Source organism: Pseudomonas vancouverensis (assembly GCF_004348895.1).
Taxonomy (GTDB): domain Bacteria; phylum Pseudomonadota; class Gammaproteobacteria; order Pseudomonadales; family Pseudomonadaceae; genus Aquipseudomonas; species Aquipseudomonas vancouverensis.
Map to the genome: position 1 here is coordinate 1 of NZ_RRZK01000024.1, position 56,148 is coordinate 56,148.

Here is a 56,148-nt window from a genome sequence, read left to right on the forward strand (position 1 = left end):
ATTTCTTGACGACCATAGAGCGTTGGAACCACCTGATCCCATCCCGAACTCAGAAGTGAAACGATGCATCGCCGATGGTAGTGTGGGGTTTCCCCATGTGAGAGTAGGTCATCGTCAAGATTAAATTTCGAAACCCCAATTGCGAAAGCAGTTGGGGTTTTGTTTTTGGCCGCAGGAAAGTCTCTGCTGCTCAGGCACAATTTTGCACAGTTATTTTCGGCCCATGACACTAGAATGGGGCTTACTTTTTCAGAGTCAGAGCGCTTATGCCGGATCCGGTTGACGCCCCCGGGCTGTCAGAATTACCACTCGAAAATCTGGTCGCCTGTCATGAGTGCGACCTCCTGATGCGTAAACCCGAACTTGCCCATGGCGAAAAAGCCCTGTGCCCGCGTTGCGGTTACGAACTCTATGCCCACCGCCACAACGTGGTGCAGCGCAGCCTCGCCTTGGTTATTGCCGCGCTGCTGTTGTACGTTCCCGCGAACTTTTTACCCATCATGCAACTCAATCTGCTCGGGCAGACTTCTCAAGACACTGTCTGGAGCGGTGTTGTCGCGCTTTTTGACACCGGCATGCAAAGCGTTTCAGTGATCGTGTTCCTGTGCAGCATGGCGATCCCGCTGCTCAAGCTGTTGTGCCAATTGGCCGTATTGCTGAGCATCCGCTTTGATATCGGACGCAGCTATGGCTTGTTGCTCTATCGCATTTATCACCATATACGCGAATGGGGGATGCTCGAGGTTTACTTCATGGGCGTACTCGTTGCGATCGTCAAGCTGGCAGATATGGCAGCCATCACGGTGGGCCTCGGGCTCACGTGTTTCATTGGCTTGTTGTTGATTCAGGTCTGGTTGGAGGTCGTGATGTCGCCTCACCAGATCTGGCAAGCGTTATCAGGAGAGGATGCCCATGCGGGCGATTGATGCAGGCATTCTGATTTGCAAGGAATGTCATGAATTGAACAGGCAGGAAGCTGATAGCGATGAGCAAGTCTGCACACGCTGCGGAGCGTTGGTGCATGCCCGCAGCCCGAACAGCCTGGTACGCACCTGGGCATTGCTGATTACCGCTGCCATTCTGTACATACCGGCGAATTTGTTGCCGATCATGACCGTGAACTCCCTGGGCAAAGGTTCGCCCAGCACGATCATGGCCGGTGTCATCGAGTTGATTCACTACGGAATGTTCCCCATCGCGGCGGTAGTGTTCATCGCCAGCATTCTGGTGCCCACATTCAAACTGGTGGGCATTGGCTTGTTGCTGTTTTCGGTGCAGCGCCGGCAGCCACTGTCGGCGCGGCAACGCATCTGGATGTACCGCTTCATTGAATTCATCGGCCGCTGGTCAATGCTCGATATTTTTGTGATTGCCATCCTTGTGGCAGTGGTGAATTTCGGGCGGCTTGCCAGCATCGAGGCCAATCTTGGCGCCATCGCGTTTGCCTCTGTAGTGATCCTGACGATGCTTGCCGCTGTAACTTTCGATCCCCGACTGATTTGGGATAATACGGAGTCGGACGACGACCATGACTGATCTGCCTGTAGCAAAAACCCGCCCCGCCTCGAACTGGTCCGCCATTTGGGTGTTACCTCTGATCGCCTTGATCATTGGTGGCTGGCTCGGCTGGCGTGCCTACAACGAGAATGGCATCGAGATTCAGGTGCGCTTTGAAAGCGGCGAGGGCATTCAGGCCAACAAGACCGAGGTGGTCTACAAGGGCATGTCCGTTGGCAAGGTCAAGAGCCTCAAGCTCGATGACGAGGGCGATTCCAAAGGCGTGATCGCCACCATCGAAATGAACAAAGACGTGGAACCCTACCTGCGTACCAGCACGCGCTTCTGGCTGGTCAAGCCCAGCGTGACGCTGGCCGGTATCACTGGTCTCGAAACGCTGGTGTCAGGCAACTACGTCGCGGTCAGCCCGGGTGAAGGTGAACCCGTTCGCAAGTTCAAGGCGCTGGCCGAAGAACCGCCGCTGTCCGATGCCAAGCCCGGTCTGCACCTGACCATCAAGGCCGATCGCCTGGGCTCGCTGAACCGTGGCAGTCCGGTGTTCTACAAACAGATCAAGGTCGGCCAGATCAAGAGCTACGTGCTGTCGGAAGATCAGAGCACCGTCGAGCTCAAGGTTTTCATTGAACCGACCTACGCCAAACTGGTGCGTAAACACACACGCTTCTGGAACGCCAGCGGCATCAGCATCGACGCCAACCTGTCGGGGGTGAAAGTGCGCAGCGAATCCCTGGCGAGTATTGTCGCCGGTGGTATCGCGTTCGCCACACCAGAGAATCGCAAGGACAGCCCGCCAACCGACCCAAGCCTGCCGTTCCGCCTGTATGAAGATTTCGACGCAGCTGCGGCTGGCATCAGGGTCAAGGTCAAGCTCACTGACTTCGATGGCTTGCAGGCCGGACGCACACCGGTGATGTACAAGGGCATCCAGGTCGGCAGTCTGAAAGCGCTGAAGGTCGATCCGGATCTGTCCGGGGCTACCGCCGAGCTGACGATGGACCCGCTGGCCGAGGACTATTTGGTCGAAGGCACGCAGTTCTGGGTGGTCAAACCGTCGATTTCTCTTGCCGGTATCACAGGGCTTGAAGCACTGGTTAAAGGGAACTACATCGCGGTTCGCCCTGGCGACAAAGGTTCGGCACCGCAGCGCGAGTTCGTCGCGCGGCCCAAGGCACCACCACTGGACCTGCGGGCACCTGGCCTGCACCTTGTGCTGTTCACCGATAATCTCGGTTCGCTGGAAGTCGGCAGCCCGGTGCTCTACAAGCAGGTCAAGGTCGGCTCGGTACAGAGCTATCAGTTCTCACGCACCAAGAAGCAACTGATCATCGGCGTGCACATCGAGAAGGAATACGAAGGTCTGGTCAATGCCTCTACGCGCTTTTGGAACGCCAGCGGCATCACGCTGACGGGCGGCTTGACCGGCGGCATTCAGGTCAAGAGCGAGTCGCTACAGAGCCTGATGGCGGGCGGGATTGCCTTCGATACGCCGTTGGCCAAGGCGCCGTTGCAAAAGCGGGTGCCGCGATTCCGCTTGTTTGCCAACCACGAAGACGCAACGCAAAAGGGCGAAGTGATCACCCTCAAGCTTGATCGCGCCGATGGTTTGCGCGCCGGGACGCCGATTCGCTTCAAGGGGCTGGATGTCGGCAAGGTTGAAGATGTCGACCTCAGCGACGATCTGCAATCGGTGCTGCTGACCGCACGTATTACCGAGGTGCCAGACCGAATTGCTCGAGTGGGCAGCCAGTTCTGGGTGGTCAAGCCTGAGCTTGGGCTGATCAAGACGTCCAACCTGGAAACGCTGGTCACGGGGCAATACATCGAAGTGCAGCCGGCCACGAAGAACCAGGGGCCGCAGAAGAGCTTCACGGCATTGGCCAGTCCACCGGAACTGAGCAAACGGGAAGAGGGCTTGAGCCTGGTGCTGAGCGCCGCCCGTCGCGGCTCGCTGAAGGCGGGTGTACCGGTCACTTATCGTGAAATCACGGTGGGCAAGGTCACGGGGTATGAGTTGGGTCAGACCGCCGACCGGGTGCTGATCCACATCCTGATCGAACCGAAGTACGCGCCCTTGGTGCGCAGTGGCACGCGCTTCTGGAACACCAGCGGCTTCGACTTCGATGTCGGGCTGTTCAGAGGCGCAACGGTACGCACTGAATCCCTGGAAACCATGATTCAGGGTGGTGTCGCTTTCGCGACGCCGGATGGTGAACGCATGGGCACACCGGCGCGACCGGAGCAGACCTTCGCACTGTTCGACAAGTTTGAGGATGAATGGCTGACCTGGGCGCCGAAGATTCCACTGAACAAGTAAGGACGCCATCGCTGGCTTGCCAGCGAGGAGGCCATAACACTCAGGGAACATCCGAAGCCCACAAAAAAGGCCGCGATCCATTGGATCGCGGCCTTTTTCATGCCTTCAGATCAAGCTTCAGACCGCATCCAGCTCCGGCTCATCCGCTTGTTCATTGACGGTCGCCTTCACCTGATCGTGACGACGGATGTACTTCCAGTCCGCTTCGTCGATGTAGATGCCGGCCGGGCCGCTGCCGCCTTCCAGGTCGATGGCGACACTGGCGCAGACCTGCGGCTTCACACTCGCCAGGATCGGCACGAAGCCCAGTTGCAGGCTGGTCTCCAGCAGTGCGGCCTGGTTCTTCTCGTCGATGTCCGCCGCCTCGTCGAGGTAGTACGGCAGGCGCACGCGACCGGCCTGGTCGCGGTCCATCAAGTGCAGCAACAGGTACATGTTGGTCAGCGCCTTGATGGTCATGGTCGTACCGTTGGACGCCGCGCCATCGATGTCGGTGTGGATGACCGGCTGACCGTTGACCTTGGTGATCTCGAACGCCAGCTCGAACAGGTCCTTGAGGCCCAATTGGTTGTGGTTCGCTGCCACCAGGCGCGCCAGGTACTCCTTGGCCTCTTCGTTCTTGTTGTCCTGCTCGGCACTCTGGCTCAGGTCGAACACGGAGAGGGTTTCGCCTTCTTCGTACTGGCCGGCGCTGTGGATGATCTGGTCGATGTGCTTGAGCGCCTCCTTGTTCGGCGCGAGCACGATGCGGAAGCTTTGCAGGTTGGACACCTGACGTTTGTTGATCTCGCGGTTGAACAGTGCCAGTTGATGCTCGAGGCTGTCGTAGTCGCTGCGGATGTTGCGCAGAGTCCGGGCGATGTCGGTGACCGCCGCCCGGCGGGCCTTGCCCAGGGTCAGCGCCTCATCGGTGCGGTGCGCATAGGCGTTGATCAGCAGGGACAGGCGACGCTCCATATCGTCTTCGCTGTCGAACTTGGCCACGCCCTTGAGACGAACCTGGGCGTACAGCGCTTCAATCTGCCCGTCGGCCCGCAGCAGGCCTTGCCAGCTGTCCTGGTAGTCGTTGAGCAACGGCAGCAGGTTGTCCATGGAATCGTCGATCGGGTCCATGAACGGCGTGCCGAACGGCAGGTCGGCCGGCAACAACTGACGGCGACGCAGGGCGTCGTCGAGGGTGCGTTGCTTGGCTTCCATGTCGCCGATCTGCCGGCCGACCAGTTGCAACTTGGCCGACAGTTGCTGGACGCGTTCGGTGAAGGCATCGCTGGAGCGCTTCAGTTCGTCCTGGGCGGCCTCCATCTGCGCGAGCTGTTCCAGCTTGTCGCCTTCCTCGGCGCTCAGGGTCTGTGCGCGGCGGAAGTCTTCCAGGGCCTTCTGCGCGTCCAGCACTTGCTGGTACAGCGCTTCGGTCTGGGTTTTGCTGGCGGCGCGGTCGGCGGCCACGGCTTGCTGGGTTTTCAGCTGCTTGAGTTCTTTGTCCAGACGCTCTTTCTGGTCGCGCAAGGCTGCGCGATCCGCCAGCGCCTGCAAGGCCGGCGGTTCGATGTGCGAGATGTCGATGGACAGCCCCGGCACTTCGAAACGCTCGCCTTTGAAGCCGTCGAGGATCAGCTCCACGGACTTCACCCAGTCGCCGTTTTCGTCGAGCATGATGCCGTGCTCGCCCAGCGGCAGGCTGAACAGTGCGCTGTTGAACAGGCGCATCAGGCGCTCGACATCCTGCTGCGAGAACTCTTCGCGCAGACGGGCGTAGCTGTTGTTGTCGGCGTGATCGAGTTGCTGCTTGACCGATTTCAGGCGTTTTTCCAGGTCGCGCAGGCGCTCTTCCAGATCCTCGGCACTGAACTGACGCGACTGCGCCAGCGCACCGGCGAGTTCGTCGTGAGCATCCTTGGCGGCCAGCAGTTGCTGTTCCAGAACCTTGACGTCCTCGACCAGGGCGAAGCGATGCTTGAGGACCGACAACTCGCCGAGCCAGCGCTGGATACCGGTGATTTCCCGCTCCAGGCGCATCAGTTCTTGGGTGCCGCCGCGCTGGTCGTTCTGCAGGGCATCCTGTTCGTTGCGGTAATGCTCGGCCTGGATGGTCAGCTCTTCCTTGCGGGCACTGGCGTAGTCCGACCAGGTGCCCAGCAGGGAATCGAGCAACGGCGAGATGCGGTGCAGTTTGCCGCGCAGGATGTCCCGTTGTTTCACCCCGTTGGCCAAGGCCTCGACCAGCGGACCGGCGGCGACCAGCGAGTTGTAGTCCTGCTCCATGCGGCGGACATCGCGGAAGGCTTCTTCGCAGGCGGCGATGTAGTCGACGCTGCCGGAACGCAGGCTGTGTTCGAAGGCGTCGAGAAACAGTTGCTTGAGCTTGGCCGCGGTGATTTCACGCATGTGCAGCAGGTTGATGAACAGCGCGCGGAAGGTCTTCAGGCTCTGCTCGCTGGTCGAACGCAGCGGGATCAGCGTCAGGTCCAGCGGAATCGACGTGTGACCACCGACCAGCAAGCGACGCAGTTCATCCGGCTTGAGCTCGTAGGCTTTCAGGCCCTCGCGCTCAAGGTTGGTGAACAGTTCTTTCTGACGCAGGCAGGTGTCGTTCTTCTGGTAATGGGCCAGGTCCAGCTTGCCGGCGTAGGCAAAGAACTGGTGACCGAAACCACCGCCGGGGCCGCGACCGACCACGCCTATCACATGAGGACCGTGGGGCAGATTGACTTCGACAAGGATGTAACTGGTGTCGGAAGCGAAGTAGAAGCGCCGCGACTGCTCCAGGCTGTACTTGCCGAAACTCATGTCCGACATGCGCGCCAGGATCGGGAACTGCAAGGCGTTGATCGACGCGGATTTACCGAGGTTGTTCGCGCCGTAGACCGACAGTGGTTCTTCCAGCGGGAACAGGCCGAGGCTGTAGCCGGCCGTGTTCAAAAGGGCAAAGCGGCGGATGCCGTAACGTTCCTTGCTCATGCGTCGAGCTCCTGTTCTTCGGCGATGGCGCGGGCCAGGGCGTCTTCTTCGCTTTCCTCTGCAAATTCGGCGAGGTCGAGCGGGTCATCGGTGTGCAGCAATTTTTCGTCGCTGTCTTCGTCGATCAATACTGGCGCTGGCAGAGGCAGCTCGCTGTGCAGGCTGGCGGCCAGATCACGATCCTGCTGGACCGACAGGCAGACATCGAGGAAGCGGTGCATCGGCGGCAGAAACCGGTACACGCCGTTTTCTTCGCCGGCGAAACCGAGCTGGGTCATGCGGCGCATGATCTTTTCTTCCAGCTCATCCTGGGTCTGAACTTCGGCCTGGATGAACAGGTCGCGGTACTTTTCCAGCAACGAGGGCAGTTCGTCGCGACCGAGGCTGCCGCCGTCGAGTACGGCAATCGGGTCGCGGCCCTGGTCAGCCAGGTGCTCAACCAGAATGAAGGTGAACAGCGCCAGACGCTGGGCGGTCTTGTTCACCGCGGCGGCGGCGAGATCCGGCACGAAGTAGTAGAAACCACGGGTGTCGCAGACCAGCTCAAAGCCCAGAGCCTTGAACAGCGTGCGGTACTGGTCCTGGAAGTTCGACAACTGTGCATACAGCTCAGGATCGCGGCGGCTGACGTGATAACCCTTGAACAGCTCGCGAAAGATCGGTGCCAGCTGAGACAGTTCGGAAAGATCAAGATGCATTTGGGATGCTCGCAGAATTCTCGGCGGCGTCATCGCTGACCGAGAGCAGGGCGAAGGAGCGCAGGCTGACCTGGTGCTCGTGGGTGTGGTACTCGCGGCGTTCGAGACGCTCGCGCTTGAAGCGTTTTTCCCGCGACAGACGCGAGAACCAGTAGAGCAATTCGTCGGTGGCGCCGTCCGGTTCCTGCTCCAGTAGCCAGGTCATCAGGTCCGGCATCGGCAGGGCGTCTTCGCAACGTTCGAGCATCTCCCGAACCGTACGCGGCGCACGGGGCGCATCGCCGCCCTTGTGGGTCTTGTGGGCCTTGGGGAAGCGTGCCGGTTTCGGCTCGAAACGGGCCAGGGCATAGACGTAGGCTTCGACCTGGCTGGCACTGCCGAGAAAGGTGCTCTGCGGCCGGGTGAACAGCGGCATGGCGGCTTGCGGCACGGCGTCGATGCCCTTGCGACGGATCATCGACAGGGCCAACGCGGCACCACGGGTGACGGCGTTATGGCGACGGGCTTCTTCGCGCAACGGCAGCAGCAGTTCCCGGGCGTGACGCAAGGTCAGCTGGGCGCTGGTCTGCATTTCGAGGATGCGCGCGTGGGTGCGCAGCAGCATGTCGTCATCGACCAGATGGCCGAGGCGCTGCTGTTCGCTGAGCATCTTCAGCAGCACCGTTTCGACCTTGCGCACGCCTTGCTCGAAGGCGCCATCGGCGTTGACCAGATCGATCATCGGCTCGACGTATTCGTCCCAGGTCGCCAGCACTTCAGCGTAACGCTGGCGCAGGGGGATCTGTCGGTCGCTGGTCTTGGCCCGTTCGGCCACGGCCACCAGGGCCTGTTCGTCGTTATCGAGTTTTTTCAGTACGTCGCGTACGCGCATGTCCAGCAGGCGCAACTGGCGTGCCAGATCATTGCCATCACGGATGTCGAACGCGTCCTGGATGTAACCGGCCAGACGTTCGAGGTGGCGCAGGTAGGCTTCGATCTCCAGGCACAGGCCCAGTCGGTGTTCACGGCGCAGATAAGCGAGGAAGTCGTGAATCTGCGCATTGAGCTCGAACCGGTTCGGGCTTTTCGCCACGGGAACCAGGATGTCGAGGCGAATCCACACGTCCAGCAGGCTGGTGATGTCCTGCGGCGTACTGTCGAGTTGCTGGGCGGCCAGTTGCGTGCGCAGTTCGTTGAGGCTCAGGGTGCCTTGGTCGAAGTGCTCGCACAGTGGCTCCAGAAGTGCCCAGTGTTCAGCGAGGGCGCGCAAGACGCGCTTGGGTTCGATCATCGGAATGGCCGGCTGGTTGGCGATAAAAGCCGCGATTGTACTTCATCGAAGGCGTGTCGATTCACTCTCGGGACGGGCTGTTGTTTTTTCTATCACAACGTCGATTGATCGACAGCGCGGGCGATCTTGCGCGAACGGCGGTAGAATCAGCTCACTTTAGTTATCCACAAGTGGCCGACCTTTGCTTATCGAGTCCCGCCGTCGCGCTTATTTGAACGCCATGCAGGTGGTCAATTGGCTGCCGCGCACCGAATTGCCCTTTGCCGCGCCTTCCCGGCCAGAGCTGCTGGAGATGCCCGAGCCGGCTGTTGTCGCGCCCGTGGTGCCGGCACCTGCGGCTGAAGCGGCCGTGGCGACTGCGGCACCCGTGGTAAAACCGGCGGAGCGGGTCAAGATCGAAGTGCCGCGGCCTTCGCTGGCCAGCACCCGCACCGGGGCCAAACCGGTGGAAGAGGCCGACGAGGCACCGGTGGTGGTCAAGGCGCCGGTCGTGCCGCCACCGCGTTTTGCCTTGCAACTGCTGCGCGCCGGACGTTGCCTGCTGCTGGTCGAGTTACCCACAGGCGAGTCGTTCCAGACCCGTGATCCCGCTTACCTGCTGCTCAAGGACATGTTGCGCGCCGCCGGCCTGCCAGACAGCCCGCAAATCGTCGGCGAACCGGTGCGCTGGCCGCTGCTGGTGCGGGGCAACATGGATCAGGGGCCTGACGCGGCCCGCGACTTCGTGCAAGGCTTCCTCTCTGTGCGCATGGAGGAAGCACCGTGTGTCTGCCTGTGGCTGATCGGCCTGCCCGCCGTGCGTTTTGCCGGGGAAGCCAACGCCGAATCCTTCAACCGCGAACTTCAGATCGAAGGCCTCGGCTCTGCCTGGGCCTTGCCGGGCCTGGAACTATTAATGGAAGAGCCACAGCGTAAGGCTGATGTCTGGCAAGCCATGCGTCGGCTGATGGCGCGCTGGAAAGAATCGAATGAGTGATGCTGTGTCGTTCCGCCCGATGACCGAGGCGGACCTGGAAAACGTGCTGAAGATCGAATACGCGGCCTACAGCCATCCCTGGACCCGCGGGATATTCCTCGATGGCCTGGGCAAGTACCAGATCTGGCTGATGTTCGAAGGCCAGCAGCAAGTGGGCCATGGTGTGGTGCAGATCATCCTCGACGAGGCGCACCTGCTGAACATCACGGTCAAACCGGAAAACCAGGGCCGCGGCCTGGGGCTGACGTTGCTGGAGCACCTGATGTCGATCGCCTACAAAGCGGATGCACGGGAGTGCTTCCTGGAAGTGCGCGACAGCAATACCGCAGCCTTCAAGCTGTATGAGCGCTACGGCTTCAACGAGATCGGCCGGCGTCGGGATTACTACCCGGCAGTAGGCGGGCGTGAAGATGCCGTCGTTATGGCCTGCACCTTGGTTGATTAAGGGTTAAAGCTTTCGCGAGCAAGTCCGCACACACAACGCGGTGTACGACTCAAAATCTGTGGGAGCGAGCTTGCTCGCGATGGCGTCTGAACAGGCACTAAAGATCTAACGCTTACCATCCATCGGATCCCGCCGCGCCAGCTCCGCTTCGTCCAGGCCGTTGCCACCGCCGATATCATCTTCATCGACGATACTCAAATCCCAGTCCGCGCGGTTATCTTCACCGGCTTCCCGGGCGTCCCGCGCACCGTCTTCGCGGATCAGCGTTTGCGGGCTCATGTCGTCGTCGGTCGGTTCATGGTCAGCGGTCGAGGCGCCGGTCATGCCGGCTTCACGCACACGCTGGCGGGGCATCAGTTGCTCGCGCTCCTTGTCGGGCAATTCGTCACCGATCTTGGCACTCGGTTCGTCGGCATCGAAATCCAGCTCATGCACCGAGCCCATGCGATCTTCGTTATCATCGATGGGCTCGGGCTGCACCGCATCGAACGGACGTCGTGAATCAGTCATGGCAATTCCTCATACTGTGGGCCTTACTTAGGTGGACCCACCAGGCTGATGAGAATTCCACCGGCATGGCGCGCCAGACCTGGCATCCGGGTATCTGCACTTTCCGCGTGACCCCGACGGGCGGTCGTCTGTCAAAACAGCGCATCATTCTCGAGGCTTCATTGCATGAACGAATTACAAGATCTGATTGATAACAACGAGCGCTGGGCTGCTGCGATCAAAGAAGAAGATCCTGACTTCTTCGCCAAGCTGGCCCGCCAACAGACCCCGGAGTATCTGTGGATCGGCTGTTCCGACGCCCGCGTGCCGGCGAACGAGATTGTTGGCATGTTGCCCGGCGACCTGTTCGTACACCGCAACGTGGCCAACGTGGTGTTGCACACCGACTTGAACTGCCTGTCGGTCATCCAGTACGCCGTCGATGTGCTCAAGGTCAAACACATCCTCGTCACCGGCCACTATGGCTGCGGCGGCGTGCGGGCTTCGATGCAGGATCGCCAGTTCGGCCTGATCGATGGCTGGCTGCGTTCGATTCGCGATCTTTATTATGAGAAACGCGAAGAGTTGGCCCAATACGCCACTGAAGAAGAGCGCGTGGACCGCCTCTGCGAACTCAACGTGATTCAGCAAGTGGCCAACGTCGGCCATACCAGCATCGTGCAGAACGCCTGGCACCGTGGCCAGAGCCTGTCGATCCACGGCTGCATCTATGGCATCAAGGACGGTCGCTGGAAGAGCCTCAACGCGACGATCAGCGGTTTCGAACAACTGCCGCCGCAGTACCGTCTGCGTCCGATCGACCCACAGTAGGCCAGCGACCAGATCGCTAAAGACAACGGTCTTCGCCTGTCATGGCTGACGGGCGAAGACCGTTGGTCGTTTTCGGACGCTGAGTGAACTCAGGTCGGGAAGTGCAGGGCATTGGTCAGGTCGCCCATGGGCGTTTGCCCGCGGGCGATCATCGCGTCGTCGCGCTGCTTGAGCCCGTCGAGTTTCTCCAGCTGGAACACCCGGGTGATCAGGCGCAGGATCGACGCCGTGTCATACACCGTATGATCGACGGTGCCTCCGCGGGAAAACGGCGATACCACCAGTGCCGGTACCCGTGAGCCCGGTCCCCAGCGATCCCCCTTGGGCGGGGCGACGTGATCCCACCAGCCACCGTTCTCATCGACAGTGACGATCACCACCATGTTTTTCCACTGCGGACTGTCTTGCAGCACTTTCAGTGCGCGCACGATGTGCCGGTCCCCGGATGCTACGTCGGCGTAACCGGCGTGCATGTTGAGGTTGCCCTGGGGTTTGTAGAAGCTCACCGCTGGCAATTTTCCCGCTTCGGCATCGGCGAAAAAACGGTTGGTGCTCGATTCGTCTCCCAGCCCGCCATCGCGCAGGCGCTTGTTGCGCTCTTCCGGATGCTCGGGGCCCTGGCGGGTGAAGTAGTTGAACGGTTGATGGTGATACTGGAAGTTGGGAATCTTCGGAATGCCCCCGGAATCCTTGTACTGATCCAGCGTCGCTTGCCACGCACCGGCGTACCAGGCCCAGTTGATGTTCTTCTTCGAGAGCTTGTCGCCAATGTGCTCGTGGTTCTGAGGAACCATGACATTGGGCAGGTCCGGTTTTGAGTAATCCGGACGCTGCGGGTCGCGAATCCAGGTCGGCCAGTACGGTGGAGCGAGGGTGTTGACCCCGTAACCATCCGGCGTCAGTGCGCTGGGGCCGAATTGCGGCGGGCCGGTCATGGCACTGGCGGGGGACTTCTCCAGCGGTTTGAGGCGCGGATCGGCCGGGTCGTCGCTTTGCAGCGTGGCGATTTGCGTCTTGGCCACCGAATTGGCCGCGTCCGGGTAGAAAGGCGCGGTGGCGCTGATCAGGTATTGATGGTTGAGGAACGATCCGCCGAAGGCGCCCTGAAAGAAATTGTCGCAGAGCACGAAATCCCGGGCGACGTCCCATAGCCGCAGGGAGTAGCGACTCTGTGCGTAGTGACCCATGGTCAAGCCACCGGAGTCGGCCCAGGCAACAAAGCCGTCATTCTTGCCGCCATTGATCTGCATCTGGTTTTGATAGAACACGTGCCACAGGTCGCGAGTGACCAGACCGAGTGGCAGGTCTTCCGCATTCGGCCCCTTCAACGCGAACGGCGCATTGGGCAGGTGTTCCTGGAATTGGGTCTCGTTGGGGTACGTCACGCCGTCGAGGGTTTGCGGACCGATCTGCAACACACCGCCCCAAACCGGAGGCAAGGTCTGCAACAGGCTGCCATCGCGATCGCGCTGCTGATAGTCGGCGGGCGTGAGTGCCGACAGCGGTTTTTCAACGCCCGGGAAATCACCGAACAGGTTATTGAAGCTGCGGTTTTCGGCGTAGATCACCACCACAGTCTTCACGTGGTCCTGAAGGGCTTGGTCCAGTTCAGCGGGTGACAGGGGACGTTCGGCGGTTTTGTCTGAATCGTTACTTTGATCGCCATGGGCACTGAGGGCCACACCGGCGCCGAGTACGGCGACGCCGCCGAGGAAGCGGCGGCGACTGGTGTCTACCGGGTGGTCGGATTCGGGCGAGGGTGCTTCGGTGCCGTCTGTTTCGTTGCTCATGTCGAACCCCGTTTCAATCGAATTGTTTCGATATATTTCGGCCGGACGCTAGCAAGGGATTGTGACAGGCAGGTGACAGCGCAAACCCTGTGGGAGCGAGCTTGCTCGCGATAGCGCTTTGTCTGTCACATCAACTCTGGATGTGCCGCCGTCGTCGTGAGCGGGCTCGCTCCCATAGGGAACAATGCCATCAACCCGAGACGGTCAAGGCATCACTGGCGGTGTATAGGCCAGCGTCGTCCCCAATGCCCACAGCAGAAACAGCACCAGCGGCGTGTGCACCAGCAATTGCACGAACGAGAAGCCGATCAGGTCCCGCGCCTTCAACCCCAGCACACCCAGCAACGGCAGCATGTAGAACGGGTTGATCAGGTTCGGCAGGGCTTCGGCGGCGTTGTAGATCTGCACCGCCCAACCGAGGTGATAGTTCAGATCGGTGGCCACTTGCATCACGTACGGTGCTTCGATGATCCACTTGCCGCCACCGGACGGAATGAAGAAGCCGAGGATCGCCGAGTACACGCCCATCAGCAGCGCATAGGTGTCGTGGGAGGCGATGCTGACGAAAAAGGTCGAGATGTGATGGGCCAGGGTCTGGGCATCGGCGCCCTTGACCGTGGTCATCAGCGCGGCAATGGAGCCGTACAGCGGGAACTGAATCAACACGCCGGTGGTGGTCGGTACCGCGCGGGACACCGCGTCGAGGAAGCTGCGCGGGCGCCAGTGCAGCAGCGCACCGACCATGATGAACAGGAAGTTGTAGGTGTTCAGGCCGGAGATCGCACTGATGGCCGGTTTGGTCGAAAACTCATGGAACAACCAGCCGGCCGCCAGCAGCACCAGCAGGATGATCAACAGCGGGCTGTGTTCCAGCCACTCGCCCGGACGCGTACGCGGTTGCAGCGGTGGCAGATTGAAACTCGGGTCGACGCCGCACGCCTCGGCGTCACGGGCAGTATTCGGGCCGGGGGCGGTGGCGTAGGCGATGATCAGCGAGATGACGATCAGGGCCAGCAGCATTACCCCGGATTGCCAGAGAAAGATGGTTTGGGTGAACGGAATCACCCCGGTGATCGACAGGATCGACGGTGGCAGGCTGGCCGGGTTGGCCTGCAACTGCGCGGCGGACGACGACAGGCCCAGGGCCCACACCGCGCCAAGCCCCAGGTAGGCGGCGGCGCCAGCGGCGCGGTAGTCCATCTTCAGATCGGTGCGACGGGCGAGGGCGCGTACCAGCAAGCCGCCGAACACCAGCGACAGACCCCAATTGAGCAGCGAGGCAACCATCGAGATCAACGCCACCCAGGCCACGGCGGAGCGGCCGTTTTTCGGGATTTTCGCCAAACGATCGATCAGCTTCACGGCCGGTGGCGAACTGGCCACCACATAACCGCCGATCACCACGAAGGCCATCTGCATGGTGAAGGGGATCAGGCTCCAGTAACCGTCACCAAAAGCCATCGCGGCGTCGGTGGGCTTGGCACCCATGGCCAGGGTCGCGAGGGCGACGATAATCACCGCCAGGGCGGCAAACACCCAGGAGTCGGGGAACCAGCGTTCGGCAAAACTTGAGCAACGCAAAGCAAAGCGGGCAGAGCGGCTATCTTCGATATCAGCGGCCACGGGGGTACCTCGGATTTTTTATGTTTGTTGTGGTCTTCGGGGCGACTCGGCCCGTTCGGACAGACGCCAACATTAATTCAACCGGACTTATTTTGTGACCTTGTTTTACGGCTATGGGACTTTGGTCTAACGGGTTGTCCCCCGACGTTTTTGCGTAGACCATGGGCGCCTTGGTTTTTGCCTGTGCCAGAGTGCTTTTCATGACTGCCAACACCGACACGCGCCCGGCGCCGTTCAGCCGCTCGGACTACAAGACCCTGGGGCTTGCCGCCCTCGGCGGGGCGCTGGAAATCTACGACTTCATCATTTTCGTGTTCTTTGCGCTGACGCTGAGCCAACTGTTCTTCCCACCGGAAATGCCGGAGTGGCTGCGCCTGCTGCAAAGCTTCGGGATCTTCGTCACCGGTTACCTGGCGCGGCCATTGGGCGGCATCCTGATGGCGCATTTCGCCGACCGCCTGGGCCGCAAGAAAGTCTTCAGCCTGAGCATCCTGATGATGGCGCTGCCGTGCCTGCTGATCGGGATCATGCCGACCTACGCGCAAATCGGCTATTTCGCTCCCTTGCTGCTGTTGGCCCTGCGGATTCTGCAAGGGGCGGCGGTGGGCGGCGAAGTGCCCAGTGCCTGGGTGTTCGTCGCCGAACATGCGCCCGCCGGCCATCGCGGTTACGCACTGGGCTTTTTACAGGCGGGGCTGACGTTCGGCTATCTGATAGGGGCGCTGGTGGCGACCTTTCTGGCGCAGATTTTCACCCCGGAGCAAATACTCGATTACGCCTGGCGTTATCCGTTCCTGCTCGGCGGTGTTTTCGGCGTGATTGGCGTTTATCTGCGCCGCTGGCTGAGCGAAACCCCGGTGTTCATGGCCATGCAGACCCAGCGCGAAACGGCTGTCGAATTGCCGTTGCGCACGGTGCTGCGTGAACATCGCCTGGCCATACTGCCGGCGATGATCCTCACCTGCGTACTGACTTCGGCGGTGGTGGTGTTCGTGGTCATCACCCCGACCATGATGCAGAAAACCTTCGGCATGACCGCCAGCCACACCTTCGGCCTGAGCGCCTGGGGCATTGTGTTCCTGAACATCGGTTGCGTGCTTGCCGGCCTGCTGGTCGACCGGATTGGCGCCTGGCGCACAGTGATGCTGTACAGCCTGCTGCTGCCGTTGGGCATCGCCGTGTTGTACGGCTGCCTGATCCTCGGCGCTGAGTGGATCGGCCTGGCCTACGCGTTGGCGGGGCTGGCCTGCGGCGTGGTGGGCGCGGTGCCGTCGGTGATGGTCAGCCTGTTTCCGCCGCGAATTCGCGTGTCGGGCATTTCCTTCACCTACAACATTGCCTACGCCGCCTGGGCGAGTGTCACGCCGCTGTTGTTGATTGGCTTGATGCCTTGGAGCCCATGGATCTGCGTGATCTTCTGCGCGGTGATGGGCGCCGTGGGCGTGGTCAGCGCGGCGTATTTCGGCGCGCGGATGCCTCATGTTGGCAACCGTCGTGCGGCGCCCTGTGTGTGAAAGACCTGCTCAACGTGAGCCCCGGACCTGAGGCCTTGTTCAGGTCCGAATGGCCCGACCTGACAGGCCTCGAACTATTTTTTCAGGACAATCTGAAACTCGCTTAAGAAAATGTCTACGAGGCCGATGGTTAGGCTGCATGCCGCTTTCCATTCCTGTCCATCGGTACTTTCCTCATGTTCAATAAACGCTTGAAGCAGGAGCTGTCGGCTCTTCGTGAAGAACTCTCCAGCCTCCAGCAGGTGCGGGACAGCCTGGAAAGCGAAATGCTGGTGCTGACCCTCGACACCGATGGCCGGGTGCAGTCGGTGAACCAGAACTTCCTCGACGAGATGCACTACAAGCGCACGGACCTGGTCGGGCGTCATATCCATGACATCGTCCCGGAGCATGTGAAGAAGGATGAATTTCAGCTGCGCTTCAACAATGCGCTGACCCGTGGCGAACACTTTGCCGGCGCCGTGCGATTGTTGCGCGGTACGGGCGAAGAAGCGTGGTTGCGTTCGATTGTGCAACCGGTGCGCTCGGCACAAGGGCGCATCCAGCACTTCTCGATCTTCTCCAGCGACCTGACCCGTACCATCGAATCGTCCCGGGAACACGAGAACCTGATCGGCGCGCTGGTGCGCTCGACGGCGGTGATCGAGTTTGACCTGAACGGCATCGTGTTGACGGCCAACGACCGCTTCCTCAATGGCATGGGCTACAGCCTGGCGCAAATCAAAGGCAAACATCACCGCATGTTTTGTGAACCGGCGGAAGCCAGCAGCGCCGAATATCAGAACTTCTGGCGTCGGCTCAATGCTGGCGAGTACGTGGCGGCCCGTTTCAAGCGAGTCGACAGCCACGGGCGTTCGGTCTGGCTGGAGGCGTCCTACAACCCGGTACTCGATGCCAATAACGTGCTGTACAAAGTGGTGAAGTTCGCCACCGTGATCACCGATCAGGTCAACCAGGAACAAGCGGTCGCCGAAGCTGCCAACATTGCCTTCAGCACCTCCCAGCAAACCGACCAGACCGCGCAACGCGGCAACACGGTAGTGACCCAGGCTGTAGAGGTGATGCGTGACCTGGCCAAGCACATGCAAACCGCCGGCGATGGCATCGAGGCCTTGAACGAGCAGTCGCTGGTGATCGGCACCATTGTCAAAACCATCAGCGGCATTGCCGAGCAGACCAACCTGCTGGCGCTCAACGCGGCCATCGAAGCAGCTCGTGCCGGTGAGCAGGGGCGCGGGTTTGCCGTGGTCGCCGATGAGGTCCGGCAACTGGCTTCACGTACCAGTCAGGCCACCGACGAAATTGTCGTGGTGGTGCGCCAGAACCAGGAGATGGCACGCAACGCCGTGGCCTTGATGACCGACGGCAAACTTCAGGCCGAGCAGGGGCTGGCGCTGGCGGCGGAAGCGGGAACAGTGATCGTCGAGATCCAGGACGGCGCGCAGAAAGTGGTGAATGCGGTGGGGCAGTTCGCCAATCAGCTCAGCAGCTGATTGTTGTCCGCCTCCAGGGTGGTGAGCCTGCTGGCTGCCACCTTTGTACGATGGCGTTACAATCGCCTCTTTGCCCAGGAGCAGACTTCATGAGCGTCTCCCATCGCCGCCCGGTGCCCTTGTCCAAGGCCTATCGTTTGCTCAACCACGGGCCGACCGTGCTGGTCAGCGCTGCCCACGACGGTCAGCGCAACATCATGGCTGCCGCCTGGGCGATGCCGCTGGATTTCGAGCCGCCGAAAATCGCCGTGGTCCTCGACAAGTCCACCTGGACCCGACAACTGCTGGAGGCGTCGGGGACCTTTGTGCTGAACGTACCTTGCGCAGCCCAGGCCGACATCGTGCAAACCGTCGGCTCGACCTCAGGTCTGGAGCTGACCCAGGAGCAGGGCCGGGACAAGTTCGACACCTACGGCCTGCAGGTGTTTACCGGTGAGCAGGTCGAGGCGCCGATGCTCGAAGGCTGCGTCGCCTGGCTCGAATGCCGGCTGTTGCCGGAGCCCGGCAATCATCAGCAATACGACCTGTTCCTCGCCGAGGTGATTGCCGCCCAGGCTGATGAACGTGTCTTCAGCGACGGTCGCTGGCACTTCGAGGGGCAAGACGCCTTGCGCACCTTGCACCATGTGGCGGGCGGTCATTTCCTTAAGATCGGCGATCCGGTGGACGGCAAAACCTTGCAGCCGTAAGCCGGTCGAGGTTCAAACCCACAGATTATTCTCGGCGGTGCGCTCACCGCCCTCGGCACCGGTGTTGAGCACGCCCTTGGGTTCAATCAGCAGGAGTTTCACTTCCTGTTCGGCGTAGGGTTTGTGCTCGACGCCTTTGGGCACCACGTACATTTCCCCGGCATTGATCAGCACGTGGCCATCGCGAAAGTCGATGCGCAACTGGCCCTCGATCACGATGAAGGTTTCATCGGTTTCGAGGTGGTCGTGCCAGATGAAATCGCCCAGCAGCTTCACCACCTTGAACTGATAGTCGTTCATTTCGGCGATGACCCGCGGCGACCAGTGCGCGTCGATCCGGGCGATTTTTTCAGCGAAGTTCAGGCTTTGATAAGTGCTCATGAGGCGACTCCTGTGGTTAGTCCTGGGGCAACCATAACCAGCCTTGCGAGACGCTTCTTGTACGATCGTGTGTCGCTCAGCGGCGCTGCATTTTCAGCCAGCGAGCGGGTGACAGGCCGTAGGTTTTGCCGAACTGCCGGGTCATGTGGCTCTGATCGGTAAAGCCGGCGATCAGTGCCGCGCTGACCAGCGACTGGCCCTGCACCAGCAGCGAACGGACCAGATCGAGGCGGCGCATCGTCAGGTAGCGGTAGGGGCTGGTGCCGAACAGCAGACGGAAGTCCCGCGACAGGCTCCAGCGATCACGACCGCTGTGTTGCTCCAGCTCATCCAGCGTCACCGTGCGGTCCAGGGCACTGTGAATGTACTCGCGGGCACGCTGCGCCGCCAGGTAATCAAAGCTCGCGTTCGAGGTGGAAACACCTGACACCGTGCTCAACGCCTGTGCCAGGTCGAACAGGGCATCCTGCTCTTCCAGCGGGTCGAGCGGCACATCGAGGCTGCGCAACAACACGGCCGTAGCGGCGAACAGGCGCGGGTCGCCCGACAAGCCGGTCTTGATGAAAGGCAGTGGCTGACCGCCGAGCATCTGCTGGATCAGCGCCGGTTGGATGTACATCATCCGGTACTGGAACCCTGATTCGGTGCCGGCCTCGCCGTCGTGGGCTTCGTCAGGGTGCAACACGATGGTCCCGCCCGGCAGGCTGTTGCGCCTGCCGCCGTGGTACAGAAAACTCTGCACGCCCGCCAGGGTGTGACCGATGGCGTAGGTGTCATGGCGGTGCAGGCTGTAACCGTGGCCGGCAAAAAACGCTTCGAACCGCTGCAGCCCGCCGACATCGGGGGCGCGGTGGAACCAGTCATTTCGGGGCAGGGGCTTGGCCATGGCGAGGGTTGTCTTGAGGCGTGATAGGTCACACGTTAACCCAGTGAGCGAGTGCCTGTCTGCTGTCCGACAGGCGCCTTACGGAAGTAGAAAACCGAGGACAAATGTTGCAATGTGTCGGGCATTCTCTGGCTCCAGGACGGCACCCTGATGGACGGCTCCTCTGTAAATTACTTCGCCCCCCTGTTATCGCTGGCGCTGTTGTGGACCGTGGCCGTGGTGACGCCGGGGCCGAACTTCTTCAATACCGCGCAAGTGGCGGCCAGTTGTTCCAGGCGCCATGGTGTGGTCGCAGCGATGGGGATCGCCACCGGTACGGTGCTCTGGGGGCTGGCGGGAGGCTTGGGGATCAAGTCACTGTTCAATGCAGCGCCAACGTTGTACCTGGCGTTCAAGATCGCCGGTGGGTGCTACCTGATCTATCTGGGCCTCAAGCAATTCAAACGCAAACCGCCACGTTCTGCGGGCAATAGCGGGGAAGTGGCCGGGCGCACCCTGTGGTCGGCTTACGTCCAGGGGCTCGCGGGCAACATGACCAATCCGAAATCGGCGTTGTTCGTGGCCACGATTTTCGCCGCCGTCATGCCGGCATCGCCATCGCCGACGCTGCTGGGGCTGGCCGTGCTGACCATGTCGACGCTGTCGTTGAGCTGGTATTGCTGCGTGGCGTTGCTGTTCGCCAGCCGTCGCGTCGCAGGAGTCTACGAACGCTCGCGGACCTGGCTGGACCGCTTCGCCGGCAGCTGTTATCTGTTGTTCGGGGCGCATCTGGTGGCCAGTCGCTGAGTACTTTTCGCATTCATTAGATCGAGGCTGTTCATGAGCAAGTTGCGCGTGGGGATTATTTTCGGGGGCCGTTCGGCCGAGCATGAGGTGTCGTTGCAGTCGGCGAAAAACATCGTCGATGCCCTGGACCGTTCACGCTTCGAACCGGTGCTGATCGGCATCGATAAACAGGGCCACTGGCACCTCAACGATCCTTCGAACTTCTTGCTCAACCAGGAAAACCCGGCGCTGATCGCGCTCAACCAGTCCAACCGCGAGCTGGCGGTGGTGCCGGGCAAGGTCAGCCAGCAACTGGTGGAAACATCGAGTCAGGAGCTTTTGGGGCACGTCGACGTGATCTTCCCGATTGTCCACGGCACCCTCGGCGAGGACGGTTGCCTGCAAGGCTTGCTGCGCATGGCCGACCTGCCGTTTGTCGGCTCCGATGTGCTCGGCTCGGCGGTGTGCATGGACAAGGACGTCAGCAAGCGCCTGCTGCGCGATGCCGGGCTGCCTGTCACGCCTTTCGTGACATTGAATCGCGTCAACGCCGCGCGCATCACCTTTGCCGACGTGCAACGCCAGCTCGGCTTGCCGCTGTTCGTCAAACCGGCGAATCAGGGATCGTCGGTGGGGGTGAGCAAGGTCACGGACGAAGCCGAATTCACCGCGGCAGTGGAACTGGCCTTCAGTTTCGACAGCAAGGTGTTGATCGAGTCCGCCGTCAGCGGCCGTGAAATCGAATGCGCGGTGCTCGGCAACGAAGACGCCATCGCCAGCGGTTGCGGCGAGATCGTGGTGCGCAGCGGGTTCTATTCCTACGACAGCAAATACATCGACGACACGGCGGCGCAAGTGGTGGTGCCGGCCGACATCAGCCCTGAAGCCAGTGAGCGCATTCGGACCATGGCCGTCGAGGCTTTCCAGGTGCTGGGTTGTTCCGGGTTGGCACGGGTCGATGTGTTTCTCACTGACAGCGGTGAAGTGCTGATCAACGAGATCAACTCGTTGCCGGGCTTCACCCGCATCAGCATGTACCCGAAGCTGTGGCAGGCGGCGGGCATGACCTACAGCGAGCTGGTCACGCGTTTGATCGAGCTGGCGCTGGAGAAACACCAGGCTCGGCAGGGGTTGAAGATCAGTCGAACCTGAACATCGCATCTGCAGAAAAGGGCTTGCCATTCGGCAAGCCCTTTTTCGTTTACGTTAACTCAATCCCCTAACGCCTGGCCCTCACGCCGTGGATCGGCGCCTCCGGTCAGTGAGGCTTTGCCCTGGGCATCCTTGACCCGAACAATGGCCTGGGTGCCGCTGGTCATGTCGATCTCGCTGACGCTATGGCCTTGGTCTTTCAGGGCCTGAATCAGCGTCGGGCTGAACTGCCCTTGCTCCAGTTCGGTCGGGCCGTTGCGGCTGCCGAAGTTGGGCAGGCTGATGGCCGCTTGTGCATCGAGGTTCCAGTCGAGCAGGCCGACGGTGGTCTTGGCCACGTATTCGATGATCTGCGAGCCACCCGGCGAGCCGACGGTGGCGAGGAATTCGCCGCTCTGGCGATCGAAGATCAGGGTGGGCGCCATGGACGAGCGCGGGCGCTTGCCGGGCTCGACGCGGTTGGCGACTTTCTGTCCGTTTTCCTCGGGGATGAACGAGAAGTCGGTCATCTCGTTATTGAGCAGGAAGCCCTGGACCATGATGTGCGAGCCGAACGCCGATTCGATGGTGGTGGTCATCGAGACGGCGCCGCCAGCGTCATCCACAGCCACCACTTGTGACGTGGAAATGCGCAGTGGCGAACGGTCCGGCGCGTAGGCGACCTGAATGCCCGGTGGTGTACCGGGTTTGGCCGTGCCCATGCTGCGTTCGCCGATCAGGGCGGCGCGGCTGGCCAGATAGGTTGGATCGACCAGGCCTTTGACCGGCACCGGCACGAAGTCGCTATCGGCCACATATTGAGCGCGGTCGGCGTAGGCCAGGCGTTCGGCTTCGGAAATCAGGTGCACGGCCTCGGGCGTCGGTTCGAGGCCTGCTGGCGCGGCGGTCTTGACCGGTGTCATCGGCGCCAGCGCCAGGCGTTTGTCACGCGTCTCCAGGGCTTGCAGGGTGCCGAGGATCTGCGCCACGGCGATCCCGCCTGATGAGGGTGGCGGCATGCCGCAGACCTGCCAGCGTTTGTAGTCGGTGCACAGCGGGGCGCGCTCCTTGGCCTGATAGTGGGCGAGGTCGCTCACCGACAGGCTGCCGGGGTTGGCGTGGCCTTGAACCCGACTGGCGATTTCCTCGGCGACAGGGCCTTTGTAGAACGCATCAGGTCCCTCTTCGGCGATGCGCTTGAGCACAGCGGCCAGGGCCGGATTTTTCAGCTGGGTGCCGACCGCTTTCGGCGTACCGTCGGCATTACGGAAGTAGGCCATCATTTCCGCTGAGCGCGGCATCGACGCGTCCGCCGCAATCAACTGATGCAGGCGTGGCGAGATGGCGAAGCCCTGTTCGGCGAGTTTGATGGCGGGTTCAAACAGCTGCGCCCACGGCAGGCGTCCGTGTTTCTGGTGGGCCAGTTCCAGTGCGCGCAATACCCCCGGCGTGCCCACCGAGCGCCCGCCAATCTGCGCCTGGGTAAACCCCATGGGTTGACCGTCGGCCTGCAGGAAGAGTTTTTCCGTGGCACCGGCCGGTGCGGTTTCGCGGCCATCGTAGGTGCGCACGTTTTTTCCGTCCCAGAGCACGATCATGGCACCGCCGCCGAGGCCTGATGATTGCGGCTCGACCAGGGTCAGTACCGCTTGCATCGCAATCGCCGCATCGATGGCCGAGCCGCCACGACGCAACATCTCACGCCCCGCTTCAGCGGCCAGCGGGTTGGCTGCTGCGGCCATGTATTTCTCGGCGTGGCGGGTTTGCAGGTCGGTGCGGAACCCGGAAGCGCTTTCCGGCGCGAGTGGCAGCGTGGGTGCCGAAGCGTTGCTGCAGGCGGCAAGCGCCAGGGCGCTGGTGATCAGTGCAAGGACTGGCAGGCGATGGCGGCTCGAATGCAGGGTTGAGAACACGCGGGGATACTCCGTCCGATGGATACATGATCAAGGGACTGTATCGGCCGACCGGTTGGGACGCAAACCGCAGGCGAATTTGCCCTTCATGAGCGGCGGTATTTTCTGTAGGGTCGTGGACATCAGGCAGGCCACAAGATCAACAAGAGGCAGACATGCACAGCGAATTCCCCACCCAGCCCAGCTATCGCGCCCAGCGTGAACAATTCATTGTCGCAGCGACCAGCGCCGGTGCCACGCTGACCGAGTACCTGCATCCGCTCAAGGGGCCATTTGGCGAGTCCCTGAGTACCGACGTAGCGGTGCTCGGCGATCCCTCCGCCAGGCGCCTGCTGATTGCGCTGAGCGGCACTCACGGCGTCGAAGGCTTCTATGGCTCGGGTTGCCAGATCAAGTGGCTGCAGGACCTTGGCAAGCGCACGTTGCCGGCGGATGTTGCCGTGGTGATGATCCATGCAATCAACCCCTGGGGCATGGCGTGGTTGCGGCGGGTCAACGAAGACAACATCGACCTCAATCGCAATCACCTGAACTTCCAGCAACCCTTGCCGGACAACCAGGCCTACAACGCGCTGCATGAAATCTATGCCTGCTCGCAGTTGCAGGGGCCTGAGCGCGAGCGTGCCGATGCCTTGCTCGACGAGCAGATCCGCCAACACGGCTGGCCGGCGGTGATGTCGATTGTCGAGGGCGGCCAGCATGCGCACCCCGATGGACTGTTTTACGGGGGAGTCGCGCCAAGCTGGTCGAACCGTACGCTGCAGCAGATCGTGCAAAAGCATGTTGCCCATGCCGACGTCGCGATGTGTTTCGACCTGCACACCGGCGCTGGCGAATACGGTCATCCGATGTTGCTGACGATTACGGAGGCGGCGTACCCGGCTCTGGCGGATGCCCAGGCGATCTACGGTCCATGGCTCTACAGCCTGCAAACCGGTGCCAATACCTTCAGCGAAACCGGCGTCGCGGCGACGGCCACCGGCTACACCTCCCAGGCGTTGATCAATGCGTTGCCGAATGTCTGGCTGATGCCGTTTGTCATCGAGTGCGGGACTTACCCGGGACCGGATGTGCATCGCTATTTGCGCGACGACCATTGGCTGCACCTGCATGGCAACCCGAGTGATGGAGTTGGGCGCGAGATCAAGTTGAACCTGCTGGAGCAGTTCTATCCCGCCGACAACGACTGGCAGGCGATGGTCTGGTTGCGCACCTGGCAGATCTGGGAGCGGGCCTTGTCGGCATTGCCGACGATAAATCGCTGAGGCGATAACGTCAGCGCTGCGGTGCAGGAATGCCTGCCACCGCAGTGCACTTTTCTCGAGGCATAAAAAAACGGCCTACCTTGCGGTAAGCCGTTTTTAGTACTTGGTGGCTACACAGGGACTTGAACCCCGGACCCCAGCATTATGAATGCTATGCTCTAACCAACTGAGCTATGTAGCCAAGTGGCGCGCATTATTCACCGGTAACGGGGATGCGTCAAGCATAAATCTAAAATATTTCTCTGCGCTTTCAACCGTTTATCAACTTTCGAGCAAAATCAGCCTTTGAGCAGGGGCGAAGGGCAGCGCTGGAACCAGCGAGTGGCCTGTTCGTACGCGTGCGCCAATTGCAGGACGGCGAAGTCGGCCTGGTGTTTGCCGATGATTTGCAGGCCCATGGGCAAACCGTTCGTATTGAACCCCACTTGCACGTTGGCCACCGGACAGCCCGACAAGGTGGCGGGAATGACCACTTCCATCCAGCGGTGATAGGTGTCCATGGTCACGCCTTCGATAGAGGTGGGCCAGGGTTGGGTTTTGTCGAACGGGAAGACCTGGGCGCTGGGCAGCAGCAGGTAGTCGTACTGTTCGAACAGGGCCGAGATGGCGCGGTACCAGTTGCTGCGTGTCACCGAGGCGGCAAACACATCACTGGCCGACAGTTTCAGGCCGTTCTCTATTTCCCAGCAGGCTTCCGGTTTCAACAAGGCGCGCTTCTGTGGATCGGCGTAGGTCGCCCCCAGCGAACCGGCGACCATCCAGTGACGCAAGGTTCGCCAGCTGCTCCACAGTTGATCCGGAGCAAAACCTGCCTGCACCGATTCGACGTGGCAGCCCAGGCTTTCAAAGTCGGCAAAGGCTTTTTCGCACAGCGAGAGGATGCCTCGCTCCATCGGCAGGTAGCCGTTGAAGTCACCGAGCCAACCCAGGCGTGCACCCTTGAAGTCCTTTTCCAGGGGCGCCGCAAAGGCGCTGCCGGATTCGGCGATGGACAGCGGTGCCCGGGCATCTGCCCCGGCCTGTACCGACAGCAGCAAGGCGGCGTCGCGCACGCTGCGGGCCATCGGGCCTTCATAGCCGAGCTGATCGATGAACAGATCGGCGCTGTCATCGAAGGGCACGCGGCCCTGGGACGGACGGAAGCCGAAAATGTTGTTGAACGCCGCCGGGTTGCGCAACGAGCCCATCATGTCGCTGCCGTCGGCCACCGGCACCATGTGCAGGGCCAAAGCCGCCGCCGCACCGCCGCTGCTGCCACCGGCGGTCTTGCTCGGGTCGTAGGCGCAACCGGTCGCGCCGAACACCGGGTTGTAGCTTTGCGAGCCGAGGCCGAATTCCGGGGTGTTGCTTTTACCGATGATGATCGCCCCGGCGGCCTTGATCCGCTCGACCATGATGCCGTCGCGCTCGGGAATGAAGTCCTTGTACAGCGGTGAGCCGAGCGTGGTGCGGATGCCGCGTGTCAGGGACAGATCCTTGATCGCGTGGGGCAGGCCGTGCATCCAGCCGCGGTACTCGCCACGGGCCAGTTCGGCATCGCGGCTGTCGGCCTGGGCCAGCAGGTCGTCCGGCGCCTGCAGGCTCACCAGAGCGTTGACCTGCGGGTTGAAGCGTTCGATGTGGGCAAGATAAGTCTGCATCACTTCTCGGCAGGAAACCTGACGCAGGCGGATACGCTCCGCGAGTTCATGGGCCTGCAGCAGGACCAGTTCGCTGATGTTGTTAGAAGTCATTGTCACGCTGCCTTTCAGACGGCTGGAAAAACGCCCCGCCATTGCGCCGGGGCGGTAAAGATCAACGCATCAGGCTGGTCCAGAGACGGTCGGCCAGGCGGATCGCACCTTCGCCACAGGTCTTGCTGAAGACCACGTTTGTGCCTTCGGGAATGTGCAACTCCGGCGCATCCTTGAGGCTCGCGTCGAGGAAGGGTTCGACACCCTTGATCGGGCTCTGGTGCTTGAGGAAGTTCTGGGTCATCGCCGAGTTTTCAGGCTGGCTGAGGAAAGCGATGAAGGCCTTGGCGTTCGCCGGGTTCTTGCTGCCGGCCGGGATCACCATGTTGTCCACCCACGCCATCACGCCTTCTTTCGGGTACAGGTATTTCAGGCTCGGTTTCATTTCCCGGGCGCGCATCGACGAGCCACCCCAGAACATCGACATGTCGACTTCACCCGAAGCGAGGTTTTCGCGGATCGAACCGGCCTTGGAGCTGTAGGTTTTGACGAACGGCTTCTGCGCCTTGAGCAGGGTCAAAATCTGCTGCATCTGCTTCGGGTCTTCGCTGCACAGCGGAATGTTCAGGTACAGGCTGGCGGTGTCGATGACTTCGCTGCTCGAGTCGAACATGTTGATTCGCCCCTGCAGCTCCGCTGGCGGCTCGTACAGCACTTTCAGGCTATCCACAGGGCCCTTGTAGCGCCCGGTGTCGAGGACCACGCTGGTGGTGCCCCAGATGAACGGCACGGAGTAGGCGCCTTCGGGGTCCCAGGTCGGTTTTTTCAGGTTGTCGACGACGCCGGCATAGTAGGGCTCGTTGACCGGATCGAAGCGCTCCAGCAGTTTTTCCTTGATCAGGATCGGCACGAACTGGTGCGAAGGGATGGCCACGTCATAACCGGCGCCGCCCTGTTTCAATTTGGCCAGCAAGGTTTCGTTGGAGTCGTAGGAGTCGACCGTCACTTCGATGCCGGTCTGTTTCTGGAACTTGGCGAGAATTTCCGGCGAAAAGTAGCCGCTCCAGCTCACCACGTTGAGTTTTTCCGCCGCTTGGGCGCTGCCGATCAGGGCCAGCGGTAAAGTCAGGAACAACGAAGTGCCGATGTTTTTAATCAACTTACTCATGCTATTTCCCCACAGTACGTAAAAGGATCAGGCGTTCTTTTTGCCCAACAGGTAAGAGAGACTGACGAACAGCACCGAGACGCCAAGGATCAGCGTGGATACGGCGTTGACGTCGGGTGTCACGCCCATGCGCAGCAGGCCGAAGATGAAGATCGGCAGGGTCGTGGTGCCGGCCTGGGAGACCATCATCGAGATCACGAAGTTATCCAGCGAGACGATGAACGCCAGCATCAGCCCGGAGAAAATCCCCGGCATCAGCAGCGGCAGGGTGACCTTGCGGAAGGTCCGCCAAGGGCCGGCGTACAGGTCCGCCGAGGCTTGCTCCAGCGACAGGTCCATGTCGTTGAGGCGGGCGCGGATCGGCAAGAAGGCAAAGGGAATGCAGAACACCGTGTGCGCGATGATCAGGTTGCCGTAGCCCAGAGACAGGCCGAGGGTGGAGAACAGCGCCAGGGTGGCGACACCGATCACGATCTCCGGCAACACCAGGGGCAACATGATCGCGCCCATGGACAGTTGCAGTCCCTTGAACTTCGCACCCCGGGACGTACCCAGCGCGGCGAGGGTGGCGATGGCCGTGGCGATCATGCTGGCGCACACCGCGATCAACAGGCTGTTGCCGGCCGCCTGACGCAGCGCCTGATTGGCGAAGGCTGCGCGGTACCAGTCGAGGCTGAAGCCGGTCCATACGGTCGCCGACTGGTTGGCGTTGAACGAGTACAGCACCAGCACCACGATGGGCGCGTAGAGGTACAGGTAGAACAGGAAACTGAAGCCGCCGAAGCCGGGGAAGTCCTGCACACCCAGGGTGTTGCGTTTGAACAGGCTGATCATCATGCACCTCCCTTGGCGATGCGCTGGCGTTCGGCACGCAGGGCGTACACCGTCAGCACCAGCATCACCGCGGCCATCAACACCAGCGACAGTGCCGCACCGAACGGCCAGTTACGGGCGTCGCTGAATTGCCGAAAGATCAGGTTGCCGAGCATCATCTTGGTCCCGCCGCCGAGCAGTTCCGGAGCAATCATCGCCCCCAGGCAAGGCACGAAGGTGAGGATGCCGCCAGCGAGAATCCCCGGTTTGGCGATCGGCAGAATCACTTTGCGCAAGGTGCGGATGCGCCCGGCGTAGAGGTCCTGCGCGGCTTCCAGAAGGCGGATGTCCATTTTTTCCAGGGTGGCGTAGATCGGCAGCACGACGAAGGGCGCGTAGGTGTAAACCAGCCCCAGCAACACTGCGCCGTCGGTGTACAGCAACGGCAGCGGCTGATGGATGACGCCCAGGCCCATCAGGCTGTTGTTGATCACCCCGGTGTTACGCAGCAGCAGGATCCAGGCGTAGGTGCGGATCAGCAGGTTGGCCCAGAACGGCACCGTGATCAGAAAGATCAGCAGGCCGCGCCGATGCGCCGGCTGCATGGCCAGCCACACCGCCACCGGGAACCCGATCAGCAGGGTGATGATCGTGGTCAGTGCGGCAATGCCGATCGAGCGCAGGGCAATGATCAGGTAGGAATCGGCGAACGCCAGGCTGTCGTCCAGTTGTCGCTCGAACAGCAACGAGGTGTAGGCGTCGGTGCTCAAGACCTTGTTCACCCCGCCGTAGGGGTTGGCCTCCATCAGCGAGTAGGCGATGACGATCAGGATCGGCACGATCAGAAACAGGCTGATGGCAATCAGCGCAGGGCTGACGCCGAGGAAACTCTGGAAGGCCCGCCGGCGTTCCAGCGTGTTGGCAATCGGTAAAGCGTGCATGGCAATTCCTCGTGCTCAATCGTGCAGGACGCTGGCGCTGCCCTGGTCGAACAACAGACCGGCCTGGCTGCCAACTGCAAAGCGTTTGCTCTGGTCGACACAGTTGGGGGTACGCACGGTGAGGCGCGAGCCGTCGCTGAGGCTGACTTGATATTGCAGGTCGGTGCCGAGGTAGATCTGCGCTTCGATGCGGCACGGCAGCGCGCTTTCGGTGGTAGCGGGCACCAGGTGCAACCGCTCCGGGCGCACGGACAGGGCGACACGGGCGCCGCTTTTCACGTCGATGCACGGCTGCGCGGGCAATGGGTGGCCAGCGGGGCCGGCGAACCAGGCCAGACCGTTTTCCACGCGGGTGACGGTGCCTTCGATGAAGTTGGTTTCGCCGATGAAGTCGGCGACAAAACGGTTGCGCGGCCGTTCGTAGATGTCTTCCGGGCGACCGACCTGTTGCACTTCGCCTTCGGACAGCACGGCGATGCGATCGGACATGGTCAGCGCTTCTTCCTGGTCATGGGTGACGAAGATGAAGGTGATGCCGGTGCGTGCCTGGATGGTTTTCAGCTCTTCACGCATGGCCTGGCGCAGCTTGAGGTCCAGCGCCGAGAGCGGCTCGTCGAGCAGCAGCACTTTCGGATGCGGCGCCAGTGCCCGGGCCAGCGCCACACGCTGTTGCTGGCCGCCGGAGAGTTGCGCCGGCTTGCGGTTGGCAAAGCGTTCCATCTGCACCAGGGCGAGCATCTCGCGCACCCGCTCGGCCATTTGCGGCTTGCCGAGGACCTTGCCCATCGGGTGGGACTCAAGCCCGAAGGCGAGGTTCTCGGCGATGGTCATGTGCGGGAACAGCGCGTAATGCTGGAACACCGTGTTGACCGGGCGCTCGAACGGCGGGCGGTCAGCGATGTTTTCGCCGTAGAGCAGAATCTCGCCTTCGGTGGGAAATTCGAACCCGGCGATCATGCGCAGGAGGGTGGTTTTGCCGCAGCCCGAAGGGCCGAGGAGGGTGAAGAACTCGTTGTCGCGAATGTCCAGGTCGATGCTTTTCAGCGCCACCGGACCGGTGTGTGGATCACCGTAGACTTTGCGCACTGAGCGGATGGACACCGCCAGCGTTTGCAGCGAATGCAGGGCATTCATGCGTTACCTCCGATTCCCCCATCGCCTGCAAAACGTGCTGAAAACAGCCGTGATGGTCAGACCATGGATATTATTTTTTTGGGCAGGATCGAGATGCGTTCGGGTGTTGTAACCAGCTGTTTTGTTGTTCTGCTGTGGTTTGATTATCAGTGAGGGGTTGCGAGGGCGAAACTTCAATTTTAACATAGAGGATGTTAAAAAATTTAACAGCAGAAGGCGTCCACCCCCATGCCTGACCACCGTTTGCCGCCGCTCAATGCAGTACGTGCCTTTGATGCCGCCGCCCGGTTGGGCAGCTATGTCGAAGCTTCCAAGGCCCTGCACGTGACCCAGCCTGCCATTGGCCGGCACGTGAAGTTGCTGGAGGATTGGCTGGGCATCCAGCTGTTCGAGCGCACTTCGCGCGGGGTCAATCTCACGGTGGCCGGGGAGAAGTACCATCGCAAGATTGCCGCCGCCTTGCAGTTGATCATCGAGGCCGGCAAGGAAGCGCAGCCAAGACATGCCGAGCGCTGGCTGCGCATCATGGTCGTACCAGGTTTCGCCAAACGCTGGCTGATGCCGCGTATCGAAGACATGCGCCACCTGCGCCCGGGACTGAAGTTCGCCATCGAACCCAATTCAACTTTCGAAGAGGTGGATGGCAAAAGCGCGGACCTGGGCATCGTCTACGGGCTGGACGGACAGTACGCTCACTCCCGCGAGGCGTTGATTCGCCCACGGGTGTTCCCGATCTGTACCCCGGAGTATCTGGCCAGTATCGACCCGATCCACAGCCCTGCGGATCTGGTGAAGCACAAGCTGATTCATGTCGATGACGGCGAGTGGTGGAACCTGTGGTTCGCCGCCCACGACCTCGACACGCACCTCAATTCCGACATGCTCTACGTCAACAACGATCACGCCTTGTCAGTGGCCGAAAGCGGGCAGGGCATCGCCCTGGCCAATGAGGTGCTGGTGCGCAAGGAGCTTGATTCGGGCAAGTTGGTAAGGGTGGTGGAGGCCCAGGTGAAGCTGGAAAGTTATCGGGTGCTGACGCCGTCCGCCGAGCTGTCGGCGGATGTGCTGTGGTTCATCGACTGGCTCAAGAGCGAGCTGGAACGGGATTTTCCGGAAGCGGTTATCCCTCTTTGAGGTCGTTAGCTGGCTAAGGGGATGGCGCTGGCGCACTGAAAAATGGCACATTGGCGCCCCTGCACCTTTGCACCCCATGCTGTCTGGAAACGCCCATGGCTATCAGCAACGCTCAGTCCGGCCCTGCGTCGGCGCCCGCTACTCCTCAAAGCAGTCCATTGGTCATGCGCATCATCGGCGCGGTGGCGCTGGCGCACCTGATCAACGACCTGATCCAGTCGGTACTGCCGTCGATCTATCCGATGCTCAAGGCCAACTATGGCCTGACATTCACTCAGGTCGGCCTGATCACCTTGACCTTCCAGCTGACCGCTTCGCTGTTGCAGCCATGGGTCGGTTATCACACCGACCGCCATCCGAAACCGTGGCTGTTGCCGGCAGGCTCCATTTGCACGCTGATTGGCATCGTGATGATGTCGATGGTCGGCAGCTTTCCGTTGATTCTGCTGGCAGCGGCGCTGATTGGTATCGGTTCCTCGACCTTCCACCCCGAAGCATCGCGGATCGCGCGGCTCGCCTCTGGCGGGCGCTTTGGTCTGGCGCAATCGACCTTCCAGGTCGGCGGTAACGCCGGTTCCGCGTTCGGTCCGTTGCTGGCGGCGGCGATCATCATTCCGTTCGGCCAGGGCAACGTGGCCTGGTTCGGTTTATTCGCGGTGTTTGCGCTGTTCGTGCTGTACCGCATCAGCCGCTGGTACGCCCATCACCTCAACCTGTTCAAGCTCAAGGCCGGTCAGGCGGCGACTCACGGTCTGTCGAAGGGCAGGGTGATCAGTGCCTTGGTGGTGCTGGGGCTGTTGGTGTTCTCCAAGTATTTCTACATGGCCAGCCTCACCAGTTACTTCACCTTCTACCTGATCGAGAAGTTCGACCTGTCGGTGGCCAGTTCGCAGCTGCACCTGTTCCTGTTTCTCGGGGCGGTAGCGGCGGGGACATTCTTTGGTGGGCCGATTGGCGACAAGATCGGGCGCAAGGCGGTGATCTGGTTCTCGATCCTCGGAGTGGCGCCGTTCACCTTGCTGCTGCCGCATGTGGACCTGTTCTGGACCAGCGTCCTGAGCGTGGTGATCGGCTTCATTCTGGCGTCGGCTTTCTCGGCGATCGTGGTATACGCCCAGGAGCTGGTGCCAGGCAATGTCGGGATGATTGCCGGGGTGTTCTTCGGCCTGATGTTCGGTTTCGGCGGGATTGGTGCGGCGCTGCTCGGGCATTTGGCGGACATTCACGGGATTGAGTATGTGTATTTCCTCTGCTCGTTTTTGCCGTTGTTCGGCGTGTTGGCGATCTTTCTGCCGCGCACCAAAAAAGCTTGAGTCAGCCCTTATTCCCTGTGGGAGCGAGCTTGCTCGCGATGGCGGTGTATCAGCTTGCAGTTCAGTTGGCTGTCAGTCCGCAATCGCGAGCAAGCTCGCTCCCACGGGGGCAAAACAACAGGCACAAAAAAGCCGCGTATCAAACGCGGCTTTTTCTTGGGCGTACGGCTTACACGTTGAAGCGGAAGTGCATCACGTCGCCGTCCTTGACGATGTAGTCCTTGCCTTCCAGACGCCATTTACCGGCTTCCTTGGTACCGGCTTCGCCCTTGTACTGGATGAAGTCGTTGTAGGCGATCACTTCGGCGCGGATGAAGCCTTTTTCGAAGTCGGTGTGGATCACGCCAGCGGCTTGTGGTGCGGTAGCACCGACGCGAACGGTCCAGGCGCGGACTTCTTCGACACCGGCGGTGAAGTAGGTCTGCAGGTGCAGCATTTCGTAGCCGGCGCGAATCACGCGGTTCAGGCCAGGCTCTTCGAGGCCCAGGGCTTCGAGGAACATGTCTTTCTCTTCGCCGTCATCGAGCTCGGCGATTTCCGCTTCGATCTTGTTGCAGACCGGCACAACCACTGCGCCTTCTTCTTCGGCGATGGCCTTGACCACGTCCAGGTGCGGGTTGTTTTCGAAACCGTCTTCAGCGACGTTGGCGATGTACATGACCGGCTTGGTGGTCAGCAGGTGGAAGCCCTTGATCACCGCCTTTTCGTCGGTGCTCATGTTCTTCATCAGGCTGCGCGCAGGCTTGCCTTCGGTGAAGTGAGCGATCAGTTGCTCCAGCAGGCCTTTCTGGACCACGGCGTCCTTGTCACCACCCTTGGCGTTGCGCGCGACCTTCTGCAGTTGCTTCTCGCAGCTGTCGAGGTCGGCGAAGATCAGTTCCAGGTCGATGATTTCGATGTCGCGTTTCGGGTCGACGCTGTTGGAGACGTGAATCACGTTCTCGTCTTCGAAGCAGCGGACCACGTGGGCGATGGCATCGGTTTCACGGATGTTGGCCAGGAACTTGTTGCCCAGGCCTTCACCTTTCGACGCGCCGGCCACCAGGCCCGCGATGTCGACGAATTCCATGGTGGTCGGCAGGATGCGCTTCGGATTGACGATTTCCGCCAGGGCCTGCAGGCGTGGATCCGGCATCGGCACGATACCGCTGTTCGGTTCGATGGTGCAGAAGGGGAAGTTCTCGGCCGCGATCCCGGATTTGGTCAGGGCGTTGAACAGGGTGGACTTGCCGACGTTAGGCAGGCCGACGATGCCGCAATTGAATCCCATGGTGTTTCCCCTCGGAGTAGAGTCAGGCCTTCTGGCTGTGCAGGTTTTTCATCGCGCGGTTCCATTCACCGGCGAGGATATCCGGCAGCACGCCGAGGGCAAAGTCGATGCTGGCATCGAGTTTTTCCTGTTCGGCGCGTGGCGCACGACCCAGGACGAAATTTGAAACCATACTGGCGACGCCCGGGTGGCCGATGCCAAGCCGCAGGCGGTAGAACGTATTCTGATTGCCCAGTTGCGCAATGATGTCGCGCAACCCGTTGTGACCGCCATGGCCGCCGCCCTGCTTGAGCTTGGCAACACCCGGTGGCAAGTCGAGTTCGTCGTGCGCCACGAGAATTTCTTCAGGCTTGATGCGGAAGAACCCGGCGAGGGCCGCGACGGCCTGGCCGCTGCGGTTCATGTACGTGGTGGGAATCAGCAGACGAACATCCTGACCCTGATGCGAGTAACGCCCGGTCAGGCCGAAATATTTGCGGTCCGCCACAAGGTTGACCCCTTGTGCGTTCGCGATGCGCTCAACAAAAAGGGCCCCTGCGTTGTGCCGGGTCTGTTCGTATTCAGCGCCTGGATTTCCCAGGCCAACGATCAGTTTGATGGCAGTCACGATAGGGGCCCTTCCTTGGAGTGGTGGATAACATCGCCGCAATCCGGGAGAGCGGCGAAAGTGGACGAAAATTGCTCATTTACCATGATGTAAACTCCGCGTTCTCGCCCGCTATCTCGCTACGTTCCAGTCCGCGATGTTTCCGGTCACTCCGGCAGCGCAGAGTAAATTACTCTGCAGCGCCTTCTGCAGCTTCTGGAGCAACACGTGGAGCGTGAACGTTGGCAACAGCCAGGTCGTTACCGTGAGCCAGAGCAACAAATTCAACGCCTTTAGGGGCGGTGATGTCGGACAGGTGAATGATCGAACCGACTTCGGCGTTGCCCAGGTCAACTTCGATGAATTCAGGCAGGTCTTTTGGCAGGCAGGACACTTCGATTTCAGCAACAACGTGCGAAATCTCGCCGCCTTTCTTCACTGGAGCAGCTTCGTTGATGAAGTGCACAGGAACGATAGCGGTCAGCTTCTGGCCGGCAACTACGCGTACGAAGTCAGCGTGCAGAACGTGACCCTTGGACGGGTGACGCTGCAGAGCCTTGATGATGACGTTTTGCTTGGTGCCAGCAACGTTCAGCTCGATGATGTGGCTGTAAGCCGCTTCGTTTTCGAGCAGTTTGGCAACTTCTTTGGCCAGCATGCTGATGGATTCAGGGGCTTTGTCGCCACCGTAAACTACAGCTGGAACCAGGCTTGCGAGACGACGCAGGCGGCGGCTCGCACCTTTCCCCAGGTCGGAACGCACTTCAGCATTCAGAGTAAAATCGTTCATTTTGTATCTCCAAAATAACCACATTCGCCCCAGCGTTTGCGACCAGCGCTAAAGGCGATATGGGCAAAAAAGCCCCGCCCCGACAGGAATGCCGGGGCGGGGCGCTTTTCGTCAACGAGACATTTCGAGAAGGGCAGGGCCCTTAACGGAACATCGCGCTGATCGATTCTTCATTGCTGATGCGGCGAACCGCCTCGGCAACAACCGGTGCGATATCCAGTTGGCGGATACGCGCACAGGCTTGTGCTGCAGCGGACAGCGGGATGGTGTTGGTCACCACCAGCTCGTCCAGCACGGAATTTTCAATGTTCTCGATCGCCCGACCCGACAAGACAGGGTGCGTGCAATAAGCGAAAACCTTGGCTGCGCCATGCTCTTTCAAGGCCTTGGCCGCGTGGCACAGGGTGCCGGCGGTATCGACCATGTCATCGACCAGAATACAGGTACGCCCTTCGACATCACCGATGATATGCATCACTTCAGAGTGATTGGCTTTCTCACGGCGTTTGTCGATGATCCCGAGATCCACGCCCAGGGATTTGGCAACGGCACGTGCACGCACGACGCCGCCAATGTCCGGGGACACGATCATCAGGTTTTCGAAGCGCTGATCTTCGATGTCATCCACCAGAACCGGGGAGCCGTAGATGTTATCTACCGGAATATCGAAGAAACCCTGGATTTGGTCAGCATGCAGATCAACCGTGAGAACACGGTCGATGCCGACTACGGTAAGCATGTCAGCCACGACTTTCGCGCTGATAGCCACACGTGCGGAACGCGGACGGCGATCCTGACGGGCATAACCAAAGTAAGGAATAACAGCAGTGATACGAGTAGCCGAGGAGCGGCGGAAGGCATCAGCCATCACTACCAGTTCCATCAGGTTATCGTTGGTCGGAGCGCAAGTCGGCTGAATAATGAAGACATCTTTACCGCGGACGTTTTCATTGATCTCGGCTGTAATTTCGCCGTCGGAGAATTTACCGACAGAGATGTCACCGAGAGGGATATGCAGCTGACGTACGACACGCCGAGCCAGATCGGGGTTAGCGTTCCCCGTAAAGACCATCATCTTGGACACGCGCAGTACCTGAAGGCTGAGGGTAACCTGGATGAGTATAGGAAAATGGCAGGGGCGGCTGGATTCGAACCAACGCATGGCAGGATCAAAACCTGCTGCCTTACCGCTTGGCGACGCCCCTGTATCTGTTGCAACGATTACCCTGTAATCGGTTCCTTTAGAGCAGACTTTGCAGCTTGCGATGCAACATCGAAACGTTGCTTCCTTTTGCTACAAACCCTGTAAGGGTCTCTGTAAGAAGGGCCGAGACTTTATCAGCTTCAGCTTTGCTTGGGAAGCCCCCAAACACACAACTTCCAGTTCCGGTGAGCTTTGCTTCGGTAAATTTACCTAACAAATTCAAAGCGTTACGTACCTCTGGATAACGCCTTGTGACCACCGGCAAGCAGTCATTTCGACTGTTTCCCTTGGGAACGGGGCGCACTTTAATGGGCGGCGTGTTACGTGTCAACAACGGATCGGAAAAAATTTCTGCCGTACTAACAGAGACTTGCGGTACGAGCACCAGATACCACGGCTCTTCGGGGTCGACAGGGGTGAGTTTTTCTCCCACGCCCTCGGCAAAGGCCGCGTGACCGCGAACGAAAACCGGGACGTCGGCGCCGAGCGTCAGGCCCAGTGCCGCCAGGCGATCCTCATCCCAGCCCAGTTGCCACAGATGATTGAGGCCGAGCAGTGTGGTGGCCGCGTTCGAGCTGCCGCCACCGATGCCGCCGCCCATGGGCAAGACCTTTTCAATCCAGATATCGACGCCCAGCGCGCAGCCAGATTGTTCCTGAAGTTTTCTGGCGGCCTTGACGATCAGGTTGCTGTCGTGGGGAACGCCGTCGAATTCGGTGTGCAATTGAATGACGCCGTCATCGCGGACGGCGTAGGTGATCTCGTCACCGTAATCGAGGAACTGAAACATCGTCTGCAGTTCGTGGTAGCCGTCTTCACGGCGACCCAGAATGTGCAGCATCAAGTTGAGTTTGGCCGGGGACGGCAAGATCAGGCGATTGGCAGGCATGTCATTGCCCCAGCTTGCGCGGTTGCCAGACCTTGATCACCAGCGTGACATCAAGGTCGTTGCCGCTGAGCTTGATGCGCTCCGGCAGCCAGAAACCGTTTTGTTGGGTGTAGGAGGTGTAGTCGATCTTCCAGCCATCCTGTTCGAGGCTCGCCAGGCGGCTGTCGCCGTCAAGTGTCAGGCGGCTTTTGCTGTCCGGTGCCGGAAGGCCGCGAACCCACCAGGCGAGGTTGGACACCGGCAGTTTCCAGCCCAATTGTTCTTCGAGCAGGGTTTCCGGATCCGGCGCGTCGTAACGGCCCTGGTTGGCGACTTCCAGCGACACTTTGCCCGGGCGCCCGGTCAGGCGCGCTGCGCCACGACCCAGCGGGCCGGACAGACGGATGTCGTAGTAATCCTGGCGTTGCAGCCAGAACAGCGTGCCACTACCGGAATCCTTGGGCGCGCGGATGCCGATCTTGCCGTCAATCTGCCAGCCGTCGAGACCGGTCAATTGTTCCTTGTGCTCGCGCCATTGGGTCGCGTTGCCGTGACCCTCGACCGATTCGCGGGGACCCAGGCCGGCGCAACCAGCAAGCAGGGCGATGAAGCTGAAAACGATGAAATGGCGCAAAAGCATAATCTTAAAGAGTCTCTGATCCGGTCAGGCGTTTGATGGTGCCGCGCAGGGTCGGGCTGTCGGGCTGGTCCTTGAGGAATTTGCCCCACACCTGCCTGGCCTCGCGCTGTTTGCCGTTGGTCCACAGCACTTCACCCAGGTGAGCGGCGACTTCCTGATCGGGGAAGCGTTCCAGGGCCTGGCGCAACAGGCGCTCGGCTTCGTCGAGATTACCCAGGCGGAAATTCACCCAGCCGAGGCTGTCGAGTACGGCCGGGTCTTCCGGGCTGATCTTGTGCGCCTGTTCGATCAATGCCTTGGCTTCGGCATAACGCGTGGTCCGGTCAGACAAGGTGTAGCCCAAGGCGTTCAGGGCCATGGCATTGTCCGGATCGCGCTTGATGATCAGGCGCAGGTCTTTTTCCATCTGCGCCAGGTCATTGCGTTTTTCCGCCTGCATCGCCCGGGTGTACAGCAGGTTCAGATCGTCCGGGTATTGCTGCAGTGCGGTTTGCAGGACCTTCCAGGCTTTGTCTTCCTGGTTGTTGGCGGACAGGGTTTCGGCTTCGATCAGGTACAGCTGGATCGCATAATCCGGTTGTTCATCGCGCTCTGCCGCCAGTTTGCTCTGGGCTTCAGCGGTTCGGCCGTTGCTCATCAGGATATCGGCCTGACGCAACTGTGCCGGCAGGAAGTCGTTGCCCGGACCGACCTTGGCGTACTCGATCAGCGCGCCTTGTGGGTCATTGCGTTCTTCGGCGATACGCCCCAGGTTCAGGTGCGCCGAGTCGACGTGGCTTTCCCGGGCAATCAGGTCTTCCAGATAGCCCTTGGCTTCTTCCCAGGCCTTGGCTTCCAGGCAGACCAGGGCCAGCGAGTAACGCAATTCATCGTCGTCAGGATATTGCTGGACCAGGCTGGAGAACTCGGTCTTGGCGTCGTCCATACGGTCCTGTTCAACCAGCATGCGCGCGTAAGTCAGGCGCAGACGCTTGTCGTCCGGGTATTTCTTGATGCTTTTTTGCAGCAGCGGCAGGGCTTCGTCGCCGCGATCGAGGGTTTGCAGCAGGCGTGCGCGCAGCAGGATCGGCGCGATTTCGCCGTCTTCGGGCGGGTTGTCTTCCAGCAGTTTCAGCGCACCCCTGGCATCGCCATCCTGTTGCATCAGCAAGGCCTTGCCGAAAATCAGCTGGCTGTTGTTTGGATGACGTTGCAGCAAACGGTCGAAACTTTTCATCAAGCCGTTGCGGGTGTCCTGGTCGGTGTCCGCCGCCGACAGCGCGAGGAAGTCGAAATGGGTGTCGCCCTTGCCCTGCAGGACTTTCTCCATATAGACCATGGAGTCGTCATAACGCCCGGCGCGCGCCAGTTGCACGGCAGCGGCGCGTTGCGCTTCGAGATCGTTCGGCGCGTTTTTCGCCCAGATCAGCGCGGTATCCAGCGCGGCCTGATCGGCGCCCAGGTACTCGGCGATACGGAATGCCCGCTCGGAGATGCCTGGATCCTGAGTGTTGATGGCCTGGGTCACGTAGTTGTCCAGGGCAATGTCGAAACGATTGCGCTGGCCAGCCAGTTCGGCGCTCAGCAGGCTGAAGACGGTGTCTTCGCTGAACGAGCTGTAGACCTTGGGCTTTTCAGGAGCCGGGGTGCTGTCTTCAGCCGGCGGCGTACCGTCGGACGAAACGGGTGCCAAGGCCTGGCAGCCGCTGAGGAAGACAAAAGCGAGAAGCAACGCGGAAGATCTATTCATATAGGAAGAGGACGACTAACCTGCGGTCGGATCATCATGACACAAGCTTTCGGCCAAACATAACCGCCCGGGCAATTTACCTGCCAACCCGATCGACGACCGTTGGCGATCCTGTAAACGAGAACGTCTCGCAACGTCGGCACTGTCTACTGCGGTGATAGATATCGAGTAGTTGTTCTGATTCCGTCGAAGTAGGACAATTGCCGGCTTCACGTCACCATCAGCGACTTTGAATGGCCTTCCTTGCACTCGGTATTAACCACAAGACTGCTTCAGTAGACGTCCGCGAGCGCGTGGCTTTTACCCCTGAGCAGCTGGTTGAGGCCCTGCAGCAGCTCTGCCGACTCACCGACAGCCGCGAAGCTGCGATCCTCTCCACCTGCAATCGCAGTGAACTCTATATAGAACAGGATCAGCTGTCGGCGGAAGTCGTGTTGCGTTGGCTGGCCGAATACCATCATTTGAGCTTCGACGAGCTGCGCGAAAGCGCTTATGTGCACGAAGATGATGCGGCAGTTCGTCACATGATGCGCGTGGCGTCCGGTCTCGATTCGCTGGTGTTGGGCGAGCCGCAGATTCTCGGCCAGATGAAATCGGCCTACGCCGTGGCCCGCGAGGCCGGTACCATCGGGCCGTTGCTCGGGCGTCTGTTCCAGGCCACGTTCAATGCGGCCAAGCAGGTGCGTACCGACACCGCCATCGGCGAGAACCCGGTGTCCGTGGCGTTCGCCGCGGTCAGCCTGGCCAAACAGATTTTCAGCGACCTGCAACGCAGTCAGGCCTTGTTGATCGGCGCCGGCGAGACCATCACCCTGGTCGCCCGTCATCTGCATGACCTGGGGGTCAAGCGCATCGTGGTCGCCAACCGTACCCTGGAGCGCGCGAGTATCCTGGCCGAGCAGTTCGGTGCCCATGCCGTATTGCTGTCGGACATTCCCGCAGAACTGGTGCGCAGCGATATCGTCATCAGTTCCACCGCCAGCCAGTTGCCGATCCTGGGCAAGGGCGCGGTGGAAAGCGCCTTGAAACTGCGCAAGCACAAACCGATATTCATGGTGGATATTGCCGTTCCCCGGGACATCGAGCCGGAAGTCGGCGAACTGGACGACGTTTACCTGTACAGCGTCGACGACCTGCATGAAGTGGTCGCCGAGAACCTCAAGAGTCGTCAGGGTGCAGCCCAGGCGGCGGAAGAAATGGTCTCGATCGGCGCCGAAGACTTCATGGTGCGCCTGCGTGAACTGGCGGCGGTGGATGTGCTCAAGGCCTATCGTCAACAGAGCGAACGCCTGCGTGACGAAGAGTTGCAGAAGGCCCAGCGCCTGCTGGCCAACGGCAGCAACGCCGAAGAGGTGCTGGTGCAATTGGCCCGTGGCCTGACCAATAAACTGTTGCACGCCCCGAGCGTGCAGTTGAAAAAGCTCTCTGCCGAAGGTCGCCTGGATGCGCTGGCGATGGCCCAGGAACTCTTTGCCCTCGGTGAGGGCTCATCGGATAGCTTTTCGGATAAAAAACCGCAATGAAAGCGTCACTGCTCAATAAACTGGATGTCCTCCAGGACCGTTTCGAGGAATTGACCGCCCTGCTGGGCGATGCCGAGGTCATTTCCGATCAGAACAAGTTCCGCACCTATTCCAAGGAATACGCGGAAGTTGAGCCGATCGTGGCCACCTATAAAGAGTTGCTCAAGGTGCAAGGCGACCTCGAAGGCGCCCAGGCACTGCTCAAGGACAGCGACCCGGACATGCGTGAAATGGCCGTGGAAGAAGTTCGCGAGGCCAAGGAGCGCCTGGTCACGCTCAAAGCGGACCTGCAGCGCATGCTGTTGCCCAAGGACCCGAACGACGGGCGCAACGTGTTCCTCGAAATCCGTGCCGGCACCGGCGGTGACGAAGCGGCGATTTTCTCCGGCGACCTGTTCCGCATGTATTCGCGTTATGCCGAGCGTCGTGGCTGGCGGGTGGAAATCCTCTCGGAGAACGAAGGCGAGCACGGCGGCTATAAAGAAGTCATCGCCCGGGTCGAAGGCGACAACGTCTACGGCAAACTGAAATTCGAATCCGGTGCCCACCGCGTACAGCGCGTGCCGGCAACCGAATCCCAGGGCCGTATCCACACCTCGGCCTGTACCGTGGCCGTACTGCCCGAGCCGGACGAGCAGGAAGCGATCGAGATCAACCCGGCGGACCTGCGCATCGACACCTATCGTTCTTCCGGTGCCGGTGGTCAGCACGTCAACAAGACCGACTCGGCCATTCGCATTACCCACTTGCCGTCGGGCATCGTCGTCGAATGTCAGGAAGAGCGTTCGCAGCACAAGAACCGTGCCCGTGCGATGGCCTGGTTGTCGGCGAAATTGAACGACCAGCAGACCAGTGCCGCGGCTAACGCGATCGCCAGCGAGCGCAAGTTACTGGTCGGTTCCGGCGACCGCTCCGAGCGCATCCGTACCTACAACTTTGCCCAGGGGCGGGTCACCGATCACCGGGTCAACCTGACGCTGTACTCCCTCGACGAAATTCTCGCCGGGGGTGTCGAGGCGGTGATCGAGCCGCTGCTGGCCGAATACCAGGCCGATCAACTGGCAGCGATAGGTGAATAAATGACGATCATTGCCAGTTTGTTGCGCGCCGCCGATTTGCCTGACTCGCCCACCGCGCGTCTGGATGCCGAATTGTTGCTGGCCGCGGCCTTGGGCAAACCCCGCAGTTTCCTGCACACCTGGCCCGAACGCATTGTGCCGAGCGAGGCCGCGCTGACCTTTGCCGACTATCTGTTGCGTCGCCGCAATGGCGAGCCGGTGGCTTACATTCTCGGTCAACAAGGCTTCTGGAAGCTGGATCTGGAAGTTGCACCGCACACGCTGATCCCGCGTCCGGACACCGAGTTGCTGGTGGAGGCCGCGCTTGAATTGTTGCCTGCGACCCCGGCCAAGGTGCTCGACCTCGGCACCGGCAGCGGCGCGATCGCCCTGGCCCTGGCCAGCGAGCGTCCGGCATGGCAAGTCACAGCCGTAGATCGCGTGCCGGAAGCCGTGGCCTTGGCCGAGCGCAATCGTCAGCGCTTGAACCTGAACAACGCCACGGTGCTGAACAGCCATTGGTTCAGCGCCCTGGAAGGCCAGCGCTTTGCGTTGATCATCAGCAACCCGCCCTACATCGCGGCAGCCGATCCGCACCTGGTGGAAGGCGATGTGCGCTTTGAACCGGCCAGCGCCCTGGTGGCTGGTCCCGACGGGCTTGACGATCTGCGCTTGATCGTCGCCCAGGCGCCAGATCATCTGGAAGCCGGTGGCTGGCTGATGCTTGAGCACGGCTACGATCAGGCCGAAGCGGTGCGTGACCTGTTGCTGACTCGCGGCTTTGAAGAGGTGCACAGCCGCACCGATCTGGGCGGCCACCAACGGATCAGCCTGGGGCGCCTTCCGTGCTGAATGATCAGGAATTGCTGCGCTACAGCCGGCAGATTCTGCTGCAACACATCGACATCGATGGTCAGCTGCGGCTGAAGGACAGCCGTGTGCTGATCGTCGGCCTTGGCGGCCTCGGTGCGCCGGTCGCTTTGTACCTGGCGGCGGCGGGTGTGGGCGAATTGCATCTGGCGGATTTCGACACGGTCGACCTGACCAACCTGCAACGCCAGATCATCCATGACACCGACAGTGTCGGCATGGGCAAGGTCGATTCCGCGATCAAGCGCCTGACGGCCATCAATCCGGAAATCCGTTTGGTCGCCCATCGTGCGGCGCTGGATGAGGATTCCCTGGCTGCCACGGTGGCCGGCGTCGATCTGGTCCTCGACTGTTCCGACAACTTCTCCACCCGTGAAGCAGTCAACGCCGCTTGCGTGGCGGCCGGCAAACCGCTGGTCAGCGGCGCGGCGATTCGCCTGGAAGGGCAACTGTCGGTGTTCGATCCACGGCGTGCGGAAAGTCCGTGCTACCACTGCCTGTACGGGCATGGCAGCGAAGCCGAACTCACCTGCAGCGAAGCCGGTGTGGTCGGGCCGCTGGTGGGGCTGGTCGGCAGCTTGCAGGCCCTTGAAGCACTGAAGTTGCTGGCCGGTTTCGGTGAGCCGCTGGTGGGTCGCCTGTTGCTGATCGATGCCCTGGGCACACGTTTTCGCGAGCTGCGGGTCAAGCGTGACCCGGGTTGCGCCGTTTGCGGGCCGAAACATGCGTGAAGCGCCTATCGGCGTGTTCGACTCCGGCGTCGGTGGACTGTCGGTGCTGGCCGAGATCCAGCGCTTGCTGCCCAACGAATCGCTGTTGTACGTCGGCGATTGCGGCAACATTCCCTACGGCGAGAAAACCCCGGACTTTATCCGTCAGCGCTGCAGTGTCATGGCCAGGTTCTTCCAGGAACAGGGCGCCAAGGCGCTGGTGCTGGCCTGCAATACCGCGACCGTGGCCGGCGTTGCCGATCTGCGCCGCGACTATCCAGAGTGGCCCATCGTCGGCATGGAGCCGGCGGTCAAGCCTGCGGCGGCGGCAACTCGCAGCGGCGTGGTCGGGGTGCTGGCCACCACGGGCACCTTGCAGAGTGCCAAGTTTGCCGCGCTGCTCGACCGTTTCGCCACCGATGTGCGGGTCATCACCCAGCCCTGTCCCGGGCTGGTGGAGTTGATTGAAAACGGCGATTTGCACAGCCCGCGATTGTTCACGTTGTTGGCCGGTTACGTCGAGCCGCTGCTCGCCGCTGGTGCCGACACCCTCATTCTGGGGTGCACTCACTACCCCTTCCTCAAGCCGCTGCTCAAGCAGATGATCCCCGGCGACATCAGTCTGATCGACACCGGTGCTGCCGTGGCCCGGCAACTGCAACGCCTGCTGGCCGAGCGTGATCTGCTCAGCAACGGCCCGGCCCGTGAAGCGCAGTTCTGGACCAGTGCCGACCCGGTTCACTTCAGAAATATCTTGCCGACACTGTGGAATACACCCGGCATTGTGCGAAGCTTCAACACGTAAGTGCGACTTTGGGGGTTAAACGAAAAATCAGGGTGAACTTCTGATTAATCGCGTGCTTCTTATAGCTTTGAAAGGCTGAGCAACAAAAAAAACCATACGAAATCGTTCGGAAAAGGAAGTTTCTCGTGAAGCGACTATTCTGTTTGGCCGCGATTGCGGCCGCTTTGATGGGGCACAGTTTTACCGCTCAAGCAGCAGGCGTAGAGTTCGCCGTGGGGCAAACCAGCGATTCGACCATGACCTATCGACTGGGCCTGCAATCCAATTGGGATTCGAGTTGGTGGCAGAGCGATGTCGGTCGTCTGACCGGTTACTGGAGCGGGGCTTACACCTACTGGGAAGGCGACAAGACTTCCAGCGCCAGCAGCCTCTCGTTTTCCCCGGTCTTCGTCTATGAATTCGCCGGTCAGAACGTCAAGCCTTATATCGAAGCGGGCGTTGGTGTCGCGGTGTTCTCCCATACCAAGCTGGAAGACAACAATATCGGCGGCGCCTTTCAGTTCGAAGACCGCTTTGGTTTCGGCCTGCGCTTCAACGGCGGTCATGAAGTCGGGGTTCGTGCCACGCACTATTCCAACGCCGGCATGGCCAGCTCGAACGATGGCGTAGAAAGTTACTCGCTGCATTACACAATGCCGCTGTAACGCAATTGCCCTTGTAGGAGCGAGCATGCTCGCGATAGCTGAAGGTCAGCCAACCCATTCGGTAACTGACACACCGTCATCGCGAGCATGCTCGCTCCTACAGGGGCATGCAGTTTTCCGAATCAGCGATACGCCGTCGAAATCCCCCGGCGCTCTTCGATGCACTCCGGCGCACCCATCTCGAACTCCCGGCAGATCAGCGGGCGTTGCTCGTAGATGGTGCACATCATCGTGTTGCGATCCAGCGCGGCACACCAGCCGTCGTCCAGGCGCAACATGACTTCCCCGCCCCAGTCATCGGTATCGATGAAGCGTTCAGGCACACCCGTGTCGGTGATCAACATGACTTCGAGCTGACAGCAGCAGGCTGCACAGGTCGAGCAAGTGACCGCGGGTTCGGCGATTTGCACATGGGCGATGGTTTTCATGGCGCGCAGTGTAAGGCAGTCACTGACTGCCGTGTGAAAGCTCTGACAGGCGTTCAGGCATCGAAGCGCCCGAGCAAAGGTGCGGTGATCGCCGAAGGTTTGGCCAGGAGCAGCTGCGCCGTGCCGATGGTGCGCTCCAGAAAACCACCCTCGCAGTAACACAGGTAGAACTCCCACAACCGCAGAAAGCACTCGTCGTAACCCAGCTCAGTCAAACGGCCCTGGGCGCGGCGAAAGTTCTCGTGCCACAGGCGCAAGGTACGCGCGTAGTGCAGGCCGAAATCTTCCATGTGCAACAGGTTCATGTCGGTGTCGCGGCTGACGACTTCGAGCATCTTCTGCACGCAGGGCAGGGCGCCGCCGGGAAAGATGTAGCGTTGAATGAAGTCGACGCTGCTCTTGGCCTGTTCATAGCGTTGCTCGCGGATGGTGATCGCTTGCAGCAACATTAAACCGTCGCTCTTGAGCAGGTGCGCACACTGTTTGAAATAGGTAGGCAGGAAGCGGTGACCGACGGCCTCGATCATCTCGATCGATACCAGCTTGTCGTATTGTCCGGTCAGGTCGCGGTAGTCCTCCAGCAGCAGGGTCACTCGCTCTTGCAGGCCAAGGTCGCTGATGCGGCGGGCGGTAAAGGCGTATTGTTCTCTGGACAGGGTGGTCGTGGTCACCCGGCAACCATAATGCTGCGCGGCGTACAGCGCCATGCTGCCCCAACCGGTACCGATTTCCAGCAGATGATCCGTCGGTTTCAATGCAAGCTTCTGGCAGATCCGCTCCAGCTTGTTCAGCTGCGCCTGTTCCAGGCTGTCGTCGGCGTGCAGGAATTGCGCGGCGGAATACATCATGGTCGGGTCGAGAAACTGTTCGAACAGGTCATTGCCGAGGTCGTAGTGGGCGGCGATGTTTTTCTGCGAGCCCTTGCGGGTGTTGCGGTTCAGCCAGTGCAACGCCTGCACCAGTGGCCGTCCCAGTTTCGCCAGGCCGCCCTCCAGCGCATCGAGCACCTCAAGGTTGCTGACGAACACGCGCACCACGGCAGTCAGGTCCGGCGAGGTCCAGTAACCGTGGATAAACGCTTCCCCGGCACCGACCGAGCCGTTACTCGCCACCAGTCCCCAGGCAGCGGGATCAATGACATGAATCTCCCCCAGCAACGGGCTGCCCGCAGCTCCGAAAACATGTCGTTCGCCGTCCTCGATCAGCACCAGCTGACCCTGTTTGAGGTGGGTCAGTTGCCGCAGTACACCGCGACGCAGAAGCGACCCGCTCAGGGCGTGGGTGTTGAAAAGGTTGGGTCTGGCCGAAATGCTAGAGGCTTTCATGGCGACGATCCTTGGGCAGAACAGTGGCGACTCGAACGCTGCCATCGGCAGCCTGATGGGCAAATAACGGCATGCGTTTGAGCAGCAGGCGCAGGGCCTGCCAATAGATGGTCAGGCAGGTCTTGGCGGTCATCCACGGAAAGCGCCACAGGTAGCGGTGCAGGCCGGTGCGGTCGAGGGTTTCACGATGGAGGTTGAGCGTGGCGTCGAAGAGTTTTCGTTCGCCCTGCCAATCGGCCAGGTGTACCCCCAGTTGCTTGGCCACCGGGCTGAAGGTCATGCGGTACTCGATGTCCCGGGGGAGGAACGGCGAAACATGGAACGCCTTGGCCACGGCGAAGTGTTGATGAAAATCGTGTATGTCCTGCGCCGGCCTGGCTGGTAAGACATAGTGGTAATGCTCGCCCCACGGCGTGTTGCTGACTTCGCAGATGATCGCCGCCAGTTGGCCGTCCGCCTCATGGCAGTAGAAAAAACTCACAGGGTTGAACGACAAGCCGAAACTGCGCGGCTGTGTCAGCAGATAGATCGACCCTTGGGGGACATGGCCGATGGCGTCGCCAACCAGTTGGCGCACCGCCTCGATCAGGCGCATGCCCCGCCCGGTGAAGACTTTCAGGTAGTCGCTTTCACGAAACGAGAAGGGCGCAAAACGGCCATGTCCGCACAGGCGCGACAAGCCAAGGACCGCCTCCTGCTCAGCAAGGTCCAGATAGAGCAGGCCGATCCGGTAGCGAAAGGCATGGCGCCTGGGAGCAAAACGCCGGTGGGCGACCCAGCCGCTGTAGAAGGCACTGTTCACAGTTCTTCCCCGAACGCACGGGCCACGCGCAGGGCGCTGACGACGCCATCTTCATGAAAACCATTGGCCCAGTACGCGCCGCAATACCAGGTGTGATTGACGCTGTTCAGTTCTACCCAGCGCGCCTGTGCGGCGACGGCTGCCAGGCTGTACTGCGGATGGGCGTAGGTGAATCGGGCGAGCACTTTGGCCGGGTCGATGCCAGCGCTCTGGTTCAGGCTGACGCAAAAGGTGGTGTCGCTGCGGATGCCTTGCAGGATGTTCATGTCGTAGGTGACGGCGGCCTGGCCCACGCCGCCCAGGCGGTAGTTCCAGCTGGCGCGTGCCAGCTTTCGTTCTGGTAGCAGCCGCGTGTCGGTGTGCAGCACCACTTCATTGTCGGCGTAGGGCAGGGCTCCCAGAATCGAGCGCTCGGCATGAGTCGGTGCACTGAGCAATCGCAGCGCCTGATCGCTGTGGCAGGCGAACACCACCTTGTCGAATTGCTCCCGTCCGGCAGCGCTGTGGATAACTACACCTTGCTCGTCGCGTTCGACCCGCGATACTGGACAGGCGAGGCGAATCCGTTGACGAAAGGACGCGGTCAGCGGCGCGATGTAGGCACTCGAGCCGCCCTCAATGACCTGCCACTGTGGACGATTGCTGACCGACAGCAGGCCATGATTCTTGAAGAAACGCACGAAGGCCCGCAGGGGAAAACTGAGCATGTCGGCCATGGACATCGACCAGATCGCTGCGCCCATCGGCACGATGTAGTGCAGGATGAAGCGTTCGCCGTAGCCGCCGGCCGCCAGGTAACTGTCGAGGGTGATGTCGGCGGAGATTGTGCCTGCGGCGAGATCGCGTTGCGCCTCTTTGTTGAAGCGCAGGATGTCGCGCAACATGCCCCAGAAACCGGGTGAAAGCAGGTTGCTGCGCTGGGCGAACAGGCTATTGAGACTATTGCCGTTGTACTCGAGCCCGCTGTCGGGATCGTTGACCGAAAAACTCATTTCCGTGGCTTTGTAGCGAACGCCCAACTGGCTCAGCAGACGCATGAAGTTGGGGTAGGTCCAGTCGTTGAACACGATAAAACCGGTATCCACCGCATAGCGCTGGCCTTCGACGGTCACGTCCACGGTGTGGGTGTGCCCGCCGATCCAGTCGCTGGCCTCGAACAGGCTGATCTCGTGAGCGCGATTGAGCAGGTAGGCGCTCGTCAGCCCCGAGATACCGCTGCCGATGATGGCGATTTTCACGGGAGATCCTTGATCGGCGGCGGCCTGCGCACCATGCGCTTGCCGATCTCCAGTTTGACCCGAGCGGGAAGTCTGGACAGTGGCCAGAGCACCGACATGAAGGCTGCCGGGAAGGCGATCTCCAAAGGGCGATCCTTGAGCTTTGCGAAGATGTGCCGCGCGGCTTTCTCCACAGGCCAACTGAGCGGCATGGGAAAATCGTTTTTCGCGGTCAGCGGCGTCTCGACAAAGCCGGGGCTGATCACCGTGACTTCAATGCCTTCCGGCGCCAGGTCGATGCGCAGCGATTCGAACAGATAACGCAGCCCCGCCTTCGAGGCGCCATAGGCTTCTGCCCGTGGCAATGGCAGGTAGGTCACTGAACTGGCCATGCCGATCAAATGTGGCGCGGTGCCCTTGCGCATCAACGGCAAGGCGACTTCGATGCAATAACTGCTGGCCAGCAGATTGGTGCGCACTACATGTTCGACGATGGAGGCGTCGAATTGCTTGGCATCTACGTATTCACAGGTGCCGGCATTGAGAATGACCGTGTCCAGCGCTCCCCATTCCTCGCTTATCAGCTCGCCGATTTCGCGCACGGTCTGGCTGTTGGTCAGGTCGCCGGCCACAATCAGCACTTGCCCCGGGTAGCGTTGCGACAATTCCTTGAGGGGCTCTATCGAGCGCGAACTGACGGCCAGGTGGGCACCAGTCTTGAGGATTTCTTCCGCCAAGGCGGCACCTATGCCGCTGCTGGCCCCGGTCAGCCAGTATCGTCGAGCAGGTGTAAGACTCATCCCAATCTCCTTTTCAGCCAGGCAATCGCCCGGCCCAATACAGGTAAATGCTCGTAAAGCAGCGCCCCGGCGTCGAAGTAGTCCCGGTGGCGATAAACCTTGTCGTCCCAAAGCAGGTGCGAGCATCCGCTGACCTGGATCGGCTGTCCGCCGGCCAGCCGCGGATGACGATAGCTCATGACCCAGCGCAGATAACCCTCGCCTTCCCTGACCTGATCGAAACCATGAAAGTCGAAGCGCAATTGGTGAACGTTGGCGTACAGCTCGCTGAAATATTCCTGCAATTGGGCAAGGCCCTGGACTTCGTGCAGCGGATCGGTGAAGTACACGTCCGGCGCGTAGAGGTCTGCGAGACGATGCAGGTTGTCTTTGTCCAGCTCGGCGAACTGCCGGGCGAAACGCTGCAGAAAGTTACTCATAGGCACTTCCCGCCAGCTCTACGCTGTCCTGGCGTGATGGCAGATTCTTGAACGCGGCCAAGGCGCGAGCCCGGGAGGCGTGCAGGTCGACGATGGGGGAGGGATAGTCCACGGCGCCGAACAATCCGCCGAGATTCGCCGGGTTGTGCACTTCCTTTTTACTCAACGAAGCCAGCTCCGGCAGCCAGTGCTTGATGAACACGCCTTCGGGGTCGAATTTCTCCGACTGGCTCAGCGGGTTGAATATCCGGAAGTAGGGCGCGGAGTCAGTGCCGGTCGATGAGCTCCATTGCCAGCCGCCATTGTTCGCGGCCAGGTCGCCGTCGATCAGGTGACGCATGAAAAAGCGTTCGCCCTCACGCCAGTCGATCAGCAGGTTCTTGGTCAGGAACATGGCCACCACCATGCGCAGGCGGTTATGCATCCAGCCGGTTTCCAGCAGTTGGCGCATGGCGGCATCGATGATCGGCAAACCGGTGCGTGCCTGTTGCCAGGCGGCGAGGTCGTCCGGGGCGTCACGCCAGGCGAGGGCCTCGGTCTCCGGGCGAAAGGCACGGTGCCGGGACACCCTTGGGTAGCCCACCAGAATGTGTTTGTAGAACTCGCGCCAGAGCAGTTCGTTGATCCAGGTGACGGCGCCCGGGTGGCCCGTTTCGAATTCGCCGTGGTTGCTCTGCAGGGCGGCGTGCAGGCATTGGCGCGGGGAAATCACCCCGGCGGCGAGGTAGGCAGAGAGCTGGCTGGTACCGGGCCTGGCGGGGAAATCCCGGTCATTGCCGTAGTACTCGATCTGCTGATCGGTAAAGGCATCGAGGCGACGTTGCGCTTCGTTCTCGCCTGCCGGCCAGAGGTTGCGCAACGTGTCACTGGGCACGGCGAAACCTTCGACAGAGTCGGGAAGCGCATCGCTGGCGAGATTCAGTGGCGCCTGGGCCTTGGGCGCGAGTACCAGACCGGGCAGCGAGTGATGCAGGCGTTCATAACAGACTTTGCGAAACTGGCTGAACACCTGGAAGTAGGTGCCGGTTCTGGTCAGCACACTGCCGGGCTTGAACAGCAGTTGGTCGAGGTAGCGCCGCACTTCAATGCCTTCAGCTTTGAGTGTCCGGGCGACAGCAGCATCGCGGCGGGTTTCATGGAGGCCGTACTCCTCGTTGAGGTACAGCGCATCGATCTGCAACTGCAGGCACAGATCCAGCAGCACCGCCGGTGCGTCGGCCCAGCTCGGGGCAGTGCGAATCAACAGCGGAATGTTCAGCCGGTCCAGTTCCAGACGCAATTCGCGCAGGTTGCGTAGCCAGAAGTCCACTTTGCATGGCGCGTCGTCATGTGCCAGCCATTGCTGCGGGCTCACCAGGTACACCGCCACGGTCGGGCCGCGCGCGGCAGCGGCCGAGAGGGCGGTGTTGTCATGTAGACGCAAGTCACTGCGCAGCCAGATCAGTTGCATTTTGGTGTCCACGCTATTCATTCAAATCAACCCTCGCTGAAGCAGTACCTGATGGGCTGACAACGGGTCTTCGGCCAAGTACAAATCAGCAGTCTCGGTAGTTCTTACGGACAACTCGGCGTGGTGGATGCATACCGTTGGTCCGGCAATGATTTTCGGACAACCGATGCCTTTCAACAGTCTGGGCAACTGAGCCAGGTTCATCGCTTTGCTCGAATACAGCAGTACGCCACGGGGTTGCAGGTGACCGACCGCCAGGGCCAGTTCGCCGACAGGCAGCGGCCAGTCGAAGACTTCCACCGGGCAATCGGCGCTGCTGATCAACCAGGCGGTGAGCCATAGATGCGGTTCCATCGGCAGGTCGGACTGGTTGATCAGCAGGAACGGCGCACTGCGCAGCTGTCGATTGTTGTGGTACAGGCGCGCGCCGAATTTGCTGCGCAGCCAGGCGCAGAAAAATACCCGTTCCATCTGCGCGCCGAACTGGCCCTGCCAGCGTTGTTCAAGGGCGACGAGCAAGGGCATCAACAGTTGCTCGCACAAGGTGCGCGGTGGATACAAGGCCATGGCTTGATTGATGGTGTCGTCGAGCAGGCGTTCGTTCAGTTCGGCGATGGCCTGTTGCAAGGTTTGCAGCGATGCCTGCCAATCGTTGTCGACCGATTCGCTGAAGGCCTGGGGTGTCTCGAGCAGTTGTTTGACCTGGCTGACGGCCACGCCACGGTTGAGCCAGGTGAGGATGGTCTGGATACGTTGCACATGTTCGGCACTGAACAGTCGATGCCCCTTGGGTGTACGGTGCGGCACGATCAGACCGTAACGCCGTTCCCAGGCGCGCAGGGTCACGGCATTGACGCCGGTCTGGCGCGCCACTTCACGAATCGGCAGCCAGCCGTCGTCGAGGGCTTTCTGGAAATCGTCGCCAAGGTCTTCGCTGGCGCTGGTATCGAGCTGGGTATTCATCAGAGGGCGTTTCGCAGGCTGAGATTTTCCGGGTGCGGTTGCAGGTAGACCTGCTGCGCGATGTAGGGATCGGGGTGTAAGCGGAAGTGATGCTTGAGCAGGGTCAGGGGAACCACTAAGGGCACGAAGCCCTGATGGTATTGGCGGATGACGTGCTGCATCTCCACTTTGTCTGCGGCGCTGATGGCGCGTTTCAGGTAACCGCTGAGGTGTTGCAGGACATTGGTGTGGGTGCGACGGGTGGCGCATTTTTTCAGGGCCGCCATCAGCTCGCTGAAGTAGCGCGGGCCGAGCTCGTCGGGGGCGGTATCGCCCATGTTGCCCAGCAGGTGGCCGAGGGCTTTGTACTGCGCCGGGTCATGGGCCATCAGCAGGTACTTGTAGCGTGAGTGAAACTCGGTGAGGCCGCGGCGGGTCAGGCCCTGCCCGAGCAGTTGCTGCCAGGCGCTGTAGGCGTAGACGCGGGTCAGGAAGTTTTCCCGCAGCACTGGATCATTGAGGCGACCGTCTTCTTCGACCGGCAGGTCCGGATGCGAAGCGCAGAACGCCTGGGCATAGATGCCGCGACCGTCTGCGCTTACCGGAGCGCCGTTGGCGTGGTAGACCTTGACCCGCTCCAGGCCACAGGACGGCGATCTGTGCATGAAGATGTAACCGCAGATATCTACCAGATCGGTCGCCATCTTCCGGCCATAGTCAGCCAATGGCAGGGTGACATTAAGACTGGGGTCGACAGTGCCCACGGCTTCGGGGTGTTGTGCTGTGCCGGTCAGCCTGATGGGTTGACGCGGAACGCCCATGCCGATGGCAACTTCAGGACACACCGCGATGAAGTCAAAGTGCTCAGCGAGTGTGCGGCTGCACAGGCGCGATTCCTTGTGACCGCCGTTGTAGCGCACCTCGAAACCCATCAGGCAGGCGCTGATGGCGATTTTCGGCTTGGCAGGGGAATGGGCCATCGGAGCACCTCGAATCTAAACTTGTACAGAAAGTTGAATCTGTACAACATGATTTCATCTTAGATTCGAAGCTGTACAAGTCAATTTTTTTGTACAGGTTTTCTGGCGGGCTGCTGTCCATGGCGACAGCAGCATGGGTTTTGCACGGTTACTGCAAGTGTTGGTGCAGGCGGCGGGCAGCCTCTTGGCCACTGAGCCATGCGCCTTCGACGCGGCCGGACAGGCACCAGTCGCCACAGGCATACAGGCCGAGATCAGCATCGGCGAGCGTGCCCCATTCATGACTGCTGGCAGGTCGGGCATAGAGCCAGCGATGGGCGACACTGAAGCTCGGTGCCGGCATGGAATCGTGCAGCAGTTCGGCAAAAGCGCCGTGCAGTTGTTCGATCACGGCTTCCTTGGACAGGTCGATGTGCTGCCGGCTCCAGGCGCTGGTGGCGTGCAGTACCCAAGTGTCCAGGGTGTTGTCGCGCCCGGGTTTGCTGCGATTGCGCGCCAGCCAGTCCAGTGGGCTGTCCTGCACGAAGCAGCCCTCCATCGGGGTGTCCAGCGGGGTCTCGAAGGCGAGAGCAATGGCCCAGGTCGGGTCCATTTTCACGCCGGCGGCAGCACCGGCCAGCTTGGGTGCCGAGGCCAGCAGGGCGGTGGCCTGCGGCGCGGGCGTGGCGATGACGACATGGCTGTACGGGCCGTGGGTGAACCCTTCGGCATCCTGCAGATGCCAATGCTCTTCACCGCGATAGACCTCGGTGATCCGGCAGGAAAAATGCACTTCGAGATTGCCGAGCAGCGCACGGGTGATGGCGCTCATGCGTGGCGTGCCGACCCAGCGGGTTTGTTCGTCCGGCGACAGGTTGAGCTGGCCGCCCTGATAGGTGTACAGCTGCGGTGCCCACTCGGCGACCCAGCCGTTGGCTTGCCAGCGTTGTACTTCAGTGACAAAACGGCGGTCGCGGGCGGTGAAGTATTGTGCCCCCATGTCCAGGGCGCCGGCATCGCTGTGCTTGCTCGACATGCGCCCGCCACTGCCGCGGCTTTTATCGAAAAGTTGAACGGTGTACCCGAGGTCTGTCAGGGCCTGGGCCGCGGAAAGTCCGGCAATGCCGGTGCCGATGATTGCGATAGGTACAGTCATTAGGGGCCTCGTTTACCTGTCTGTACAGACTACGCCGGGGGTCAAACCTGTACAATATTGTTTTTTGGTATAACTTTTAGCGTTCTCGTTCTGACGGCTTGGCCTATTGTTAACCATAGCGCCTGATCGATACCAAAGATCCCTGCTTATAAAAATAGACTAGCGGATAAGGTAAAACGCCACGCGAGGAACAAGTCATGCACATATTGCTGACCGGCGGTACTGGTTTGATAGGACGTCAGCTCTGTCGACTCTGGTTGGGCCAGGGACATCGCCTGACGGTCTGGAGTCGCAAGCCGGAAAAAGTCGCAAGCATATGTGGGGCGCAGGTGCGCGGGATTGCTCGCCTGGAAGACTTGGGGCAGGACGCCGTCGACGCAGTCATCAACCTCGCCGGGGCACCGATTGCCGACCGACCCTGGACGCACAAACGCAAAGCCCTGTTGTGGAGTAGCCGCATCAAATTGACGGAAACCCTGCTGGCCTGGCTCGAAAGCCGCGAACAAAAGCCGCAGGTGTTGCTCTCAGGTTCCGCGGTGGGATGGTATGGCGACGGTGGCGAGCGTGAGTTGACCGAGGACTCTGCGCCCGTCAGCGAAGATTTTGCCAGCCAGTTGTGCATTGCCTGGGAAGAAACCGCACAGCGCGCCGAGACCTTGGGCATTCGTGTGGTGTTGGTGCGTACCGGGTTGGTGCTATCGGCGGAGGGCGGCTTTTTGTCGCGGCTGTTGCTGCCGTTCAAACTGGGGTTGGGAGGGCCGATCGGCAACGGCCGGCAATGGATGCCGTGGATTCATATCGAGGATCAAATCGCCCTGATTGATTTTC

Annotated in this window: 51 protein-coding genes, 2 tRNA genes, 1 rRNA gene and 2 pseudogenes (1 of these 56 only partly in view); 23 read left to right on the top strand and 33 right to left on the bottom strand. The window is 60.8% G+C overall.

What is annotated here, in order from left to right; genetic code table 11:
• Positions 1-4 precede the first annotated feature (4 nt).
• The 4 genes from rrf (at position 5) to EIY72_RS17505 (ending at position 3,832) form a co-directional block, all read left to right on the top strand.
• Positions 5-120, top strand: a 5S ribosomal RNA gene (rrf, locus tag EIY72_RS17490).
• 146 nt (positions 121-266) lie between these two features.
• Positions 267-926 (top strand): paraquat-inducible protein A, encoded by a 660-nt coding sequence (locus EIY72_RS17495; protein ID WP_093230251.1) that lies wholly within the window; start codon positions 267-269, stop codon positions 924-926.
• On the top strand, positions 913-1,536 hold the full coding sequence (locus EIY72_RS17500; RefSeq protein ID WP_093230254.1) for a paraquat-inducible protein A: 624 nt from the start codon (positions 913-915) through the stop codon (positions 1,534-1,536). The genes EIY72_RS17495 and EIY72_RS17500 overlap by 14 nt, the downstream gene beginning before the upstream one ends.
• On the top strand, positions 1,529-3,832 hold the full coding sequence (locus EIY72_RS17505; protein WP_093230257.1) for a PqiB family protein: 2,304 nt from the start codon (positions 1,529-1,531) through the stop codon (positions 3,830-3,832). Before EIY72_RS17500 ends, EIY72_RS17505 begins: the two co-directional genes overlap by 8 nt.
• Before the next feature lie 117 nt (positions 3,833-3,949).
• Here EIY72_RS17505 and mksF read toward each other — a convergent pair whose 3' ends face one another.
• Genes mksF through mksB form a run of 3 tightly spaced genes read right to left on the bottom strand, consistent with a single transcriptional unit; the run spans position 3,950 to position 8,758 of the window.
• Positions 3,950-6,790: an Mks condensin complex protein MksF gene (gene mksF / locus EIY72_RS17510; protein WP_093230260.1), complete on the bottom strand. Its 2,841-nt coding sequence runs from the start codon at positions 6,788-6,790 to the stop codon at positions 3,950-3,952.
• Complete coding sequence (gene mksE, locus EIY72_RS17515) at positions 6,787-7,488, bottom strand: Mks condensin complex protein MksE (protein ID WP_093230262.1); 702 nt, start codon at positions 7,486-7,488, stop codon at positions 6,787-6,789. The genes mksF and mksE overlap by 4 nt, the downstream gene beginning before the upstream one ends.
• A complete protein-coding gene (gene mksB, locus EIY72_RS17520) occupies positions 7,478-8,758 on the bottom strand; it encodes an Mks condensin complex protein MksB (RefSeq protein ID WP_093230265.1) in 1,281 nt (426 codons plus the stop codon). Before mksB ends, mksE begins: the two co-directional genes overlap by 11 nt.
• 220 nt (positions 8,759-8,978) lie before the next feature.
• On the opposite strand from mksB, the gene EIY72_RS17525 reads away from it, so the two are divergent.
• Together EIY72_RS17525 and rimI are read left to right on the top strand one after the other, a co-directional pair.
• Complete coding sequence (locus EIY72_RS17525; protein WP_093230268.1) at positions 8,979-9,734, top strand: energy transducer TonB; 756 nt, start codon at positions 8,979-8,981, stop codon at positions 9,732-9,734.
• The gene (gene rimI, locus EIY72_RS17530) at positions 9,727-10,179 is read left to right on the top strand and encodes a ribosomal protein S18-alanine N-acetyltransferase (protein ID WP_093230271.1); all 453 of its coding nucleotides are present in this window, start codon (positions 9,727-9,729) and stop codon (positions 10,177-10,179) included. Before EIY72_RS17525 ends, rimI begins: the two co-directional genes overlap by 8 nt.
• A gap of 105 nt (positions 10,180-10,284) precedes the next feature.
• On the opposite strand, the gene EIY72_RS17535 is transcribed toward rimI, so the two are convergent.
• Positions 10,285-10,689 (bottom strand): serine kinase/phosphatase, encoded by a 405-nt coding sequence (locus EIY72_RS17535; protein WP_093230274.1) that lies wholly within the window; start codon positions 10,687-10,689, stop codon positions 10,285-10,287.
• A 165-nt stretch (positions 10,690-10,854) separates the two neighbouring features.
• Here EIY72_RS17535 and can point away from each other — a divergent pair, with 165 nt between their 5' ends.
• Entirely contained in the window at positions 10,855-11,499 is a 645-nt protein-coding gene (gene can / locus EIY72_RS17540) for a carbonate dehydratase (protein WP_093230277.1), read from the top strand.
• 89 nt (positions 11,500-11,588) lie between these two features.
• On the opposite strand, the gene EIY72_RS17545 is transcribed toward can, so the two are convergent.
• Both EIY72_RS17545 and EIY72_RS17550 read right to left on the bottom strand, forming a co-directional pair.
• Positions 11,589-13,289, bottom strand: coding sequence for an acid phosphatase (locus tag EIY72_RS17545; protein ID WP_132680157.1), 1,701 nt, complete (start codon positions 13,287-13,289; stop codon positions 11,589-11,591).
• A gap of 204 nt (positions 13,290-13,493) precedes the next feature.
• A complete protein-coding gene (locus EIY72_RS17550) occupies positions 13,494-14,912 on the bottom strand; it encodes a short-chain fatty acid transporter (RefSeq protein WP_093213570.1) in 1,419 nt (472 codons plus the stop codon).
• Positions 14,913-15,112: 200 nt separating this feature from the next.
• On the opposite strand from EIY72_RS17550, the gene EIY72_RS17555 reads away from it, so the two are divergent.
• The 4 genes and pseudogenes from EIY72_RS17555 (at position 15,113) to EIY72_RS17565 (ending at position 18,608) form a co-directional block, all read left to right on the top strand.
• Positions 15,113-16,426 carry an MFS transporter gene (locus EIY72_RS17555; RefSeq protein ID WP_093213575.1) on the top strand — a complete coding sequence of 438 codons (1,314 nt, stop codon included), beginning with the start codon at positions 15,113-15,115 and terminating at the stop codon, positions 16,424-16,426.
• A 266-nt stretch (positions 16,427-16,692) separates the two neighbouring features.
• A pseudogene (locus tag EIY72_RS30360) lies at positions 16,693-17,331 on the top strand (PAS domain-containing protein); the annotation flags it as partial.
• A gap of 150 nt (positions 17,332-17,481) precedes the next feature.
• Positions 17,482-17,919 (top strand): annotated as a pseudogene (locus EIY72_RS30365) (methyl-accepting chemotaxis protein); the annotation flags it as partial.
• A gap of 89 nt (positions 17,920-18,008) precedes the next feature.
• A complete protein-coding gene (locus EIY72_RS17565; RefSeq protein ID WP_093213584.1) occupies positions 18,009-18,608 on the top strand; it encodes a flavin reductase family protein in 600 nt (199 codons plus the stop codon).
• A 12-nt stretch (positions 18,609-18,620) separates the two neighbouring features.
• Here the strand turns inward: EIY72_RS17565 and EIY72_RS17570 are convergent, their stop codons facing one another.
• Both EIY72_RS17570 and EIY72_RS17575 read right to left on the bottom strand, forming a co-directional pair.
• Positions 18,621-18,989, bottom strand: a complete 369-nt coding sequence (locus tag EIY72_RS17570) for a cupin domain-containing protein (RefSeq protein ID WP_093213587.1) — start codon at positions 18,987-18,989, stop codon at positions 18,621-18,623.
• 76 nt (positions 18,990-19,065) lie between these two features.
• On the bottom strand, positions 19,066-19,875 hold the full coding sequence (locus EIY72_RS17575; protein WP_093213592.1) for an AraC family transcriptional regulator: 810 nt from the start codon (positions 19,873-19,875) through the stop codon (positions 19,066-19,068).
• A 150-nt stretch (positions 19,876-20,025) separates the two neighbouring features.
• Here EIY72_RS17575 and EIY72_RS17580 point away from each other — a divergent pair, with 150 nt between their 5' ends.
• The gene (locus EIY72_RS17580; protein WP_093213597.1) at positions 20,026-20,661 is read left to right on the top strand and encodes a LysE family translocator; all 636 of its coding nucleotides are present in this window, start codon (positions 20,026-20,028) and stop codon (positions 20,659-20,661) included.
• Between the two features lie 33 nt (positions 20,662-20,694).
• Complete coding sequence (gene ddlA / locus EIY72_RS17585; RefSeq protein WP_093213601.1) at positions 20,695-21,792, top strand: D-alanine--D-alanine ligase; 1,098 nt, start codon at positions 20,695-20,697, stop codon at positions 21,790-21,792.
• 59 nt (positions 21,793-21,851) lie between these two features.
• On the opposite strand, the gene ggt is transcribed toward ddlA, so the two are convergent.
• Positions 21,852-23,684 carry a gamma-glutamyltransferase gene (ggt, locus tag EIY72_RS17590; protein ID WP_093213604.1) on the bottom strand — a complete coding sequence of 611 codons (1,833 nt, stop codon included), beginning with the start codon at positions 23,682-23,684 and terminating at the stop codon, positions 21,852-21,854.
• A gap of 155 nt (positions 23,685-23,839) precedes the next feature.
• Between ggt and EIY72_RS17595 the strand changes: the two genes are divergently transcribed.
• Positions 23,840-24,949, top strand: coding sequence for a DUF2817 domain-containing protein (locus EIY72_RS17595; RefSeq protein ID WP_093213608.1), 1,110 nt, complete (start codon positions 23,840-23,842; stop codon positions 24,947-24,949).
• 104 nt (positions 24,950-25,053) lie between these two features.
• Here the strand turns inward: EIY72_RS17595 and EIY72_RS17600 are convergent.
• From EIY72_RS17600 to EIY72_RS17625, 6 genes are all read right to left on the bottom strand, one after another.
• Positions 25,054-25,130: transfer RNA gene (locus EIY72_RS17600), tRNA-Met, on the bottom strand.
• A gap of 97 nt (positions 25,131-25,227) precedes the next feature.
• Entirely contained in the window at positions 25,228-26,682 is a 1,455-nt protein-coding gene (locus tag EIY72_RS17605; RefSeq protein ID WP_093213612.1) for an amidase, read from the bottom strand.
• A 61-nt stretch (positions 26,683-26,743) separates the two neighbouring features.
• Positions 26,744-27,790, bottom strand: coding sequence for an ABC transporter substrate-binding protein (locus EIY72_RS17610; RefSeq protein WP_093213617.1), 1,047 nt, complete (start codon positions 27,788-27,790; stop codon positions 26,744-26,746).
• A 27-nt stretch (positions 27,791-27,817) separates the two neighbouring features.
• Positions 27,818-28,624 carry an ABC transporter permease gene (locus tag EIY72_RS17615; protein WP_371315377.1) on the bottom strand — a complete coding sequence of 269 codons (807 nt, stop codon included), beginning with the start codon at positions 28,622-28,624 and terminating at the stop codon, positions 27,818-27,820.
• Entirely contained in the window at positions 28,624-29,544 is a 921-nt protein-coding gene (locus EIY72_RS17620; RefSeq protein WP_093213626.1) for an ABC transporter permease, read from the bottom strand. Before EIY72_RS17620 ends, EIY72_RS17615 begins: the two co-directional genes overlap by 1 nt.
• A gap of 15 nt (positions 29,545-29,559) precedes the next feature.
• On the bottom strand, positions 29,560-30,678 hold the full coding sequence (locus tag EIY72_RS17625; RefSeq protein WP_093213631.1) for an ABC transporter ATP-binding protein: 1,119 nt from the start codon (positions 30,676-30,678) through the stop codon (positions 29,560-29,562).
• Between the two features lie 228 nt (positions 30,679-30,906).
• Here EIY72_RS17625 and EIY72_RS17630 point away from each other — a divergent pair, with 228 nt between their 5' ends.
• A complete protein-coding gene (locus EIY72_RS17630; RefSeq protein ID WP_093213635.1) occupies positions 30,907-31,812 on the top strand; it encodes a LysR substrate-binding domain-containing protein in 906 nt (301 codons plus the stop codon).
• Between the two features lie 95 nt (positions 31,813-31,907).
• Positions 31,908-33,125: an MFS transporter gene (locus tag EIY72_RS17635; protein ID WP_093213640.1), complete on the top strand. Its 1,218-nt coding sequence runs from the start codon at positions 31,908-31,910 to the stop codon at positions 33,123-33,125.
• Between the two features lie 169 nt (positions 33,126-33,294).
• Here the strand turns inward: EIY72_RS17635 and ychF are convergent, their stop codons facing one another.
• The 8 genes from ychF to EIY72_RS17675 all read right to left on the bottom strand — a co-directional run bounded on the left by ychF (position 33,295) and on the right by EIY72_RS17675 (position 40,212).
• A complete protein-coding gene (ychF, locus tag EIY72_RS17640; protein ID WP_093213644.1) occupies positions 33,295-34,395 on the bottom strand; it encodes a redox-regulated ATPase YchF in 1,101 nt (366 codons plus the stop codon).
• A gap of 22 nt (positions 34,396-34,417) precedes the next feature.
• Positions 34,418-35,002 carry an aminoacyl-tRNA hydrolase gene (gene pth / locus EIY72_RS17645; protein WP_008037207.1) on the bottom strand — a complete coding sequence of 195 codons (585 nt, stop codon included), beginning with the start codon at positions 35,000-35,002 and terminating at the stop codon, positions 34,418-34,420.
• 169 nt (positions 35,003-35,171) lie between these two features.
• Complete coding sequence (locus EIY72_RS17650) at positions 35,172-35,771, bottom strand: 50S ribosomal protein L25/general stress protein Ctc (protein ID WP_093213648.1); 600 nt, start codon at positions 35,769-35,771, stop codon at positions 35,172-35,174.
• A 142-nt stretch (positions 35,772-35,913) separates the two neighbouring features.
• Positions 35,914-36,855, bottom strand: coding sequence for a ribose-phosphate pyrophosphokinase (locus EIY72_RS17655; RefSeq protein WP_003171603.1), 942 nt, complete (start codon positions 36,853-36,855; stop codon positions 35,914-35,916).
• A gap of 46 nt (positions 36,856-36,901) precedes the next feature.
• Positions 36,902-36,976 (bottom strand) — tRNA-Gln (locus EIY72_RS17660).
• A 36-nt stretch (positions 36,977-37,012) separates the two neighbouring features.
• Entirely contained in the window at positions 37,013-37,864 is an 852-nt protein-coding gene (gene ispE / locus EIY72_RS17665; RefSeq protein WP_093213653.1) for a 4-(cytidine 5'-diphospho)-2-C-methyl-D-erythritol kinase, read from the bottom strand.
• A 1-nt stretch (position 37,865) separates the two neighbouring features.
• Entirely contained in the window at positions 37,866-38,483 is a 618-nt protein-coding gene (lolB, locus tag EIY72_RS17670; RefSeq protein ID WP_093213657.1) for a lipoprotein insertase outer membrane protein LolB, read from the bottom strand.
• A gap of 4 nt (positions 38,484-38,487) precedes the next feature.
• A complete protein-coding gene (locus tag EIY72_RS17675) occupies positions 38,488-40,212 on the bottom strand; it encodes a tetratricopeptide repeat protein (RefSeq protein WP_093213660.1) in 1,725 nt (574 codons plus the stop codon).
• 233 nt (positions 40,213-40,445) lie between these two features.
• Between EIY72_RS17675 and hemA the strand changes: the two genes are divergently transcribed.
• The 6 genes from hemA (at position 40,446) to EIY72_RS17705 (ending at position 45,822) form a co-directional block, all read left to right on the top strand.
• Complete coding sequence (gene hemA, locus EIY72_RS17680; protein WP_093213664.1) at positions 40,446-41,735, top strand: glutamyl-tRNA reductase; 1,290 nt, start codon at positions 40,446-40,448, stop codon at positions 41,733-41,735.
• Positions 41,732-42,814, top strand: a complete 1,083-nt coding sequence (prfA, locus tag EIY72_RS17685; RefSeq protein WP_093213669.1) for a peptide chain release factor 1 — start codon at positions 41,732-41,734, stop codon at positions 42,812-42,814. The genes hemA and prfA overlap by 4 nt, the downstream gene beginning before the upstream one ends.
• Positions 42,815-43,645 (top strand): peptide chain release factor N(5)-glutamine methyltransferase, encoded by an 831-nt coding sequence (prmC, locus tag EIY72_RS17690; RefSeq protein ID WP_093213674.1) that lies wholly within the window; start codon positions 42,815-42,817, stop codon positions 43,643-43,645.
• On the top strand, positions 43,639-44,394 hold the full coding sequence (locus tag EIY72_RS17695; RefSeq protein WP_093213679.1) for a molybdopterin-synthase adenylyltransferase MoeB: 756 nt from the start codon (positions 43,639-43,641) through the stop codon (positions 44,392-44,394). The genes prmC and EIY72_RS17695 overlap by 7 nt, the downstream gene beginning before the upstream one ends.
• Entirely contained in the window at positions 44,387-45,178 is a 792-nt protein-coding gene (gene murI / locus EIY72_RS17700) for a glutamate racemase (RefSeq protein WP_093213684.1), read from the top strand. The genes EIY72_RS17695 and murI overlap by 8 nt, the downstream gene beginning before the upstream one ends.
• 125 nt (positions 45,179-45,303) lie before the next feature.
• Positions 45,304-45,822 carry an acyloxyacyl hydrolase gene (locus EIY72_RS17705; RefSeq protein WP_093213688.1) on the top strand — a complete coding sequence of 173 codons (519 nt, stop codon included), beginning with the start codon at positions 45,304-45,306 and terminating at the stop codon, positions 45,820-45,822.
• A 122-nt stretch (positions 45,823-45,944) separates the two neighbouring features.
• Here EIY72_RS17705 and EIY72_RS17710 read toward each other — a convergent pair whose 3' ends face one another.
• The 10 genes from EIY72_RS17710 to EIY72_RS17755 form a co-directional block, all read right to left on the bottom strand.
• Positions 45,945-46,250 carry a YkgJ family cysteine cluster protein gene (locus tag EIY72_RS17710; protein ID WP_093213700.1) on the bottom strand — a complete coding sequence of 102 codons (306 nt, stop codon included), beginning with the start codon at positions 46,248-46,250 and terminating at the stop codon, positions 45,945-45,947.
• A gap of 53 nt (positions 46,251-46,303) precedes the next feature.
• Complete coding sequence (locus EIY72_RS17715; protein WP_093213704.1) at positions 46,304-47,575, bottom strand: SAM-dependent methyltransferase; 1,272 nt, start codon at positions 47,573-47,575, stop codon at positions 46,304-46,306.
• The gene (locus EIY72_RS17720; RefSeq protein WP_093213709.1) at positions 47,562-48,377 is read right to left on the bottom strand and encodes a DUF1365 domain-containing protein; all 816 of its coding nucleotides are present in this window, start codon (positions 48,375-48,377) and stop codon (positions 47,562-47,564) included. The genes EIY72_RS17715 and EIY72_RS17720 overlap by 14 nt, the downstream gene beginning before the upstream one ends.
• A complete protein-coding gene (locus tag EIY72_RS17725; RefSeq protein WP_093213714.1) occupies positions 48,374-49,615 on the bottom strand; it encodes an NAD(P)/FAD-dependent oxidoreductase in 1,242 nt (413 codons plus the stop codon). The genes EIY72_RS17720 and EIY72_RS17725 overlap by 4 nt, the downstream gene beginning before the upstream one ends.
• Entirely contained in the window at positions 49,612-50,394 is a 783-nt protein-coding gene (locus tag EIY72_RS17730) for an SDR family NAD(P)-dependent oxidoreductase (RefSeq protein WP_093213718.1), read from the bottom strand. Before EIY72_RS17730 ends, EIY72_RS17725 begins: the two co-directional genes overlap by 4 nt.
• A complete protein-coding gene (locus tag EIY72_RS17735; RefSeq protein WP_093213724.1) occupies positions 50,391-50,813 on the bottom strand; it encodes a nuclear transport factor 2 family protein in 423 nt (140 codons plus the stop codon). Before EIY72_RS17735 ends, EIY72_RS17730 begins: the two co-directional genes overlap by 4 nt.
• Positions 50,806-52,263, bottom strand: a complete 1,458-nt coding sequence (gene phrB, locus EIY72_RS17740) for a deoxyribodipyrimidine photo-lyase (RefSeq protein WP_093230280.1) — start codon at positions 52,261-52,263, stop codon at positions 50,806-50,808. The genes EIY72_RS17735 and phrB overlap by 8 nt, the downstream gene beginning before the upstream one ends.
• Before the next feature lie 21 nt (positions 52,264-52,284).
• Entirely contained in the window at positions 52,285-53,226 is a 942-nt protein-coding gene (locus tag EIY72_RS17745) for a MerR family transcriptional regulator (RefSeq protein WP_093213730.1), read from the bottom strand.
• Positions 53,226-54,185 (bottom strand): YbgA family protein, encoded by a 960-nt coding sequence (locus tag EIY72_RS17750; protein WP_093213733.1) that lies wholly within the window; start codon positions 54,183-54,185, stop codon positions 53,226-53,228. The genes EIY72_RS17745 and EIY72_RS17750 overlap by 1 nt, the downstream gene beginning before the upstream one ends.
• 148 nt (positions 54,186-54,333) lie before the next feature.
• Positions 54,334-55,320 (bottom strand): NAD(P)/FAD-dependent oxidoreductase, encoded by a 987-nt coding sequence (locus EIY72_RS17755; protein WP_093213736.1) that lies wholly within the window; start codon positions 55,318-55,320, stop codon positions 54,334-54,336.
• Between the two features lie 197 nt (positions 55,321-55,517).
• Between EIY72_RS17755 and EIY72_RS17760 the strand changes: the two genes are divergently transcribed.
• Positions 55,518-56,148: the 5' portion of a TIGR01777 family oxidoreductase gene (locus tag EIY72_RS17760; RefSeq protein ID WP_093213740.1), read on the top strand. The gene runs 272 nt beyond the window's last position; the window shows 631 of its 903 coding nt (coding positions 1-631); its start codon is at positions 55,518-55,520; its stop codon lies beyond the right edge, outside the window.

What these genes read in the sequence shown, in the direction of transcription:
- EIY72_RS17495 (WP_093230251.1), top strand. Translation starts at nt 267, where the DNA reads ATGCCGGATCCGGTTGACGCCCCCGGGCTGTCAGAATTACCACTCGAA.
- EIY72_RS17500 (WP_093230254.1), top strand. Translation starts at nt 913, where the DNA reads ATGCGGGCGATTGATGCAGGCATTCTGATTTGCAAGGAATGTCATGAA.
- EIY72_RS17505 (WP_093230257.1), top strand. Translation starts at nt 1,529, where the DNA reads ATGACTGATCTGCCTGTAGCAAAAACCCGCCCCGCCTCGAACTGGTCC.
- mksF (WP_093230260.1), bottom strand. Translation starts at nt 6,790, where the DNA reads ATGAGCAAGGAACGTTACGGCATCCGCCGCTTTGCCCTTTTGAACACG.
- mksE (WP_093230262.1), bottom strand. Translation starts at nt 7,488, where the DNA reads ATGCATCTTGATCTTTCCGAACTGTCTCAGCTGGCACCGATCTTTCGC.
- mksB (WP_093230265.1), bottom strand. Translation starts at nt 8,758, where the DNA reads ATGATCGAACCCAAGCGCGTCTTGCGCGCCCTCGCTGAACACTGGGCA.
- EIY72_RS17525 (WP_093230268.1), top strand. Translation starts at nt 8,979, where the DNA reads ATGCAGGTGGTCAATTGGCTGCCGCGCACCGAATTGCCCTTTGCCGCG.
- rimI (WP_093230271.1), top strand. Translation starts at nt 9,727, where the DNA reads ATGAGTGATGCTGTGTCGTTCCGCCCGATGACCGAGGCGGACCTGGAA.
- EIY72_RS17535 (WP_093230274.1), bottom strand. Translation starts at nt 10,689, where the DNA reads ATGACTGATTCACGACGTCCGTTCGATGCGGTGCAGCCCGAGCCCATC.
- can (WP_093230277.1), top strand. Translation starts at nt 10,855, where the DNA reads ATGAACGAATTACAAGATCTGATTGATAACAACGAGCGCTGGGCTGCT.
- EIY72_RS17545 (WP_132680157.1), bottom strand. Translation starts at nt 13,289, where the DNA reads ATGAGCAACGAAACAGACGGCACCGAAGCACCCTCGCCCGAATCCGAC.
- EIY72_RS17555 (WP_093213575.1), top strand. Translation starts at nt 15,113, where the DNA reads ATGACTGCCAACACCGACACGCGCCCGGCGCCGTTCAGCCGCTCGGAC.
- EIY72_RS17565 (WP_093213584.1), top strand. Translation starts at nt 18,009, where the DNA reads ATGAGCGTCTCCCATCGCCGCCCGGTGCCCTTGTCCAAGGCCTATCGT.
- EIY72_RS17570 (WP_093213587.1), bottom strand. Translation starts at nt 18,989, where the DNA reads ATGAGCACTTATCAAAGCCTGAACTTCGCTGAAAAAATCGCCCGGATC.
- EIY72_RS17575 (WP_093213592.1), bottom strand. Translation starts at nt 19,875, where the DNA reads ATGGCCAAGCCCCTGCCCCGAAATGACTGGTTCCACCGCGCCCCCGAT.
- EIY72_RS17580 (WP_093213597.1), top strand. Translation starts at nt 20,026, where the DNA reads ATGGACGGCTCCTCTGTAAATTACTTCGCCCCCCTGTTATCGCTGGCG.
- ddlA (WP_093213601.1), top strand. Translation starts at nt 20,695, where the DNA reads ATGAGCAAGTTGCGCGTGGGGATTATTTTCGGGGGCCGTTCGGCCGAG.
- EIY72_RS17595 (WP_093213608.1), top strand. Translation starts at nt 23,840, where the DNA reads ATGCACAGCGAATTCCCCACCCAGCCCAGCTATCGCGCCCAGCGTGAA.
- EIY72_RS17605 (WP_093213612.1), bottom strand. Translation starts at nt 26,682, where the DNA reads ATGACTTCTAACAACATCAGCGAACTGGTCCTGCTGCAGGCCCATGAA.
- EIY72_RS17610 (WP_093213617.1), bottom strand. Translation starts at nt 27,790, where the DNA reads ATGAGTAAGTTGATTAAAAACATCGGCACTTCGTTGTTCCTGACTTTA.
- EIY72_RS17615 (WP_371315377.1), bottom strand. Translation starts at nt 28,624, where the DNA reads ATGATCAGCCTGTTCAAACGCAACACCCTGGGTGTGCAGGACTTCCCC.
- EIY72_RS17620 (WP_093213626.1), bottom strand. Translation starts at nt 29,544, where the DNA reads ATGCACGCTTTACCGATTGCCAACACGCTGGAACGCCGGCGGGCCTTC.
- EIY72_RS17625 (WP_093213631.1), bottom strand. Translation starts at nt 30,678, where the DNA reads ATGAATGCCCTGCATTCGCTGCAAACGCTGGCGGTGTCCATCCGCTCA.
- EIY72_RS17630 (WP_093213635.1), top strand. Translation starts at nt 30,907, where the DNA reads ATGCCTGACCACCGTTTGCCGCCGCTCAATGCAGTACGTGCCTTTGAT.
- EIY72_RS17635 (WP_093213640.1), top strand. Translation starts at nt 31,908, where the DNA reads ATGGCTATCAGCAACGCTCAGTCCGGCCCTGCGTCGGCGCCCGCTACT.
- ychF (WP_093213644.1), bottom strand. Translation starts at nt 34,395, where the DNA reads ATGGGATTCAATTGCGGCATCGTCGGCCTGCCTAACGTCGGCAAGTCC.
- EIY72_RS17650 (WP_093213648.1), bottom strand. Translation starts at nt 35,771, where the DNA reads ATGAACGATTTTACTCTGAATGCTGAAGTGCGTTCCGACCTGGGGAAA.
- ispE (WP_093213653.1), bottom strand. Translation starts at nt 37,864, where the DNA reads ATGCCTGCCAATCGCCTGATCTTGCCGTCCCCGGCCAAACTCAACTTG.
- lolB (WP_093213657.1), bottom strand. Translation starts at nt 38,483, where the DNA reads ATGCTTTTGCGCCATTTCATCGTTTTCAGCTTCATCGCCCTGCTTGCT.
- EIY72_RS17675 (WP_093213660.1), bottom strand. Translation starts at nt 40,212, where the DNA reads ATGAATAGATCTTCCGCGTTGCTTCTCGCTTTTGTCTTCCTCAGCGGC.
- hemA (WP_093213664.1), top strand. Translation starts at nt 40,446, where the DNA reads ATGGCCTTCCTTGCACTCGGTATTAACCACAAGACTGCTTCAGTAGAC.
- prfA (WP_093213669.1), top strand. Translation starts at nt 41,732, where the DNA reads ATGAAAGCGTCACTGCTCAATAAACTGGATGTCCTCCAGGACCGTTTC.
- prmC (WP_093213674.1), top strand. Translation starts at nt 42,815, where the DNA reads ATGACGATCATTGCCAGTTTGTTGCGCGCCGCCGATTTGCCTGACTCG.
- murI (WP_093213684.1), top strand. Translation starts at nt 44,387, where the DNA reads ATGCGTGAAGCGCCTATCGGCGTGTTCGACTCCGGCGTCGGTGGACTG.
- EIY72_RS17710 (WP_093213700.1), bottom strand. Translation starts at nt 46,250, where the DNA reads ATGAAAACCATCGCCCATGTGCAAATCGCCGAACCCGCGGTCACTTGC.
- EIY72_RS17715 (WP_093213704.1), bottom strand. Translation starts at nt 47,575, where the DNA reads ATGAAAGCCTCTAGCATTTCGGCCAGACCCAACCTTTTCAACACCCAC.
- EIY72_RS17730 (WP_093213718.1), bottom strand. Translation starts at nt 50,394, where the DNA reads ATGAGTCTTACACCTGCTCGACGATACTGGCTGACCGGGGCCAGCAGC.
- EIY72_RS17735 (WP_093213724.1), bottom strand. Translation starts at nt 50,813, where the DNA reads ATGAGTAACTTTCTGCAGCGTTTCGCCCGGCAGTTCGCCGAGCTGGAC.
- phrB (WP_093230280.1), bottom strand. Translation starts at nt 52,263, where the DNA reads ATGCAACTGATCTGGCTGCGCAGTGACTTGCGTCTACATGACAACACC.
- EIY72_RS17745 (WP_093213730.1), bottom strand. Translation starts at nt 53,226, where the DNA reads ATGAATACCCAGCTCGATACCAGCGCCAGCGAAGACCTTGGCGACGAT.
- EIY72_RS17750 (WP_093213733.1), bottom strand. Translation starts at nt 54,185, where the DNA reads ATGGCCCATTCCCCTGCCAAGCCGAAAATCGCCATCAGCGCCTGCCTG.
- EIY72_RS17755 (WP_093213736.1), bottom strand. Translation starts at nt 55,320, where the DNA reads ATGACTGTACCTATCGCAATCATCGGCACCGGCATTGCCGGACTTTCC.